Source organism: Nonomuraea spiralis (genome assembly GCF_014648435.1).
Taxonomy (GTDB): domain Bacteria; phylum Actinomycetota; class Actinomycetes; order Streptosporangiales; family Streptosporangiaceae; genus Nonomuraea; species Nonomuraea spiralis.
Window position 1 is genome coordinate 1 of record NZ_BMRC01000034.1, and the last position, 54,730, is coordinate 54,730.

The 54,730-nt window shown below is 73.4% G+C and carries 58 protein-coding genes (1 of these 58 cut by a window edge); 13 read left to right on the forward strand and 45 right to left on the reverse strand.

Annotated elements, in window-relative coordinates; genetic code table 11:
- Nucleotides 1-100: 100 nt before the first annotated feature.
- Nucleotides 101-649: a TetR/AcrR family transcriptional regulator gene (locus IEZ27_RS45705; RefSeq protein WP_125636592.1), complete on the reverse strand. Its 549-nt coding sequence runs from the start codon at nt 647-649 to the stop codon at nt 101-103.
- A 106-nt stretch (nt 650-755) separates the two neighbouring features.
- Between IEZ27_RS45705 and IEZ27_RS45710 the strand changes: the two genes are divergently transcribed.
- On the forward strand, nt 756-1,547 hold the full coding sequence (locus tag IEZ27_RS45710) for a maleylpyruvate isomerase family mycothiol-dependent enzyme (RefSeq protein WP_189652975.1): 792 nt from the start codon (nt 756-758) through the stop codon (nt 1,545-1,547).
- Between the two features lie 27 nt (nt 1,548-1,574).
- On the opposite strand, the gene IEZ27_RS45715 is transcribed toward IEZ27_RS45710, so the two are convergent.
- Both IEZ27_RS45715 and IEZ27_RS45720 read right to left on the reverse strand, forming a co-directional pair.
- Nucleotides 1,575-2,030 carry a pyridoxamine 5'-phosphate oxidase family protein gene (locus tag IEZ27_RS45715; protein ID WP_189652976.1) on the reverse strand — a complete coding sequence of 152 codons (456 nt, stop codon included), beginning with the start codon at nt 2,028-2,030 and terminating at the stop codon, nt 1,575-1,577.
- Nucleotides 2,031-2,034: 4 nt separating this feature from the next.
- Nucleotides 2,035-2,418, reverse strand: a complete 384-nt coding sequence (locus IEZ27_RS45720) for a MerR family transcriptional regulator (protein WP_189652977.1) — start codon at nt 2,416-2,418, stop codon at nt 2,035-2,037.
- A 77-nt stretch (nt 2,419-2,495) separates the two neighbouring features.
- Between IEZ27_RS45720 and IEZ27_RS45725 the strand changes: the two genes are divergently transcribed.
- Nucleotides 2,496-3,149, forward strand: a complete 654-nt coding sequence (locus tag IEZ27_RS45725; protein WP_229824939.1) for an SDR family NAD(P)-dependent oxidoreductase — start codon at nt 2,496-2,498, stop codon at nt 3,147-3,149.
- Nucleotides 3,150-3,165: 16 nt separating this feature from the next.
- Here IEZ27_RS45725 and IEZ27_RS45730 read toward each other — a convergent pair whose 3' ends face one another.
- The 18 genes from IEZ27_RS45730 to IEZ27_RS45815 all read right to left on the reverse strand — a co-directional run bounded on the left by IEZ27_RS45730 (nt 3,166) and on the right by IEZ27_RS45815 (nt 22,762).
- Nucleotides 3,166-4,143, reverse strand: a complete 978-nt coding sequence (locus IEZ27_RS45730) for a WD40 repeat domain-containing protein (protein ID WP_189652979.1) — start codon at nt 4,141-4,143, stop codon at nt 3,166-3,168.
- A 274-nt stretch (nt 4,144-4,417) separates the two neighbouring features.
- Nucleotides 4,418-4,882 carry a carboxymuconolactone decarboxylase family protein gene (locus tag IEZ27_RS45735; RefSeq protein WP_189652980.1) on the reverse strand — a complete coding sequence of 155 codons (465 nt, stop codon included), beginning with the start codon at nt 4,880-4,882 and terminating at the stop codon, nt 4,418-4,420.
- A complete protein-coding gene (locus tag IEZ27_RS45740; protein WP_189652981.1) occupies nt 4,882-5,679 on the reverse strand; it encodes a class I SAM-dependent methyltransferase in 798 nt (265 codons plus the stop codon). Before IEZ27_RS45740 ends, IEZ27_RS45735 begins: the two co-directional genes overlap by 1 nt.
- Nucleotides 5,676-7,337, reverse strand: a complete 1,662-nt coding sequence (locus IEZ27_RS45745) for a class I adenylate-forming enzyme family protein (protein ID WP_189652982.1) — start codon at nt 7,335-7,337, stop codon at nt 5,676-5,678. Before IEZ27_RS45745 ends, IEZ27_RS45740 begins: the two co-directional genes overlap by 4 nt.
- Nucleotides 7,338-9,062, reverse strand: coding sequence for a CoA transferase (locus IEZ27_RS45750; RefSeq protein WP_189652983.1), 1,725 nt, complete (start codon nt 9,060-9,062; stop codon nt 7,338-7,340).
- Nucleotides 9,053-10,660 (reverse strand): class I adenylate-forming enzyme family protein, encoded by a 1,608-nt coding sequence (locus tag IEZ27_RS45755; RefSeq protein WP_229824940.1) that lies wholly within the window; start codon nt 10,658-10,660, stop codon nt 9,053-9,055. Before IEZ27_RS45755 ends, IEZ27_RS45750 begins: the two co-directional genes overlap by 10 nt.
- 10 nt (nt 10,661-10,670) lie before the next feature.
- Nucleotides 10,671-11,948 carry a protoporphyrinogen/coproporphyrinogen oxidase gene (locus tag IEZ27_RS45760; protein WP_189652984.1) on the reverse strand — a complete coding sequence of 426 codons (1,278 nt, stop codon included), beginning with the start codon at nt 11,946-11,948 and terminating at the stop codon, nt 10,671-10,673.
- A complete protein-coding gene (locus IEZ27_RS45765) occupies nt 11,945-12,871 on the reverse strand; it encodes a UbiA family prenyltransferase (protein ID WP_189652985.1) in 927 nt (308 codons plus the stop codon). Before IEZ27_RS45765 ends, IEZ27_RS45760 begins: the two co-directional genes overlap by 4 nt.
- Nucleotides 12,868-14,007 (reverse strand): DegT/DnrJ/EryC1/StrS family aminotransferase, encoded by a 1,140-nt coding sequence (locus IEZ27_RS45770; protein ID WP_189652986.1) that lies wholly within the window; start codon nt 14,005-14,007, stop codon nt 12,868-12,870. Before IEZ27_RS45770 ends, IEZ27_RS45765 begins: the two co-directional genes overlap by 4 nt.
- Entirely contained in the window at nt 14,004-15,206 is a 1,203-nt protein-coding gene (locus IEZ27_RS45775) for a DegT/DnrJ/EryC1/StrS family aminotransferase (RefSeq protein ID WP_229824941.1), read from the reverse strand. Before IEZ27_RS45775 ends, IEZ27_RS45770 begins: the two co-directional genes overlap by 4 nt.
- 166 nt (nt 15,207-15,372) lie before the next feature.
- Nucleotides 15,373-15,900, reverse strand: coding sequence for an EF-hand domain-containing protein (locus tag IEZ27_RS45780; RefSeq protein WP_189652988.1), 528 nt, complete (start codon nt 15,898-15,900; stop codon nt 15,373-15,375).
- Nucleotides 15,901-16,074: 174 nt separating this feature from the next.
- Nucleotides 16,075-16,533: a DUF6917 domain-containing protein gene (locus tag IEZ27_RS45785; RefSeq protein WP_189652989.1), complete on the reverse strand. Its 459-nt coding sequence runs from the start codon at nt 16,531-16,533 to the stop codon at nt 16,075-16,077.
- Nucleotides 16,530-17,450, reverse strand: coding sequence for a Gfo/Idh/MocA family protein (locus tag IEZ27_RS45790; RefSeq protein ID WP_125636576.1), 921 nt, complete (start codon nt 17,448-17,450; stop codon nt 16,530-16,532). The genes IEZ27_RS45785 and IEZ27_RS45790 overlap by 4 nt, the downstream gene beginning before the upstream one ends.
- Entirely contained in the window at nt 17,447-18,613 is a 1,167-nt protein-coding gene (locus IEZ27_RS45795) for an Ldh family oxidoreductase (RefSeq protein ID WP_189652990.1), read from the reverse strand. Before IEZ27_RS45795 ends, IEZ27_RS45790 begins: the two co-directional genes overlap by 4 nt.
- On the reverse strand, nt 18,610-19,896 hold the full coding sequence (locus IEZ27_RS45800) for a M20/M25/M40 family metallo-hydrolase (RefSeq protein WP_189652991.1): 1,287 nt from the start codon (nt 19,894-19,896) through the stop codon (nt 18,610-18,612). Before IEZ27_RS45800 ends, IEZ27_RS45795 begins: the two co-directional genes overlap by 4 nt.
- Nucleotides 19,886-20,734, reverse strand: coding sequence for a sugar phosphate isomerase/epimerase family protein (locus IEZ27_RS45805; RefSeq protein WP_229824942.1), 849 nt, complete (start codon nt 20,732-20,734; stop codon nt 19,886-19,888). Before IEZ27_RS45805 ends, IEZ27_RS45800 begins: the two co-directional genes overlap by 11 nt.
- Nucleotides 20,715-21,737, reverse strand: coding sequence for a Gfo/Idh/MocA family oxidoreductase (locus IEZ27_RS45810; protein ID WP_229824943.1), 1,023 nt, complete (start codon nt 21,735-21,737; stop codon nt 20,715-20,717). Before IEZ27_RS45810 ends, IEZ27_RS45805 begins: the two co-directional genes overlap by 20 nt.
- A gap of 152 nt (nt 21,738-21,889) precedes the next feature.
- Nucleotides 21,890-22,762, reverse strand: coding sequence for an alpha/beta fold hydrolase (locus tag IEZ27_RS45815; protein WP_189652993.1), 873 nt, complete (start codon nt 22,760-22,762; stop codon nt 21,890-21,892).
- 78 nt (nt 22,763-22,840) lie between these two features.
- Between IEZ27_RS45815 and IEZ27_RS45820 the strand changes: the two genes are divergently transcribed.
- Together IEZ27_RS45820 and IEZ27_RS45825 are read left to right on the forward strand one after the other, a co-directional pair.
- Nucleotides 22,841-24,769: an AfsR/SARP family transcriptional regulator gene (locus tag IEZ27_RS45820; protein ID WP_189652994.1), complete on the forward strand. Its 1,929-nt coding sequence runs from the start codon at nt 22,841-22,843 to the stop codon at nt 24,767-24,769.
- Nucleotides 24,770-24,864: 95 nt separating this feature from the next.
- Nucleotides 24,865-25,305, forward strand: a complete 441-nt coding sequence (locus IEZ27_RS45825) for a PaaI family thioesterase (RefSeq protein WP_189652995.1) — start codon at nt 24,865-24,867, stop codon at nt 25,303-25,305.
- Between the two features lie 6 nt (nt 25,306-25,311).
- Here the strand turns inward: IEZ27_RS45825 and IEZ27_RS45830 are convergent, their stop codons facing one another.
- The 7 genes from IEZ27_RS45830 to cuyB all read right to left on the reverse strand — a co-directional run bounded on the left by IEZ27_RS45830 (nt 25,312) and on the right by cuyB (nt 30,364).
- Nucleotides 25,312-25,428, reverse strand: a complete 117-nt coding sequence (locus tag IEZ27_RS45830; protein ID WP_189652996.1) for a bacteriocin — start codon at nt 25,426-25,428, stop codon at nt 25,312-25,314.
- 110 nt (nt 25,429-25,538) lie between these two features.
- Nucleotides 25,539-25,736, reverse strand: coding sequence for a hypothetical protein (locus IEZ27_RS45835; RefSeq protein WP_189652997.1), 198 nt, complete (start codon nt 25,734-25,736; stop codon nt 25,539-25,541).
- Nucleotides 25,737-25,867: 131 nt separating this feature from the next.
- On the reverse strand, nt 25,868-27,175 hold the full coding sequence (locus tag IEZ27_RS45840; RefSeq protein ID WP_189652998.1) for an SMI1/KNR4 family protein: 1,308 nt from the start codon (nt 27,173-27,175) through the stop codon (nt 25,868-25,870).
- Nucleotides 27,176-27,263: 88 nt separating this feature from the next.
- On the reverse strand, nt 27,264-28,232 hold the full coding sequence (locus IEZ27_RS45845) for a TIGR04500 family putative peptide maturation system protein (protein ID WP_189652999.1): 969 nt from the start codon (nt 28,230-28,232) through the stop codon (nt 27,264-27,266).
- Nucleotides 28,229-29,215: an MvdC/MvdD family ATP grasp protein gene (locus tag IEZ27_RS45850; RefSeq protein ID WP_189653000.1), complete on the reverse strand. Its 987-nt coding sequence runs from the start codon at nt 29,213-29,215 to the stop codon at nt 28,229-28,231. Before IEZ27_RS45850 ends, IEZ27_RS45845 begins: the two co-directional genes overlap by 4 nt.
- A 103-nt stretch (nt 29,216-29,318) precedes the next feature.
- A complete protein-coding gene (locus tag IEZ27_RS45855) occupies nt 29,319-29,471 on the reverse strand; it encodes a hypothetical protein (RefSeq protein WP_185844766.1) in 153 nt (50 codons plus the stop codon).
- Nucleotides 29,472-29,644: 173 nt separating this feature from the next.
- A complete protein-coding gene (gene cuyB, locus IEZ27_RS45860) occupies nt 29,645-30,364 on the reverse strand; it encodes a cysteate racemase (RefSeq protein ID WP_229824944.1) in 720 nt (239 codons plus the stop codon).
- A 99-nt stretch (nt 30,365-30,463) separates the two neighbouring features.
- On the opposite strand from cuyB, the gene IEZ27_RS45865 reads away from it, so the two are divergent.
- Complete coding sequence (locus tag IEZ27_RS45865; protein ID WP_189653001.1) at nt 30,464-31,504, forward strand: Lrp/AsnC family transcriptional regulator; 1,041 nt, start codon at nt 30,464-30,466, stop codon at nt 31,502-31,504.
- Nucleotides 31,505-31,564: 60 nt separating this feature from the next.
- Here the strand turns inward: IEZ27_RS45865 and IEZ27_RS45870 are convergent, their stop codons facing one another.
- Nucleotides 31,565-32,740, reverse strand: a complete 1,176-nt coding sequence (locus tag IEZ27_RS45870; RefSeq protein ID WP_308427359.1) for an amidase — start codon at nt 32,738-32,740, stop codon at nt 31,565-31,567.
- A gap of 110 nt (nt 32,741-32,850) precedes the next feature.
- Nucleotides 32,851-33,726 carry a LysR family transcriptional regulator gene (locus IEZ27_RS45875; RefSeq protein ID WP_189653003.1) on the reverse strand — a complete coding sequence of 292 codons (876 nt, stop codon included), beginning with the start codon at nt 33,724-33,726 and terminating at the stop codon, nt 32,851-32,853.
- A 116-nt stretch (nt 33,727-33,842) separates the two neighbouring features.
- On the opposite strand from IEZ27_RS45875, the gene IEZ27_RS45880 reads away from it, so the two are divergent.
- The 4 genes from IEZ27_RS45880 to IEZ27_RS45895 are packed head-to-tail and all read left to right on the forward strand — an operon-like array spanning nt 33,843 to nt 38,062.
- The gene (locus tag IEZ27_RS45880; RefSeq protein WP_189653004.1) at nt 33,843-35,405 is read left to right on the forward strand and encodes an amidohydrolase; all 1,563 of its coding nucleotides are present in this window, start codon (nt 33,843-33,845) and stop codon (nt 35,403-35,405) included.
- Nucleotides 35,406-35,418: 13 nt separating this feature from the next.
- Complete coding sequence (locus IEZ27_RS45885) at nt 35,419-36,375, forward strand: ABC transporter substrate-binding protein (RefSeq protein WP_189653005.1); 957 nt, start codon at nt 35,419-35,421, stop codon at nt 36,373-36,375.
- Between the two features lie 2 nt (nt 36,376-36,377).
- The gene (locus IEZ27_RS45890) at nt 36,378-37,286 is read left to right on the forward strand and encodes an amino acid ABC transporter permease (protein ID WP_229824945.1); all 909 of its coding nucleotides are present in this window, start codon (nt 36,378-36,380) and stop codon (nt 37,284-37,286) included.
- Nucleotides 37,287-37,315: 29 nt separating this feature from the next.
- Entirely contained in the window at nt 37,316-38,062 is a 747-nt protein-coding gene (locus IEZ27_RS45895) for an amino acid ABC transporter ATP-binding protein (RefSeq protein WP_125636854.1), read from the forward strand.
- 55 nt (nt 38,063-38,117) lie between these two features.
- On the opposite strand, the gene IEZ27_RS45900 is transcribed toward IEZ27_RS45895, so the two are convergent.
- Together IEZ27_RS45900 and IEZ27_RS45905 are read right to left on the reverse strand one after the other, a co-directional pair.
- Nucleotides 38,118-38,681 carry a hypothetical protein gene (locus IEZ27_RS45900; RefSeq protein WP_189653007.1) on the reverse strand — a complete coding sequence of 188 codons (564 nt, stop codon included), beginning with the start codon at nt 38,679-38,681 and terminating at the stop codon, nt 38,118-38,120.
- Nucleotides 38,678-39,463 carry a hypothetical protein gene (locus IEZ27_RS45905; protein WP_189653008.1) on the reverse strand — a complete coding sequence of 262 codons (786 nt, stop codon included), beginning with the start codon at nt 39,461-39,463 and terminating at the stop codon, nt 38,678-38,680. Before IEZ27_RS45905 ends, IEZ27_RS45900 begins: the two co-directional genes overlap by 4 nt.
- Before the next feature lie 351 nt (nt 39,464-39,814).
- Between IEZ27_RS45905 and IEZ27_RS45910 the strand changes: the two genes are divergently transcribed.
- Entirely contained in the window at nt 39,815-40,789 is a 975-nt protein-coding gene (locus IEZ27_RS45910) for a lytic transglycosylase domain-containing protein (RefSeq protein WP_189653009.1), read from the forward strand.
- Here IEZ27_RS45910 and IEZ27_RS45915 read toward each other — a convergent pair.
- Entirely contained in the window at nt 40,749-42,146 is a 1,398-nt protein-coding gene (locus tag IEZ27_RS45915) for an MFS transporter (protein ID WP_229824946.1), read from the reverse strand. The genes IEZ27_RS45910 and IEZ27_RS45915 overlap by 41 nt on opposite strands.
- A 144-nt stretch (nt 42,147-42,290) precedes the next feature.
- Here IEZ27_RS45915 and IEZ27_RS45920 point away from each other — a divergent pair, with 144 nt between their 5' ends.
- Nucleotides 42,291-42,896 (forward strand): TetR/AcrR family transcriptional regulator, encoded by a 606-nt coding sequence (locus IEZ27_RS45920; protein ID WP_189653010.1) that lies wholly within the window; start codon nt 42,291-42,293, stop codon nt 42,894-42,896.
- 13 nt (nt 42,897-42,909) lie between these two features.
- Here the strand turns inward: IEZ27_RS45920 and IEZ27_RS45925 are convergent, their stop codons facing one another.
- Nucleotides 42,910-44,079: an FAD-dependent monooxygenase gene (locus tag IEZ27_RS45925; RefSeq protein WP_189653011.1), complete on the reverse strand. Its 1,170-nt coding sequence runs from the start codon at nt 44,077-44,079 to the stop codon at nt 42,910-42,912.
- 68 nt (nt 44,080-44,147) lie between these two features.
- Between IEZ27_RS45925 and IEZ27_RS45930 the strand changes: the two genes are divergently transcribed.
- Both IEZ27_RS45930 and IEZ27_RS45935 read left to right on the forward strand, forming a co-directional pair.
- Nucleotides 44,148-44,717 (forward strand): TetR/AcrR family transcriptional regulator, encoded by a 570-nt coding sequence (locus IEZ27_RS45930; RefSeq protein ID WP_189653012.1) that lies wholly within the window; start codon nt 44,148-44,150, stop codon nt 44,715-44,717.
- 111 nt (nt 44,718-44,828) lie between these two features.
- A complete protein-coding gene (locus IEZ27_RS45935) occupies nt 44,829-46,379 on the forward strand; it encodes an alpha/beta hydrolase (RefSeq protein ID WP_229824947.1) in 1,551 nt (516 codons plus the stop codon).
- A gap of 7 nt (nt 46,380-46,386) precedes the next feature.
- On the opposite strand, the gene IEZ27_RS45940 is transcribed toward IEZ27_RS45935, so the two are convergent.
- From IEZ27_RS45940 to IEZ27_RS45990, 11 genes are all read right to left on the reverse strand, one after another.
- Nucleotides 46,387-46,839 (reverse strand): Rossmann-fold NAD(P)-binding domain-containing protein, encoded by a 453-nt coding sequence (locus IEZ27_RS45940; RefSeq protein WP_189653013.1) that lies wholly within the window; start codon nt 46,837-46,839, stop codon nt 46,387-46,389.
- A gap of 101 nt (nt 46,840-46,940) precedes the next feature.
- Complete coding sequence (locus IEZ27_RS54530; protein ID WP_229824948.1) at nt 46,941-48,407, reverse strand: Ig-like domain-containing protein; 1,467 nt, start codon at nt 48,405-48,407, stop codon at nt 46,941-46,943.
- Nucleotides 48,408-48,533: 126 nt separating this feature from the next.
- Nucleotides 48,534-49,349 carry a tryptophan synthase subunit alpha gene (gene trpA, locus IEZ27_RS45950; RefSeq protein WP_189653014.1) on the reverse strand — a complete coding sequence of 272 codons (816 nt, stop codon included), beginning with the start codon at nt 49,347-49,349 and terminating at the stop codon, nt 48,534-48,536.
- A complete protein-coding gene (gene trpB, locus IEZ27_RS45955) occupies nt 49,346-50,581 on the reverse strand; it encodes a tryptophan synthase subunit beta (protein ID WP_189653015.1) in 1,236 nt (411 codons plus the stop codon). Before trpB ends, trpA begins: the two co-directional genes overlap by 4 nt.
- Before the next feature lie 199 nt (nt 50,582-50,780).
- Nucleotides 50,781-50,945 carry a tryptophan biosynthesis modulator TrpM gene (gene trpM, locus IEZ27_RS45960; protein ID WP_185844764.1) on the reverse strand — a complete coding sequence of 55 codons (165 nt, stop codon included), beginning with the start codon at nt 50,943-50,945 and terminating at the stop codon, nt 50,781-50,783.
- A gap of 84 nt (nt 50,946-51,029) precedes the next feature.
- Nucleotides 51,030-51,341, reverse strand: a complete 312-nt coding sequence (locus IEZ27_RS45965) for a hypothetical protein (protein ID WP_229824949.1) — start codon at nt 51,339-51,341, stop codon at nt 51,030-51,032.
- A gap of 34 nt (nt 51,342-51,375) precedes the next feature.
- Entirely contained in the window at nt 51,376-51,771 is a 396-nt protein-coding gene (locus IEZ27_RS45970) for a hypothetical protein (protein ID WP_189653016.1), read from the reverse strand.
- 180 nt (nt 51,772-51,951) lie between these two features.
- Nucleotides 51,952-52,383: a hypothetical protein gene (locus tag IEZ27_RS45975; RefSeq protein WP_189653017.1), complete on the reverse strand. Its 432-nt coding sequence runs from the start codon at nt 52,381-52,383 to the stop codon at nt 51,952-51,954.
- 81 nt (nt 52,384-52,464) lie between these two features.
- A complete protein-coding gene (locus IEZ27_RS45980) occupies nt 52,465-53,268 on the reverse strand; it encodes a hypothetical protein (protein WP_189653018.1) in 804 nt (267 codons plus the stop codon).
- 45 nt (nt 53,269-53,313) lie between these two features.
- On the reverse strand, nt 53,314-53,829 hold the full coding sequence (locus IEZ27_RS45985; protein ID WP_189653019.1) for a hypothetical protein: 516 nt from the start codon (nt 53,827-53,829) through the stop codon (nt 53,314-53,316).
- Nucleotides 53,830-53,893: 64 nt separating this feature from the next.
- Nucleotides 53,894-54,730, reverse strand: the 3' portion of a protein-coding gene (locus IEZ27_RS45990) for a CPBP family intramembrane glutamic endopeptidase (RefSeq protein ID WP_229824950.1). Its footprint extends 30 nt past the window's final position; 837 of the gene's 867 nt are visible here — the last part of the coding sequence; its start codon lies beyond the right edge, outside the window — the gene reads right to left on this strand; its stop codon occupies nt 53,894-53,896.

Genomic DNA, 54,730 nt, shown 5'->3' on the forward strand with positions numbered 1-54,730 from the left:
CTCCGGTGTTTCGTTCTTCTTGGTCGTTGAACCAACTACCGGAGACCTCTTCGTTCAACGATCACCGACACGCCTCACACGTGATCTTTCGAAACACGGCCTAGTCGCGCGCAGCACGGTCGATGGCCTCCATCAGGTAGCGGCGGGTGGGTTCGTGTAGGTCGGGGCCGGGTTCGCTGAGGCCGAGCAGGCGCGCGGCCCACCAGCCGTCCACGGCCAGCCGTACGGCGGTCGCCGCCGCCGGGTCGATGCCGTCGTCGGCCAGCCGGGCCTGCCAGGCCGCGAACCGCGCGCGCAGCGGCTCCAGCCCGGCCGGATCGACCAGCACGCCGGCCAGGAGCGCGGCGGTGACCCGGTCGGCGGGTGCGGAGGCGGCGTGCCGCTCGGGGATCGTGGCCCGTACGTACGCGCGCAGGAAGTCGCCCGGCCGCCCGCCCGCCGTCGCCAGCGCCTGGTCGAAGGCGTCGGTCAGCCGCGCGACCATGGCGCCGACCAGGGCCTGCTTGGTCGGGAAGTGGTAGAACAGGCCGCCCTTGGAGATGCCCGCGCGCCGGGCGACCGCCTCCAGCGTCAGCGACTCCGCCCCTTCCGTGAGCAGCACGTCGGCGGCGGCGTCGAGCAGCCGGTCCTTGGAACTGGGTCGTGGCATGCCCGAAACTATACCGGCCAACCGGTACAGTTTCGATGCGACCCGACAGACGCATAAACCTCATCGAACCCCGGACCCCCAACCCCCGGACGATCGGAGTGAGGCCATGGATCACGTCGCCCAGTTCCACCGGGAGGTCCGGGCGTTCGAGGCCGCCGCGCGGCGGGCGATCGCGCCGGGCGGCACGCCCCTCGTGCCGTCCTGTCCCGGCTGGTCGGTCGCCGACCTGATCATCCACCTGGGCGCGGTGCACCGGCACGTCGACGCGGTCATCAGGGACCGCCTCCCCGGGCTGCCCGACCCCACCGACCTCGCCGTCCTCGGCCTGCCGGCGGACATCAGCGACTGGCCGCATCCCGACCACGCCCCCAACACCGGGCCGGTGCCCGCGGCCGTGCTCGACTGGTTCGCCGAGGGCGCGGCCCGGCTGGCGGCCACGTTCTCCGCCGGCGACCCGGACGCCCCCGCCTGGACCTGGTCGAAGGAGCAGACCGTGGGGTTCTGGCAGCGTATGCAGGCCATCGAGGCGGCCGTGCACCGCTGGGACGCCGAGAACGCGCTCGGCACCGCAGGTCCGATCGAGGCCGCGTTCGCCGCCGACGCCGTCACCCAGGTCTTCGAGGTGATGGCCCCCGCCCGCCGATCCTGGACGCAGGCCCCGCCCGGCACCGGCGAGCGCTACCTGTTCCGCCGGACGGACGGGCCAGGAGCATGGGCGGTCCACTTCGACGGCGACACCGTCCGCCTCGGCGGAGCTTCCGAGGCTCACGTCGAGCTCGCCGGCACGGCCTCCGACCTGCTGCTTCACCTGTGGCGGCGAGTGCCCGCCGACCGGCTCGACGTACGCGGCGACCGGGCCCTGCTCGACCGCTACTTCACGCTCGTACCGCCGGTCTGACCGCTCCGGCGCGGCGGGAAGCGGCTCTCAGGGCTCCCTGTGGAGGCGCTCGACCACCACCCCACCCGGGTGCAGCGGCAGGCGGCGGCCCGCCATGCGATGCAGGGACAGCCGGACGAGAACCGGGTCTTCCAGCTCCGGCCAGGGCGCGCCGGTCAGCCGTTCCAGCCGCCCGGCCTCCGCCGGATCGCGTACGACCTCGCCGACGCCGGTCAGCAGCACGCTCCAGCCCGTACGCATGGCCGGCTCCATGTCGTCGACCTCGAACGCCATCGGCACGCCACCCTCGATCGCCTCCAGGATCGGCCCCGGCGGGATCCGGAACACGACGGTGTCGGCGTCGAGCGTGAAGTTCACCGGCAGGACGACGAGCGTGCCGTCCGGCCGCGCCCACGCCACCCGGCCCACGGGCACCATGGACAGCAGCGTCAGGCACTCCTCGCGATCCATCACCCGGATGGCCCCCGCCTCCATGCCACCCATCGTCTCACCTGGGCGAACGCCGCCCATCGGCGGGCTCGCGGGCGATGGCGAGCATCGAGTCCAGCGCCTGCCGCGAGGCCGCGAGACGGCTGATCTCCAGGTTGATACGGGTGCGTTCGCGGCTCAGGTTGTCCATCATCTCGGGGCACGACGAGGGCACCACGACCTCGCCGTCGTCGTGCACGCAGTGCAACACCCGGGTGATGACCGACGTGGGCAGACCGGCTTCGAGCAGGGCGCGGATGTGGCGCACCTCCGAGACGTCCGTCTCGGCGTACTCGCGGTAGCCGTTCGGCAGGCGCAGCGGTCTGAGCAAGCCCTGGTCCTCGTAGTAACGCAGCAGCCTGCGGCTCACTCCCGTCTGCCGGGCGAGATCGCCGATTCGCATGGAAGCCTCCGGTTGACCTTCACATGGATGTGACCCTTTAACGTGTCCATTGTCGCCAATACAGATGGGAGATGACGGTGTCGGGTGTAGTGATCATCGGAGTGGGCCCGGGGATCGGGCAGGCGGTGGCGCGCCGGTTCGCCGCCGAGGGGCTGCCGGTCGGCCTGATCGCGCGGAGCACGACGAGCGTGGACGCCGCCGTGACCGCCCTGTCCACGTACGGAGTGCCGGTCGCCACCGCGCTCGCCGACAGCACGGACGAGGACGCGCTGCGCGCCGCGCTCGACAAGACGGCGGCCGAGCTGGGCCCGCCGGACGCCGTGGTCTACAACGCCGCGATCATCCAGGCCGACCGGCCCGGCGAGCTGCCCGCGCGGGCCCAGCTCGACGCGTACGCGGTCAACGTCGTCGGGGCGCTCACCGCCGCCGCCCACGTGGCACCGGGGATGGCCCGGCGCGGCCGCGGCACGTTCATCGTCACCGGCGGCATGCCGCACCCGAAGCCGAGCTACGTGAGCCTGTCCCTGGGCAAGGCCGGCGTACGGACCCTGGTGACCCTGCTCGACCAGGAGTACGGCGCGGACGGCGTGCACGTGGCCAGCGTGACCGTCGCCGGCGCGGTCGCCCCCGGCACCGCCTTCGACCCGGACGACATCGCCGAGCACTACTGGCGCCTGCACACCCAGCCGCGCGACCGCTGGGAGCACGAGGCCCGGCACCTCGGCACCTGACCGGCCACCCGCACACTCACCAGGCGACGACCGCCGACCGGCCGTCCCGTGGTTGCGTGCTGCCGATGTCGATCGGCGCCGACGTGGCGGAGCCGTCGGCGAGATCGACCCGGTAGGCACGCCAGTCGTGCGTGTAGAGGAGGTGGCGACCGCTCCCGTCCACGCTGAGGCGCAGGTCCGCCCGCGCGCCCGCCGGCACCGCGGTCCGCGCCACCCGCTCCGGCTCCCCGCCGTCGACGGACAGCCGGTTCACGTCGTGACCAGCCGTGTAGAGCAGCGCGCGGCCGTCGGGTGTGAAGGCGATCGACCGCGGCAGCGGCACCTCCGTGGACGACCTGAGCAGCCGCGACGCCTTCCGCAGGTCGGACCCTCCGGCCGCCAGGTCGAGCAGGCCGATCCCCCAGCCGATCCCCACCGTGGCCAGGCTCCGCCCGTCCGGCGCCCAGGCCACGTCCATGAGTTTGCCGAAGGTGGTCCAGTCGCGGCGGCGGCCGGTGGCGACGTCGAGGACGGTCACCTTGGTCCCGCCCTCGCCGAGGTCGCAGGCGTAGGCGAGCCTGGTGCCGTCGTGGCTCAGCGCCAGCGCCACCACCTGCTCGGGCTCGGGCTCGGCCTCGGGCACGAGCCGCGGCTCACCCGGCTGCCCGTTCTCCTCCAGCCGGACGAGGAAGAACCGGAAGGACTTCCCCAGGGTCCCGCCGGCCAGGGCGAACGTACGGTTGTCCGGCGCGGCGGCGACGAACTCCCAGCCGGAGGGCCCTCCCTTCGGCCTCGGCACGGGCGCCACGAACGCACCGGTCGCGGCGTCGTTCACGACGGGCGGCAACTGCGCGGGCGCCCCGCTCGCGGAGGGGCTCTGCCCGGGCGGGAAGGGGCCGGGGGCGACGTACGGCGCCCCCACGGTGACGAAGAAGCGCGGGGAACCGGACGCCGGCAGGGGTGCGCCCGTCGCCATGGGCTCGGCCAGCGACGTGACCGGAACCACCACCGGCATGAGCGGCGCCGTCGCGCTCGGGGCTGGCCGCGACGGGACCGGCGTCGGCGACCCCGTGGCCACGCGGGGCGTGCCCGGCGCCAGGCTGGACGAAGGGGGCACGCCCGGGTCGTTCACCAGTGACACCCGCTCGGCCGCCGGATCGGCACACCCCCGGCCAGCACGAGCACGACCAGCCCCGCTAAGACCGCCTCCGTACGGGAACGCATGCCCCGATCGTGCCACAACGCCCCCTCCGTACGGGAGACACGCCCCGATCACGCCACGGCGGCCCCTACCCTGCGGGCGGGGCTGAGGGCGGGGCGGCGGGCGGGGCTGCGGGCGGGGCGGCGGCGATCGCGACGCGGTTCCAGGCGTTGATGGCGGCGATCGTCCACAGCAGGTGGGCCAGCCGGGTCTCGTCGAAGTGCTCGCCGGCCGCGGCGAACACCTCCTCCGGCACCCCCGCCTCCTCGATCCTGGTCATCGACTCGGTCAGCGCCAGCGCCGCGCGTTCGGGCCCGGTGAACAGCGGGCTGTCCCGCCAGAGGGCGAGCGTGCGCAGGCGGGCCTCGTCCTCACCCGCCTCCAGGGCGGCCCTGGTGTGCAGGCCGAGGCAGAGCGCGCAGCCGTTGAGCTGCGAGGCACGTACGCGGACCAGCTCGGCGAGCCCGGGATCCAGCTCCCGGCTCGCGGCGGCGTCGAACCGGGCCATCGCGGAGTGCACGCCGGGCGCGGCGCCATGGAGATCGATGCGCATCACGCCACCTCCAGCGGACGGCGGCCCTGCACGGAGTAGACCACGCACGAGGCGGCGCGGAAACCCGGGTGGGCCATCAGCGCCCGTACGTCGGCGAGCTGCCGGTCGGTCATGCCCTCCTCGGCGAACCGGTCACGCAGTTGCCGCGTGTGGTGGGCGACCAGCCGCGCACCGGGCGAGCACGCGTCCCACAGCTCGACCCTGGGCCGTGGGTCGACGTCGGTCAGCCCGGCCCGCCGCATCGCCGCCGCCGCGTTCCGTCCCCAGGCCACGTCGACGCCGGCGCGCGTCATCACCCGGATCTTCGCCCGCATGAACGTCTCGTACAGCTCGGCCGCGCCGGGGTCGGGCATCAGCAACCCGGGTCCGTACGTGATGTCGAACTCGTCGAGCTGCAACACCCCGCCCGGCCTGAGCGCGCGGACGAGCCGGTCGAGCACGGCCAGCCGCTCCGGCAGGAGCAGCAACACCAGCCGCGCGTGGACCACGTCGAAAGCGGCCTCCGGCAGCGGGTCGCGGACGAGGTCGTGCCGGATCACCTCCAGCCCGGGTGCGACGGGCTCGAAGGCGGGCTCGATGTCGGTGGCCAGCACACTCCCGGCCGCCCCGACCCGCCGGGCCAGCCACTCCGCCACGCTGCCGCCGCCCGCGCCCACCTCCAGGCACCGCATGCCGGGGCCGACACCGGCTTCGGCCAGGCGTTCGAGGGTCATCGGGTCGTAGGCCAGCTCCAGGCAGCGGTGTTGCTCCGCCACATGGTCACGGCGGTCGCCGAACACGTACGCGGTCCGGCTCATCGGCTGCTCCTCATCGGCGTACGCGGGACGGGCACCGCCGACCGGGCGGCCATGCGGGCCAGGGTGGCCGCGCAGACCTTGCCGGTCGGGCCGAGCGGGAGTTCGGGCAGCCAGAGGAAGCGTTCGGGGAGTTTGCGCCGGTCCAGGCCGCGTTCCTCGCGCAGGTACACGATCAGCTCGGCGGGGGACGGCGGACTGACGCCCGCTCTCGTGGACACGCAGGCGCACATCCGCTCCCCCATGTCGTCGTCCGGGACCGGGACGCAGAAGGCGTCGGCGACGTCGGGATGGGTGCTGAGCTCGCGTTCGACCTCGGCCGGAGAGATGCTGAGCCCGCCGCGGATCACCACGCGCTTGATCCGGTCGAGGACCCAGAGCGTGCCGTCGGGGTCGAGGCGGCCCAGGTCCCCGGTGCGCACCCAGCCGCCGGGGGCGCGGTAGCGGTCGTCCAGGTCGGGGGCGGCGACGTAGCACAGCGGGGTCATCGGGCCCAGCGCCCAGATCTCGCCCGCCTCGCCGGGCGGCAGCGCGTGCCCGTCGGCGTCCCTGACGGTGATCTCGGCCACGGCGGGATCGGGGGTTCCGGCCAGCCCGGGGGCCCACTGGCCGGGGGTGCGGCCGGTGTGGCAGTTGACGCCGTCGGTGGAGCCGTACACGTTGACGAGCGGCACGCCGAAGCGGCGGGCGCACGCCTGCCTGGCCTCGCCCTGCAGGGGCTGGGCGCTGGTGACGACCCGGCGCAACGACGACAGGTCGGCCTCGGTCTCCGCGTCGGCCATGCGGCGCAACATCGTCGGTACGCCGTACAGGTGGGTGGGGCGGTGGCGTTCCACGGCGCGCAGGGCGTCGGCGGCGTCGAAGCGCGAGCGCAGGACGAGGGTGCCGCCGTGGCGGGCCAGCAGGACGGAGGTCCCGCAGGAGCCGTACGAGGAGGCCAGGGAGACCAGCAGCAGGTTGCGCGTGGGCCCGTCCTCACCCAGTACGGCCCGCAGGTAGGCGCCCCGGCCGCCGGCCATGGCGTTGTGGGAGTAGGCGACCATCTTCGGCTCGGACTCGGTGCCGGACGACAGCAGGATCCGGGCCGGCCACTCGGCGGGCGGGCACGCGGGCCGCCACCCGCGTACGTCCTGATCGTCCACCTCGTCGAGCGAGCGCGTGCCCGGCGTGGGGGCGCCGAACGTCCACGTCTCCTCCACGTACGGCAGCCCTGCCCGCAGCCCCATGGCCAGCTCGGGAACGGTGATCAACGCGGCCGCCCTGGACCGGTTCAGCAGCCCGGTGACGTCACGCCGCCCCCGCGTGTGCGGGATGGGCAGGGCCACCGCGCCGACGGCGGCGACCGCCAGCTCGGCCACGACCGCGTCGCGCCCGTTGGGCAGCAGGACGGCGACGATGTCGGCCGGCCCGCGCCCGGCGGCGGTCAGGGCGGCGGCGGCCCGGCGTACGCGGGCGTCCAGCGCGGCGAAGTCGAGCGAGCCGGTCTCGTCGGCGACCGCCTCCCGCTCCGGCGTCCGCCGGACGTGCTCGCTGAACAGGCTGTACAGGTCCAGATCGGGGCACAGGCCGCGCGCGGTCCACTCCGCGCGCAGGCTTCTGGGCACGCGGTCGGCCAGGACGATCCCGTTGGCGGACGTCCAGGGCAGGGGGTCTGTACGCATCTAAGGGGCCTCCTCGGGGTGAGCTGCTGGGGCGAACGTCCAGGGGGCACGGCTGTAGACGGCGTGGGGAGTGTGGTCGAGCACGTCGGCGAAGGCGGGATCGTGGGCCATGACCGCCAGATCCGTGACGGTCACGGCATTCAGCGGGCCGGTGGCGGCCGGGGCGGCCGTCGCGCGCAGGAGGCGGGCCGCGTCGATGAGCGCCGTCTCGGCGCGTACGCCGGTGCCGGTACGGGCGCGGGCCACCAGGGCGGCGACGACGGCCTCGGCGCTGATGAGCGCGCCCAGCACATCGGTCAGCGTCATCAGCGACGGCGCCGCCACCTCGCCCGGCCCTGCCAGCAGCGCCGCCACCCCGCTGTACGCCTGCACCAGGTAGTCGGTGCCCATCGGCTGCGGCGGGGGCAGCGCCTCCGCCCATCCCCCGGCCTGCGCGTACACCAGGGACGGCCGGACGGGCGCGAGGTCGTCGTGGTCCAGCCCGTACGCGCCGGCCCGGCCGGGCGGCCAGTTGTGCAGGAACACGTGCGCATCGGCGACCAGGCGCAGCGCGGCCCGCCGTCCCGCCCCGGACTTGAGGTCCGCTTCGAGGGCGCGTTTGCCCCGGTTGAGCGCGAGGAAGCGGGCCGAGGTCGGCCCCGCCATGGGCGGCACCCCGCGCAGCGGATCCCCGCCGGGCGGCTCCAGCCGTACGACGTCGGCGCCGAGCAGCCCGAGTACGTGCCCGGCGAGCGGCCCCTGAACCCGGTTGGTGGACTCCACGACGAGCAGCCCGGCCAGCGGGCGGCGGACGTCCCGGGCGAGCGGCGGCAGGGCCGGCCCGGCGACGCCGCTCAGCCCGCGCAACCGCCACGGGGAGGCGGGAGCGGGCACGAGCGGCGCGTCGGCGGCCCGTACGGGAAGAACGCTCACCCCGCACTCCGCACCGGCGGCCACCACGTCCGGGAACCGCACGGCGGCGGCCACGTCCACCAGCTCGGACGGCAACACGCAGGTCGCGGTCGCGAACCGCTGCTGGAACGCCGGCCAGCCGACCGCCACGGCCCTCGGCCCGGCCCCCAGAACGGCCCAGAACCTCAGCCAGCGTTCCGCCTCGAACGTCTCGACCTCGAACCACACCCCGTCCGCGGACCGGAACGGCGGCCTCCCGTGCCCCTCGCGCGCGGCGCGGGGGAAGGGCGGGTCGGAGCGTTCGCCGGTGGCGACGGCGAGGTACTGGGTGAGCGCGAGCAGCGCCGCCTGCGCGACCGACGTACGCACGGCCAGGGCGGTCCCGCCGCGCAGCAGCGCGAGCAGCGCCGCCGTGAGCGCCTGGGCGGTGAGCACCCCCGCGCACACCGACGCGTAGTCCAGCCGCAGCGCGCGCGGCCCGCCGGACGCCCGCCCGTGCACGTGGGCGATCCCGCAGGCCGCCTGTACGTCACGCTCGTTCGCCATCGGCAGGCCCACCGGCCCCGACCAGGAGATCCCGCACTCCGGCAGCGCCTCCCCCGGCCCGCCGAACGGCGCCGCCACGACCCCCAGCCACCCGGCGGGCGCCCCGGCGGGCGGCGGCGTGCCGTCGGCCCCGACCTCGCACCCCAGCGCGCGCAGCCGCTCGACGGCCACCCGCAACGCGAGCGAGCCCCCGCGCGTCCGCACGACCACCCCCGCCAGCGGCCGATCGACGATCGCACGCGCGCCCACGCTCTCGGCGGCGACCCACGACCCCGCCGTCACGTCCATCGCCCGGTCCCGTACGTGTCCGGGACCTCGCCCAGGAGTTCGCGCAGCGCCGTCCTGCGGACCTTGCCCGTGCCGGTGCGGGGCACCTGCTCCCAGGTCAGCACGACGGGATCGGCCAGCTCGGGCAGGTCGGCCACGGCCCGCCGCCAGGCGTCCTGGTCCAGCCCGCCGTCCTCGGTGACCACGACCGGCACCGAGGGCCGCCCGGGCACGCCGAGGATCACGCACTCCAGCACCCCGGGCAGCCGGTCGTCGATCACGTCCTCCAGTTCGACGCAGCTCGCGCCGGGGATCGTGTCGGTCTCCCGGTCCACGAACCGCACCCGCCCGGTACGGCTCAGCGCGCCCACGTCCCCGGTGTGCCACCACTGCCCGAGCCGCTTGCCGAGCCACCGTTCCTGCTCCCCGACGTACCCCAGGCACAACGCCTTGGTACGGCACACCACCAGCCCGCTCGCCCCCCGGCGCACCGGACGCAACGTCTCGCGGTCGACCACCCGCAACCGGGTGCGCGTGGGCACCGGACGCCCGAGGTCGCGGGTCGTGGGATGCCGTTCGTCGCCGTCGGCCATGGCCTTGCGGGTGAGCAGGCGGAAGGTCAGCGGCCCGGTCTCGCTCTGCCCCCAGCCCTGCATCCACACCGGCCGCCGATGCCGGGTGGCGCCCAGGAACGTACGAACGGTGGGCGGGTGCATGGCGTCGAACGTGCTGATGAACAGGCGTACCCGCTCGAACGGGTTGCCCTCGCCGAGCGCCCGGCGCTGCCATCGCACGTACGTGGCGGGCAGCGCTTCCAAAGTCGTGGGCCGGTGGCGGGCCAGGAACGGGCCGGCCTCGTCCCAGCCTGGGGCCGAGACCGCGAGCAGCTTGGCGGGGCCCAGCCACAACACGCTCGCGGTCCAGGCCAGGGCCCGCCCGTGCGCGAAGGAGATGGCGCTGCCCACGACGTCGTCCGGACGGCTGCCCAGCAGCGGCCACCGGTGTGCCTCGAACCCGGCCAGGCGGCGCAGCAGCGTACGGGTGGAGTGCACGACGAGCTTGGGCACGCCGGTCGTCCCCGAGGTGTGCACGACGGCCAGCGGGTCGTCCGGGGCGGGCCGGTGCACCGGCGGCGCGGCCCAGCCGCGTACGTCGTCCAGGGACAGCAGGCCGTCGGCCGTGCCGTCGATGACCAGCGTACGCGGGGCCTGCCAGGCCAGGTCGGCGACGGCGGCGAGGGCCTTGTCGGTGACGAGGAGCGCCGGCTCCAGCCGTTTGAGCAGGATCTCCAGCACGTCGGGCGCCAGGTGCGCGGACAGCGAGGCGGGCACCGCCCCGATGCGCGCGGCGGCGCAGGACAGCAGCACGTAGTCCCAGTGGTTGCGCTTGACGATGGCGACCCGGTCGCCGCGGCGCACCCCGGCGGCGGCCAGCCAGCCGGCGGCCTCCCCGACCAGATCCGCCAAGTCCGAAATTTCGAGATCGGTTCCAAGATGGGGGGCGATGTCCAGGGGGCGGCTCATGTGCACGCCGGTGCTGCGGTCGCGCTCGGCGAGGTCGTCGAACAGGGTGCCCAGGTCGATGGGTCGGTTGAAGAAGGCCATCAGCTCTCTCTCCATGCGGGTGGGTCTAGGTGAGGCGGGCGAGCACCCGTGCCGCCGTCCGCTCCGCGGCGGCGACCGCGCCTTCGCTGCACGGCCGCAGCGCGACCCAGTCGCCGGCGTACTCGACCGCCGAGCCCGGCCGGCCCTCGAACGCGGCCCGCAACGCCAGGGCGCGCGGCGTCGCCTCCGGCAGCCCGTACGGGAACCGGTGCACGTGGAAGCGGGCGACCCGGGAGGCCAGCCCGGGGACGAACCGCTCGGCCCGTCCGACGAGCTGGTCGGCCACCTTCTCGTCGCGCTCGCCCATGAGCGTGGCGGTGCCGTACGGCGAGGTGACGAGCGAGATCAGCCCGCGTCCGGCGGGAGCGCGGCCGGGATGCTTACGGTGGTCGGCGGTGATCACGTTGAGCACGGGATCCTCGGTCGCCGGGACGAGCGTGGCGAAACCGCGCCAACCTGCCGCCGCCGGCCGGTTGAGCACCAGGCTGAGCCGCAACATGGGCGCGTACGTGCACGCCTCCAGGTACGCGCGCTCGTCCGGCGGGGCGCCGGGGTGCAGCCGGGCCGCCACGGGCGCGGGAACGGCCAGGACCGCCGCCCGCGCGGTCACGCTCCCCCGTGGCGACTCCAGCCGCACCCCTCCCGGGCACGTGACCACCCCGGTCACCTCGTGCCCGGTGACCACGTCGAGCCCGACGGCGAGGGCACGGGCCAGGGAGTCCATGCCGTCGCGGTAGGTGTGCCAGGTGTTCGTGCTCCCGGCGGTCGTCAGGTGCTCGGCGAACACGGCCGCGGCCGAGCGGCGCGGGTCCCAGCCGAAGAACCCGGCGACCAGCGGCTCGACGAGAAACTCGCGCAGGTCGGGATGGTACTTGCCGACCAGGTCGGCGACGGTGGTGGCGGGGCCGGGGCGGCGGCGGGCCAGGCGGAGCCGCAGGCGTACCAGGTCGAGCCGGGCGCGCGGCGGCAGGCCCGCGCCGGTGAGCAGCCCGAGCGGGCGGCCGACATGCGGGTGGACCCGTCCGTCGCGCCAGACGCCGAGGGCGTCACGCACTCTCGGGACGGCGTCGGCGTCCAGGCCGAGCGCCCTGATGAGCCGCCAGGTGGCCGGGTAGCCGGCCGCGGACGGCAACATCTCGGCGCCGGTGTCGATCAGGCAGCCCCGCGCCCGCAGGGTGCGCATGCGCCCGCCCACGGCCTCGTCCGACTCCAGGACGCGCACCGTGAGCCCGGCCCGGTCCAGCGCGTACGCGGTCGCGAGGCCCGCCGGTCCGGCCCCCACCACCGCGACGTCCACGTTCATGCGAGGACCAGGTTCGACAGGATCAGCACGGTGACGGTGACACGATGGGTGCGGATCGCCACGCGCCGGGCCCTCAGGACGTCACCGCGTACGAAACCGATCACGAGCTGGGCCACGCGCAGCGCGACGAGCGGCACGAGCACGCCGAGGAACCACCAGGGCGCGACCCCGGCGGCCACGGCCCCCAGGACGAGCAGGCTCTCAGCCGCGCTCACCGCGGTGACGAAGGCGGCGTTGACCCGCGGGGACGTCCGCGCCGCCACGGTGAACCGCCCGGCCTTCCGGTCCCCCAGGGCGTCGTTGGTGTTGGAGTAGAGCCCGAAGATCATCGGCCCGAGCCCGAACAACACCGCCTGCACCGCCACGAACCCGCTCGCCTGCCCCGTCAGCAGCCCGTACGGCACCAGCACCCACCCCACGCCGAGCCCGACGAGGAACAGCTCCTGAAACCCCCGATAGCTGAGCTTGAGCCCCCACGAGTACTGCACGGCCGCGACCACGCACGCCGCCGCCGACACGACCACCCACACGGGCGTGTACGGCGCGGCGGCCACGACCGCGGCCCAGAGAACCACGCTGGCCACGGTCGCCGCCCAGGCGAAACGCAGCGCCTGCGGCTCGGTGAGCGTGCCGGCGACCAGCGGTTTACGGGCGAGTCTGCGCCGGGCGGCGTCGGAGGAGTAGTTGGCCGCGTCGCTGCCGTCGCGGTGACCGGTGATGTCGTCGAACCCGACCATCGCCGCCACCACGGCCGCCTCGGCGATGAGCACCGCGAGGAGCATCCCGACCGGGTACGGCTGCCACCGCGCGGCCGGCGTCAGCAGCGACCACACCAGCGGCAGGCCCAGGTAGTAGTCGTAGATGTCGAGCTTGGCGAGCCGTGCGTAGGGCCCGAGGCCGCGGCTGACCACCTGGTCGGTCATGGGTCCTCCTGCGGGGAGCTGTGGGCGAACGCGCAGACCGTGTCGGCGATCCGTTCGACCTCGACGTCGGCGAGCTGCGGGTAGAGCGGCAGCGACAGGGTGCGCCGGGCGGCCGACTCGGCCACCGGCCAGGTCGCGCCGGGGGGTGCGTACCGGGCGAAGGCGGGCTGGGCGGGCAGCGGGCGCGGGTAGTAGACGTGGGTGGCGATGTCGTGGGCGGCCAGGTGTGCCGCCAGCGCGTCACGCTGCTCGGTGAGCACGGTGTAGACGTAGTGGAACCGCCCGTCCCCCCCTACGGGCGGTGCCACGATCCCGCGTTCTGTCAGGGGCGCGAAACGGCGGGAGAAGTAGGAGGCGATCTCGGCCCGGCGCGACAGGCGGTCGTCCAGCCCGGCGAGCCGGTGGAGCTGGAAGGCCGCCATCACCTCGTCGAAGCGGCTGTTGTAGCCGACGCGGTGGTGGTGGAAGCGCTGTGTGCCGTCCTGGCCGTGGTTGCGCAGCATGCGTACGTGCGCCGCGAGCGCCGGGTCGTCGGTGATCACCACCCCGCCCTCCCCCGGCATCCCGAACGTCTTGACCTGCACGAACGAGTAGACGCCCGCGTCCCCCCAGCGCCCGGCGGGCCGCCCACCGAGAGTGCCGCCCTGGGCGAGCGCGGAGTCCTCGACCAGCCACAGCCCTAACCGGTCGGCCAGCTCGCGAAAGCGCGGCATGTCGGCCATCAGGGAGAACATGTGAGCCGGCATCACCGCCTTGGTACGCACGGTGACCAGCGACTCGGCGGCGGCCGGATCGGCGGTCATCGTGACCGGGTCGATGTCGGCGAAGACCGGCCGCGCCCCGGCGCCGACGACGGTGGCGGCCAGCGGGGCGCAGCCGAAGGCGGGCACGACGACCTCGTCGCCGGGGCCCACGCCCATGGCGGCGAGCACGAGGGTGAGCGCCGACGTGCCGCTGGAACAGGCCACGACGTCGGCCGCGCCGAGCCGCCGCCGCAGCTCGTGCTCGAAGCGCGCGGTGTGCTCGCCGAGGATGAACTTCTGGTCGTCGCAGGTGCCGACGGCGTAGACGGTCTTCAGCAGCGCCGCCCGGTCGTGCCCAAACAGGTCGGCGGCGAAGAAGGGCACGCGGGTCATCCCGGCCGCCCCCGGTAGAAGCCGGCGACCTCGTCGCACACCCGGTCGGCGTCGGCGTCGGACAGGTCGGGGTAGAGCGGCAGGGCCAGCGCCCGCGCGCAGGCCGCCTCGGCCCTCGGGAAGTCGCCCCGCGCGTGGCCCAGATGGGAGAAGCACGGCTGCAGGTGCAGCGGGACGGGGTAGTAGATCTCGGTGCCGATGCCCCTCGCGGCCAGGTGGGCCGCCAGGGCGTCGCGGGACTCGACCTCGACGAGGTAGACGTAGCAGACCCGGTTGCCGCCCGGGTGCGGCGGCACCGCGCCCGGCACGGCCAGCACGCCGGGCACCTCGCGCAGCCGCGCGTCGTAGCGGGTGGCCAGCTCGGAGCGGCGGGCGATGCCGGCGTCGAGCCCGGCCAGCTTGGCCAGCAGGACGGCGGCCTGGAGGTCGTCCATCTTGCTGTTGCAGCCGGACAGGACCGTGGGGTTGGCGATGCCGGGGAAGTGGTCGAGGGTGCGCCCGGCGCGACCGTGGTGGCGCAGCGCCCGCGCGGTCTCGGCGATGTCGTCGTCGTCGGTGAGCAGCGCCCCGGCGTCGCCGATCGCGCCGAGGGTCTTGGAGGGGAAGAACGACAACACGCCGCCCGCGCCGACGAGCCCGGCGTGTGTGCCGTCCAGGCGCATGCCGATGGCCTCGGCGCTGTCCTCCAGCACGGTCAGGCCACGCCGCCGGGCGACCTCGCACACGCCCCGCAGGTCGGCCAGCCGGTCGAACAGGTGGGCCGGCATGACCATCCTCGTACGCTCCCCCGCCACGGAGTCGACGGAGGCCGGGTCGATGCCGTGACCGCGTTCCTCGATGTCGGCGAAGACCGGCACGCCGCCGGCCAGCACGACGGAGCTGGCGGTGGCGATGAAGCTGTAGGCGGGCACCACGACCTCGTCGCCGGGACGCAGACCGGCCGCGCGCAGCAGCAGCACCAGCGCGTCGGTCCCGGAGTTGACGCCGACGACGTGCGTCGCGCCGGTCCACAGGGCTAGCCGGCGTTCCAGCTCGGCGACCTTCGCGCCGTGGGAGAACTTGCCGCGGTCGAGCACGTCCACGCAGCCCGCGCGGATCTCCTTCCACAGCTCGTCGAACGTCGCGGCCTGGGAGAAGAAGGGGATGGGAGCGGCGGCGCCGGCTGGCGATCCCCCGGGAGGAAAGAGGGTTTTCTCCAAGGTTCCCGTCCTGGTGCGGTGGTGGGGGCGGGGCCGCCCGGGGATGCGGCCCCGGACGGCCCCTTTCGGGCGGAGCCGCCCGGGGAACATGCCCCGGACGGCCCTCTCGGCAGAGCCGCCCCGGAGATCGCGGCTCTGGGCGGCCCTTCGGCCTGCTCTGCCTAGATCACCGGCCGAGCAGTGGAATGTCGTTCTTGCCGAGGTGGTAGTCGCGGACCGCGTCGACCAGCTCGGAGACGGATAGTCTGCCGGTGCCGTCGGTGTCCATCTGGCGGAACGCCTCGTCGGCGACGCCGCTGTCGAGCCCGATGGCGGCGAACCACTTCGCCATCTCGGAGGCGTCGACCTCACCGTCGCCGTCGCGGTCGAGTACGTTGACGATTGCCTGGATGGTCGGCCGTACGACCTGGCCGAACCCGGCGTCGCCCCTGCTGATGATCTCCCGCTCGGCGGCGCGGACGAACTGCTCCTGGTTCAGTCTCGACGCGCCCGCGGCCCCCGCCAGGTGGTCGAACATGGCCAGGTACGCCTGCTTGAGATCCTGCGCCTTGGGTGTGCCCTGCACGCCCAGGCCCTCGATGATGCCGTCGGCCTCGTGCTCGAAGTCGGAGCGCTCGATCGCCCCGGAGCCGTCGTTGTCCCAGAGCCGGAAGCGCTCTTCCAGCCGGCTGGTCGTCTTGGTGCCCGCAGCCATTGTCGTTCCTTTCATGACACGCGCCCGCCCACCGTCATCGGGATCACCGGGGGGATGGACGCGACCTCTCAAGCGGGGCTCGAAGGCAAGAGCTCCCACTACTGTGCGCAATCAACAGGTTACCCTGTGTGACTATTGGTAAACCAGAGGTCACGGTAGGTAATCGAAACTCCTTCACAGGAGGGGCCAGCGGAAGACCTGGGCCCCGCCCTCCTCGGGTCCCTCGGGGAGGCTCTGGCTGAACACCAGCGGCTCGCCCGGCATCAGCCCCAGCTCCCGTCCGGTGGCGGCGGGGTCGGCGTGGATCAGCACGTTGTAGTGGTTGGGCAGGTGGCAGCCGTCGAAGCCGAGCAGCACCCCGACCCGCCGCCCGCCGATCCACACCTCGTCGCCGCGGTCGAGCACGCCGGCCGCGACGATCTCGGCGAAGCCCAGGAAGGCGACCCGGTCGATCCGGGCGCCCGCGTCGATCTCGGTGTGGTCGGTGGCCACCAGCTCGTGCACCTCGCCCGCGCGTACGCACCGGCTGGCGTGCGGTTCCAGCCGCATGCCGCGGTCCTCCCTGCGGTGCACCAGCACCTTCAGCAGCGTCCCGGTGACCGCGGTCTTGGGGCCGTCCTCGTCGGGGTTCACGCGGCCCCCTGTCCGGCGCCGGTCTTCTCCAGGCGGTAGACGTCCTCGACGAAACGCAGGGCGGGCAGGCCGCCCTCACCGTCGGGGGTGCCGTAGCGCACGCATCGTTCGTACGCGGCCAGCACCCCTTCGTACTCGTGCCACAGGGAGTTCTTGAAGCCGGCGTGGCCGGCCAGCATGTCGGCGTACAGGGTGCGGCCGCCCGTCAGGCGCACCTCCAGGTCCTTGCGTTCGCCCGGGTAGGACCAGTCGAGCAGGATCCGCGCGCGGACCGCGCCGGCGCGCAGCTCGATGTCCGCCTGCCGGTCGGCCCCCGTGGCGTCCCGGTCGACGTGCGCGGAGACGACGTCCGCCGGGCCGAGCAACATCTCGACCAGGTCGAACGCGTTGGGCCCGTTGTCGGCGACGCAGCCGCCGCCGCAGCGCCGGGCGTCGAGGTACCAGGAGTCGCCGCCCGCGTGCTCCTCGATGCGTTCCAGGTAACGTACGGTCAGCTCTTCGACGCGGGCGCCCGCGCACGCGGCGCGCAGCCGCCCGACGGCGGAGTTGTAGCGCCGGTGGAAGGCGGTGAACAGCGGCACACCGAGGTTCCCGGCCAGTTCCGCGAGCCGCCTGCCCTGGGCGACGTCGAGGGCGAGCGGCTTTTCCACGCAGACCGGGATCCGCCGTTCCAGGGCGTCGGCGCAGACGCGGGCGTGCAGGTCGTTGGGGACGGTGACCACGACGGCGTCGGGCCGTTCCTCGTCGAGCAGCCGCAGGTGGTCGTGGTAGCCGGGGACGCGGTGCCCCTCCAGGGCGCGCGGGTCGGTGTCGCAGACCGCGGCCAGCCGCAACCCGGGCGAGCTGTGCAGGGCCGCCAGGTAGAAACGCGAGATCACGCCGAGGCCGATGACCGCGACGCGCAGCCGGGCGCTCACCGCTCCACCACCGGGGCGGGGGCGTCGAGTCCGGTGGCCGCGGCGAGGGAGGTCAGCTCGGCGTACAGGTCGGCGCCGAGGGGGACGCCCGCGCGCCGGCGCTTCTCGGCCCGGCGATGCTCGTGCCAGCCGGGATAGCGCACCGGCAGGGCGGGGTCGGTGGGCGGGCAGCCGAGCAGCGCGCCGAACAGCGTGGCCGCGTCGCCGTCCACGCCCTCGCGCAGCGCGCCGGGCGCGAGGGCCAGGGCGAAGAAGCCGATGTCGTCGTCGCGCCCGTTCGGGCCGCCGTCGCCGTCGTACGCGTCGGGGTGGGCGCCGAGCCCCGCGCCCGGCACCAGCGCGGCCAGCACCTCGACCGCCAGCCCCAGCCCGAAGCCCTTGTACTGCCCGGCCGCGCCGCCGAGCCAGAGCAGGTGCGCCCGCCCCTCGTCGAAGGCCGCGGCGTCGGTCACGGGAGCGCCGTCGTCGCCGGCCAGCACCCCTTGGGGCAACTCGGCGCCCTGCCGGGCGGCCTGCCTGACCCTGCCGGTGGGCGCGGCGGTGGTGCTCATGTCCAGCACGAACGGCGGGTGCTCGCCCGCGGGGGCAGCGACGCTGATCGGGTTGGTGCCGAGCATCGCCACCGCGCCGCCCGGCGGTCTGGCGATGCGCTGGCGGCCGCAGTTGCTCGCGACGACGCCGACCATGCCGTGCCCGACCGCCCGCAGCGCGTGGTGGCCGGCGCAGCCGAGGTGGGTGCCCCCGCGTACGGAGACCAGGCCCACGCCGTACGTCGCGGCGCGGGCGGCGGCGATCTCCATGGCCAGACCGGCGGCCCACAGACCGAGCGCGCGGTTGGCGTCGAGCAGCACGGCCGCGCCGAGGTCAGCGAGCACGCGCGGCTCGGCCAGCGGATCGACCCGCCCCTCGTCGAACAGCGGCAGGTAGAGCCGGGTCAGGTTGACCAGCCCGTGCGAGGTCATGCCGACGAGGTCGCCATAGCACAGCGCGCCGGCGGCCTCGCGGGCACGCTCGGGGGCCAGGCCGCGGGTGGTGAACACGGCGGCGACGAAGTCCAGCAGGTCGTCGTGGCGCACCCGTACGGCCGCCCGCGCCGGCTCGGACTTCGGGAACAGCGGGTACGCGGGCGGCGACGCCGTCGCGGGTGAGGCAGTGGAGTTCATGTTCCTCGTCCAATCCTGTCGTCGGTGAAGGCGATCATCAGCCGGGCCACGGCGGCGGCGAACCCGGCGAGTTCGGCGGCCCGCGCGAACTCCCCTTCGGCATGGGCGTTGTTGGCGGCCAGGTCACCCGGCCCCAGGACGACCGTGCAGGCGCCCTCGACGCCCGCCATCCAGATGGCGTCGCAGGTGAACGCCGGTTCGCCGGTGGGCCAGGGCGGGATCCCGGCCCGGTCGCGCAGGAGCGCGTGCCCCCACGTGTCGCGGTCGTCGAGCACGGGCAGGCCGCGCTTGCGCCACTCCAGCCGGGTGACGGACCTGGCGTCGCGGGCGGTCCTGGCGAACAACGCCGTGTCACCGAAGGCCGCCTCGAACGCCGTGAGCCCGTCGTCCAGCGCCCGTGCCAGGTCCCGTTCCAGGCGGCGCCCGGTGTCCCGCGTGGCGTAGGGCAGGTTGAGCAGGAGGGAGCCGCGGCCGTAGACCTGGTTGTGGCGGGTGCCGGTGTGCAGGCCGGCCACGCACACGGTGTCGGGGTCGAGGGCCCTGGCCAGGTGCTGGGCCAGGAAACCGAGCAACACCGTGGCGTTGTGGCCGGCCGCCGGGCGGTCGTCCACGGCGTGCTCGCCGTCCACCGTGATCCGGGCGGTCGCGGCGGCCGTGCTGCGCGGCAGGAACCGTACGCCGGTGGGCTCGCAGAAGACGTTGAGCCGGCCGACGTAGCCGCGCTCGACGAGCGGCCGGGTGCCGAGCACGCCCATCGCGCCGCCCTCCTCGCCCGCGACGGCCTGGATCAGCACGCCGACCTCGCGCCCGATGGCCGGCCGGCACGCGCGCGCCGCCCGCAGCCCGGCCAGCAGCGCGACCGCCGGGCCCTTGGCGTCGATCGCGCCGCGGCCGTGGAAGCGCTCGCCGTCGAAGCCCGCCGGTCCGCCGCCCGCGACGGTGTCGAGATGCACGTTGAACATCACCGTGCGCGCGGCGGGCAGGCCGGGGCCCAGCCGCAGCACCAGGCTCGGCTGTCCGTCGAGGAATCCGGGCAGGTCGAGGGCTTCCCGTACGGGCGCGGGCACGTCGGGACGGTGAAGCTCGGCCGGGCGTACCGAGGTGTGCCGCACGGTGCGGAAGCCGAGCGGCGCGGCGGCCCGCGCGTACGCCTCCTGGGCCTCGCGCAACCGTGGCGGCGGTCCGGCCGGGCCGGTCTCCAGCGGGCCCGCCGTGGGCAGCCGCAGCAGCCTCAGCAGCAGGTCGCGCTCCGCCGCGTCGAGAGGCACGGCGTCAACGTCCATCGACCTGCCCCACCAGCCGTTCCAGCGCTCTCCCGTACCGGACGAACGCGGCCTGGTCGCCGCGGCCGGGATCGCCGAGGTGGGGGCGCAGCCGCAGGTGCGGCTCGATGGACAGGGCGCCGGCGTATCCGTGGGCGGCCAGCAGCCGCAGGCACTCCGCGACGCCCGCCCGGCCCTCGCCGGGCAGCACGTAGACGATCTCGCCGCCGGGGCCGGTGACCGCGTCCTTGACGTGGACGTGCGCGACGTACGGGACGACCTCGCGCAACATCGGGGCGGCCGGGTAGCCGTGGGCGACGCCGTTGCCGATGTCGAACAGCAGCCGCAGCGCCGGGCTGCCGATCCCGGTCACCAGGTCGAGCATGCGGTCGGCGCGGTCGCCCGCCCAGCCGGCGCAGTTCTCGTGCACCAGCAGCAGGCCCGCGTCCTCGGCCCGGCGGGCCAGCTCGCGCAGCCGGTCGCGGACCCGCCGCCCCCACTCGGGCTCGGCCAGGCCGCCGGAGGGGAAGGACATGATCCGCACCAGCCGTGTGCCGAGCGCCGGGCAGCGGCGCGCCAGCACGTCCAGCTCGGCGAGGTCGAGTGCGAAGTCGCCGGTCGCCGGGCGCGACCAGTCGCCGATCTTCGAGGCCACCGCGACGACCTCGACCCGGGCCGCCCGCAACCGCGCGGCCGCGCGCAGGAACGCCCTCTCGCCCAGGCGGGCGACCGGCACGCCGTCGATCGTGCGCAGCTCCAGCCGGTTCCAGCCCAGCTCCCCCACGGCCGCGAGCTGGCCGTCGAGGTCGGGGGCGGCCTCGTCGCCTATTCCGGCCAGCTCAAGAGGTGGTGTCTGCACGCGGCGCCTCCTCCCGCCCGGGCTCGTGCGCCGCGCACAGGTCCTTGGCCTCGGTGAGCAGCCGTACGGCGTCCACCTGGACGGGCAGCGCGCCGGGCGAGCAGCGGGCACGGGCGTAGCGCCGGTAGGCGGCCAGCAGGAAGGCGGGCAGGGCGTCGTCGGCGAACACCGAACGCCGCTCGCCCTCGGCCGTCGCCACCCGGAGCTGGGCGGTGTGGTCGGCGTCGCTGCACGGGTAGTGGCCGGTGAGCGTGCCCCGCTCGAAGTGGAGGGTGATGCGCCGCTCCCGTACGGGCGAGGTCAGGTCGGAGTCGATCTCCGTGTGCACGCCGGAGTAGTGGTCGAGCCGGAGCCTGGCGCGGCCGAGCCGGGGCAGCCGGAGGCGTTCGGTGACCATGTCCTCCCAGGACGCGCCGGAGATCCGGGCGCCGCCGGCCAGGCTGAGCACCACGGCGAGCGCGTGGGGCACCTCGATGTCGAAGGCCGTGGCCGCGTCGGGACGGGCCGCGCTGCGGGTGAACCTGGGCTTGTTCTGCACGACCCGGATCTGCCGCAGCGGGCCGTACTCCTCGGCGTGCATCGCCGCGCGCAGGCGGCCGGTCAGCGTGCTGTCGAGCCAGTGGGTGGCGACGGTGAGGTCGAGGCCCCAGCGCCGGCGTACGCGGGCCACGGCCGCCAGCCCGACCAGGTCGAGCGCGAGCGGCTTCTCCACGATGAACTTGCGGTAGCCGAGCGGCGCCAGCCGGGCCAGCATGCCCGCCCGGACGTGCGGCGGGGTGCACAGGTGCACGACGGTCCGGTCGGGCGGGGCGAGCGTGGCGGCCTCCTCGGGCGACCCGGCCGTCACGGCTCCGCGTACGCCGCCGGGTGGCAGGAGCGGGTCGAGGACGACGACCGGGTCGGGCGCCAGCAGCCCGGGGGCCGCGGCGCGCACCTTGGCCAGGGACGGCAGATGCAGCCCTGCGCCGGACCTGCCCATCCCGACGATGAATGCGTGCAACATGCTGTCGAGCGCCTCTACTCCGTCGCGTTCTCGGCTTTCCGGCCCGCACATTTCCCCGCCGGACGGACGACCTCATTGGCGCTTCATTGTCGAATAACTTACCGTGACATGTCAATTACTTTAAGTTACAGAACACGTCCCGACCAGGCTCGCTACCGGGACATGAGGTCGCGGAGCGCCCCGGCGATCTCGGCGGGCGCCTCCTCTGCCATGAAGTGGCCGCAGGTGACCGTTCCGTGCCGCAGGTCGGGGGCCCAGGCCCGCCATAGCGCGGCGGCGTCGAAGCCCAGGGCGGCGCCCCAGTCCTGCTGGAGCACGGTTACCGGCATGCGCAGCCGGTTGCCCGCCGCCAGGTCGGCGCGGTCGTGCTCTACGTCGATCCCGGCCGAGGCGCGGCAGTCGGCCACGATCGACGGCACGGCGGCGCGGCAGGCGTCCAGGTACGCGGCCCGTACCTCGGCCGGGATGGCGGCGGGGTCGTTGGTCCACAGGTCGAGGAAGTAGCCGAAGAAGGCGTCCGCGCTCGCGCCGATCAGCTGCTCGGGCAGGCCGGGCGGCTGGGCCATGAGGTAGAGGTGGAAGCCGACGGCGGCGGTGGTGCCGCGCATGGCGTCCCACATGTCCAGGGTCGGCAGCACGTCCAGGCAGGCCAGGTGGGTGACCGCCGCCGGGTGGTCGAGCCCGGCGCGGAAGGCGACCAGGGCGCCGCGGTCGTGCCCGGCCAGGGCGAAGCGCTCGTGCCCCAGCGCCCCGGCCAGGGCCACGACGTCGGCGGCCATGGTCCGCTTGGAGTAGACGGACGGGCTCGTCTCGGCCGGTTTGTCGCTGGCGCCGTAGCCGCGCAGGTCGGGGCAGATCACGGTGTGGTCGGCCGCGAGGTCGGCGGCGACGTGCCGCCACATCAGGTGGGTCTGCGGGAAGCCGTGCAGCAGGACGATCGGGCTGCCCGAGCCCCCGACGGCCGCGTTGAGCGTCACGCCGTCGGCGACGGGGACGCGGTGCTGGTCGAATCCGGGGATGGTCATGAGGTGCCCTCCTTACGTGGGTGTGCGAATCGCCTTCCAGCGTGCCGGGGGCGGATGAGCATCCGGTGAGCAGGAAGGATGGGGGACGTGTTCGGGGTACTGGGGCCGGTGGCGGCCTGGAACGACGAGGGTGAGCCGATCCCGCTGAAGGGGCCGCGGCACCGTGCCGTGCTGGCCCGCCTGATCGTCGCCCGGCGCCGGGTCGTCCCGGTGACGCGCCTGGTGGCGGACCTGTGGGACGATCCGCCGCCCGACGCGGTGGGGGCGGTGCGCACGTTCGTGGCCGCCCTGCGCCGGGCCCTTGAGCCCGGCCGCCCGCCGCGTGCCCCGGCGCGGCTGCTGGTCACCGAGGGCCCCGGCTACGCCCTGCGCGCCGCCCCCGACGCCGTCGACGCCTGGCGTTTCGAGCAGGCCGTCACCGGCGGGCCGCCGGAACCGGCCCGGCTGGAGGAGGCGCTCGGCTGGTGGCGCGGTCCCGCGTACGCCGAGTTCGCCGACGAGGGCTGGGCGCGGGCCGAACGTGCCCGCCTGACCGAGCTGCGGCTGCACGCCGTCGAACTGCGGGCCGAGGCGCGACTGGCGCTGGGCCGGGCCGCGGAGACCGTGCCCGACCTGGACTCGCACGTCGCCGAGCACCCCTGGCGCGAGGACGCCTGGCGGCTGCTGGCCCTCGCCCTGTACCGGACCGGCCGCCAGGGGGACGCGCTCGCGGTGCTGCGCCGGGCGCGGGCGCTCCTCGTCGAGCAGCTCGGCGTGGACCCCGGGCCCCGGCTGCGCCGCCTGGAGTCGGACATCCTCCGCCAGGACCGCGGGCTCGCCGCCCCCGCCGACGCCACGGCCCGGGTGTGGGCGCAGGCGGCCGAGGCGTACGACCGTACGGTGGGGGCCGGGGCGCGGGCGCGGCTGGAGTCGACGGTCGGCCTGCTGCGCAACCTCGCGGTGACCGGGGGCGGCGGCCTGGAGGCGGCCCGGGATCACCGCATCGCGGCCGTCGCGGCGGCCGAGGAGCTGGGCGACCCGGAGCTGACCGCCCGCGTGATCGGCGCCTACGACGTGCCGGCGATCTGGACCAGGTCGGACGACCCCGAGCAGGCGGCCCGGCTCGCCGCCGCCGCTGAACGCACCCTGGCCGCCCTTCCGCCCGACGGTCCCGAGGCGGCGCGGGCGCGGCTGCTGGCCACGATCGCCGTCGAGTCGCGCGGCGCCCGGTCGTCCCGGGGGCGGGAGGCCGCGGCGGAGGCCGAGCGGATCGCCCGGCGTCTCGACGACCCCGCGCTGCTGGCGTTCGCGCTCAACGGGGTGTTCATGCAGGCGTTCGAACGGGCGGGGCTGGCGGCGTACCGGGACGGGATCGGGGCGGAGCTGGTGGCGTTGTCGTCCCGGCACGGGCTGGTCACCTTCGAGGTGCTCGGGCACCTGATCCGCCTTCAGGCGCGCGGCGCGCTCGGCGACTTCGAGGCCGCCGACGGGCACGCGTCCGCCGCCGACCGCCTGGCCGGACGGAACGAGTTGCCGCTGGTCAGCGTGTTCACCGACTGGTACCGAGTGTTGCGGGCGGCCGCCTGCGGCGGGGGCACGGCGGCGGAGGAGGAGGCGGCGTACCGGACGGTCGCGGCCCGGCTGGACGACGTCGGCATGCCCGGTCTGCGGGGCGGGCTGCTGCCGCTCGCCCTGCTGTCCGTACGGGTGCGGCACGGGCTGCTCGCGCCGGTCGAGGCGGATTGGGGGCCGTACGAGCCTTGGGCCCGGCCGCTCGTACTGCTGGCCGAGGAACGCGGGGCGGAGGCCGCCGACGCGCTCCACGGGATCCCGAACCCGCCCCCCGACCTGCTGTTCGAGGCCATGTGGTGCCTGACCGCGCGGGCCGCCGTCGCGGTCGGCGACGGCGTGACGGCGGCCCGCGCCCGGCGTGCGCTCGAACCTGCGGCGGCGGAGCTGGCGGGGGCGGGCAGCGGACTGATCACGCTGGGCCCGGTCGCGGGCTTCCTCGCCGAGCTCGGGACCTGATCGGACTGCCCGGGACCTGACGGGACTGCTCGGGACCTGATCGGACTGCCCGGGACCTGATCGGATTGTCGGTGGGCGCCTGTTGAATGGGGCGCATGACGGCGGACGCGGGCAGGCGTGGGATGTTCTGGGACATGCTGGCGGGCAAGGCGCCGCCACCGCCCGCGGCGGCGCTGCTCGGCTGGGAGCTCGTCGCGGTCGATCCGGAGGCGGGCACGATCGAGGTGGCGTTCGCGGCGGGCGAGCAGTTCACCAACCCGGTCGGCGTGATCCAGGGCGGCTTCCTGGCCGCGATGCTCGACGACACTTTGGGGCCCGCGCTGGTGGCGACGCTGCCGGAGGACCGGTTCGCGCCGACCCTCGACCTCCACGTGCAGTTCCTGCGGCCCGCGCGGCCCGGCCGGCTCGTCGGGCGGGGGCGGGTGGTCAGGCGCGGCAAGGACGTGTGCTTCCTCGCGGGCGAACTCCTCGACCCCGAGGGCGGGCTCGTGGCCACGGCGACCGCGACCGTCATCGTCCGGGCCGTCGGCCGGTGAGCCGGGTTACGGCAGGGCGTCGATGACGGCGTCGCGCCAGTCGTAGTTGGCCCACATGCCGCCGTTGACGGCCGCGAGCTCGTCGTCGTCGAGCTCGCGGGCGCCGGTTCCGAAGTCGTTCATGTCGGGTGTCCCCCTCTTTCTCGTGGTGAGATGTGCTCACTCAAGGTCGCAGGAGGCACTCGGCGACGTCTTGCTGATCTCCAGGGGCGGGCGGCGTACGGACTCGGGGGTCACTGAACGAGCAGCGAGGCGACGCCGAAGAGCCCGAGCGCGGCGCCGATGGTGAGGACCCGGGTGCGGACGGAGACGTGCGGCATGGTCACCCAGGCCGCCGCCGGATAGGCGATCAGGCCGCTGAACAGGACGAGCGCGAGGCCGGCGCCGACGTCGGCCGACATGATCACCAGGGCCGCCTGCCAGATCGCCACCAGGTACGCGGCGGCGGCCAGGGCGATCTGCCACGACGGGCGCAGATCTCCGGATAATTCCTGTCGATGGGCCCGTCCGGCGGGCTTCGGGGGCTTGGGCTGCCGGGGGCTTTGGTGGGCTTTTGGTGGGGTCAGAGGATGTTCCAGGTCAGTTCGCCGGCTACTGCCTTGGGTTTCCAGTAGCCGATGGTGCCGTCGTTCTCCAGGGCGTCGGCGGTCGTCTTCAGGAGGGCGTAGTAGGAGCGGATGCGGAGGTCGCCGGGCGTGAAGTTCATGATGTCCTCGTTGTCGGTCTCGCCGACGTCGTGGCGTACCGAGTCGATCACGAGGTGGTTGCCGGAGCCGTCGTAGCCGACGGGGATCATGCGGCCGTCCCACCAGTCCGTACGCGGGTCGCCGTTCTCCACCTCGTCGATGTCGTCGCTCTCGCACAGGTCACGCCAGGTGTCCCGGATCCCCCGTACGTCCTCGTCCAGGTAGCCCAGGAAACCGAAGGCCCAGGGGGCGTCGGACATGACGGTTCCGTTGTGCCGCAGCAGCGAGGCCCGCAGGTCGTCGGGGAACGACAGGCCCATCTGGGCCTCGGCCACCGCGATGGTCGTGGCCTTGCCCGGTCTGCCGAGCGTGCGGTAGCTCTTGGGGGCGTTGGACTTCAGCCACGTCTCGATGCGCCGCCATTGCCGGTTGACCGCCCGGGTCACCTTCGCGTCGATCTTCCGTACGCGCGGCTCGGCCCTTCGGGGGTGGCAGTCGGCGTCGGACGCCGCCGTCCGCGGGACGAGCGGCGTCTGCTGCGGTTCGGTGACCTCGCCCGTCTCGACCGGCATCGGCTCGGTGTCCGGTGCCCAGCCGACGCCCAGTCCCCACTCGCCGACAGTGTCCGATTGGATGTCCGAGTCGGCGCCCGATTCGACGTCCGCCACGCAGCGGACGGCGGCGTCGGGGTAGATCCGCGCACAGTTCTCCAGTCCCAGCTCGGTCAGGTAGTCCCCGCCCTTGGAGAACACCGCCGCCTCCAGGACCTGCGTACCTCCCGCCAGCACGGCGAGCGCGAGCCCCGCCACGGCCCACCGGCGTCGGCGGCGGGTGGCGGAGTCGTTCGGCCTCAGCCATCGGCGGAGGGCGGCGGGGGCGTCGGCGAAGGTCGCTGAGTGGGTGGTGTAGCGCTCGATGTCCCGTGCCGTCGGTGTTCCGAGGATCGGGGTGGGGGGCCACGGCGCCGCGTGCCCGGCCGCGCCGCCCGCCGCCCCGGCGTCCCGGCCCGAGGCCGACCGGTCCCGATCCCGCTCCGAAGCCGGCCGGTCCCGGTCCAGAGGCGGCCGGGCTCGTTCGGGGGGTGTGGGCTGTCGTGAGCGGCGAGCGAGCAGGATCGTCGCGGCCACCGCCGTCGCGGCCACCGCCGCCGAGAGGGCCCACCATAAGTGTCGAGAGGGGATCATCCGCCGCACCTGCGGCAGAGTACCGAACTAGGCCGACATCTCCTGGCGAATCACGCCAAGAGGGGCGGCACGGGTTGTGCCGCCCAGGTCAGAGCCAGTGCCAGGTGATCCGCGCCTCGCGGGCGGCGTCGGCCAGCCACTGTTCGAAGGCGGCCGCGCCGGCGGCCTCGATCGTGGCGTCGTCCGTCACGGCCTCCTGCCGGTCGAGGACCCGGCCGGTCAGGAAACCACCCTCGTACGGCACCGGGCCGGCCGACCCGCCGGCCGGAACCTCCCGCAGCGGTACGGGCAGCTCGCCGGCCCAGGTCCGGGCTCTCGTGAGCCGCAGGTCCCACCGGTCACCGAGGGAGCCGTCGAGCTCCGCGGCCTCGATCGGCTCGTCCGACAGCGCCCACATGGCCCGTACCTGGGCGAACCGGTCACGATGGCCGTCCAGGTACGCGGGGGCCAGCTCGGCGCGCTTCCTCGCGCGGAACCGCTGGTCCTTGGCGGTCAGGGTCATGTGGTCGTGGAACGCCTCGGCGCTCATGCCCATCCGTTCCAGCCACTCCAGCATCGCCGCCTGGCTGGTGAGGCCGCGCCGCCTGCGGAAGCCGTCCGCGGCGGCCTGGATCTCCGCCAGCCCGATGTCCTCACGCTCGGCGGCGTTCCGCAGGACGCAGAACCGGACCAGCTCCTCCTGCGGCGACAACCCGGGACGCGTGAGCGAACGCAGCATGAGCATCGCCTCGGACACCGAGACGTGCGTCCCGTCCACGGTCAGCACATAACCGGCGGCCCAGTGGGTCGAATGGTCGACCAGCCAGGACGTGCCGTCGTCGCCCTGCACGCCGAGCATGATGGTGCCGCCCGACGGGTCGTCGATCAGCAGGTCGTAGTCGACGACCGGCGATCCAGGACGCGGACTGGTCACGAGCTGCGCTTCGAGCAGCGGATGCGCTTCGGCCCAGGCGGCGGCGGTGCGGTGGGCCGCCTCCACGGCCGTACGCCGGCGGGTGAGCCCGCGCAGCAGGTTGACGCCGCTTTCGAGGGCCGGGCCGAGGGAGAGTTGAGTCATTGCGCGTCCGTTTCTTCGGCTTCTTCGGCCGTGAGCCAGTCGGCGATGGCGTCGCTGATGGGCAGGCCGGTCAGCTCTTCGATCCAGGCCCACTGGCCGTTGGGGTTGATCTCGAGAAACACGTACTCACCGTCGGGGGTGAGGATGAGGTCGATCGCCCCGAACGAGACGCCGAGCGCGGCGACCAGGTCCGCGCAGCGGGTGGCGACGTCGTCGGGCAGGCGGTGCACGCTGTGGCGGGCGCGGGCGAAGTCGTAGTGGCGCCAGTCGTCGCGGGTGCGCGGCGAGTCCTGCGAGGCGATCTCTGCGGTGAACACCTGCCGTCCGACCACGGTGACCCGCAGTTCGACCGCCTTGGCGACGTACGGCTGGAGGATGACCGGCTCGTGCGCCAGCAGGCTCCGGCCCGCGAGGGCCCGCCGGTCCACCACGGTCGTGTAGACGGCGTGCGTGCCGCCGTCGATCTCGAACGGGGTGTGTTCCATCGCCTTCGCGATCAGCCGCCCGCCCGCGCGTTCGTAGGCGGGCACCAGCTCGGCCGGGTCGTTGGTGATCACGGTCCGCGGTACGGCGAAGCCCAGCCGCCGGGCCAGCGCCAGGTGGACCAGCTTGTTGTGCGCCCTGCGCAACACCGGCCGGCGGGCCGGCAGCCAGCGCGCGTCCAGCAGGTCCCAGAAGCCGTCCATGAACCACTCCGAGAGCTCTTCCACGCGCTCCCGCTGGTCGGCGGCCGTGACGTTCTCGGCGGCACGCGGGCGGCCGGGACGCCGGGTCCAGACGGCCGTCGTGGTGGAGAGGTCGAAGACCTGTCCATCCCTGGTCAGGAACAGTTCGTCCCCGTCGGCCCCGAAGCGCGCGGTCAGCCGGGCGGCGGACGGGTAGTCGCCCGGATCCCACCACAGGGCGTCCGCGCCCCGGGCCTTCAGCTTGGGCAGGACCATCTCCACGGTCGCGTCGCCGGGCTCGCTCAGAATCAGTAGCACGTGTCCCCCCAGCCGCGTGGGAGGGAACCAGACGTTCCCTCCCACGCGACGGCGATCTTCGTCAGCGGATCGTCTTCAGTAGATCGTCTTCAGCTGGTCGTCTCTAGTAGTCGGAGACCCAGTCGGTGGGCGGGTTGCCGTTCGTGCCGTAGCAGCGCTGCATCCGCATGCCACCCGAGACGAGGCCGAGGTCGACCTCGTCGATCACCGCCAGTTCGTCATTGAGATCGTCCAGACTCACGATCTTCTTGCTCATGGCCTTTACCTCCCTTCAACGTGAGCTGCGAGCCCCCCGGCTCGCGGGCGTGCGAACACGCCCTCAGCTCGGGACAAAGCTCACCATTCGCCATTTGAAAGTGACTTGGAGGTGGCTTGAGTGACTTGAGAGGCGGGTGAGGCGACCCTTCGGTTCGCCCACCCCACGGCGGGTCAGGCGCGGGCCGGCTCCGCGTTCAGGGCCACGCGGACGACCTCGCGGGCCAGCAGGCGGGCGGGGTCCACCACGGGGACCGGGACCTGGGCCGGGTCCAGGGCGAGCACCACCTCGGTGCACGCGGCCACCACGCGCCCCGCGCCCCGCGCGGCCAGCGAACGGGCCTGCGCGGCCAGCGCCTCCCCGTGCTCACGGCCGGCGCGGCCGCTCTTGACGGCGGCGATGGCGGCCATGACCTCGTGCTGGCCGGGCTCGTCCGGCTCGAACGGGGTGATGCCGTGGCGGCGCAGCGCGGGGCCGTACAGGTCGGCGCGCAGCGTCCCGGTGGTGGCCAGCAGCCCGGCGGCGCGGACGCCGTCGGCGGCGAGGGCGGCGGCGGTGACCTCGACGATGCTCACCAGCTCGAGCCCGGCCTCCTCGGCGAGGGAGGGGACGAAGGCGTGCGCGGTGTTGCACGGCACCGCCAGCACCTCGCACCCGGACCGCCGCAGCTCCCCGATGCCGCGCCGCAGGTGCGGGGTCGGGTCCTCGCCACGTCCGAGCAGGCTCATCGACCGGTCGGGGACACGCGGATCGCCCCAGATCACGACCGGGACGTGCTCCTGGTCGCTGGAGGCCGCGGTCTCCTCGACGAGTTTGCCGTAGAAGTCGACGGTGGCGGCCGGGCCCATGCCGCCCAGCACGCCGACCATCCTGGCCCGGCCGAGCGGGATCATCGGTGATCTTCCTTTCGGGTGACGTCGGTTCGGCTCAGGATCGCGGTATAGGGTGTCCCGACCGCCAGAACGCAGCAATCAGACATTCGAGGAGCAGCCATGCAGGATTCCGGCGTGGAGCCGCCGCCGCTGCTGGCCGAGTCCGACCTCGAACTCATCGACGCGCTCCAGATCAGCCCGCGGGCGAGCTGGGTGGAGGTCGGGGCGGCCGTCGGGGCCGACCCGGTGACGGCGGCGCGGCGCTGGCAGCGGCTCACGAGCACCGGCGAGGCGTGGACCACGGTCGCGCTCGGCCCCCGGCAGATGCACGCGCTGAGCATGGCGTTCCTGGAGATCGACTGCGCGGCGGGCGCGGCGGCCGAGGTGGCGGCGACGCTGGCGCGCGAGCGGCACCTCATCACCGTGCAGCACGTCGCCGCCGGGCACGACCTGTTCGTGATCGCCGTGGCCCCCTCGATGGCCGCCCTGGCCGACCACGTGCTCACCGCGCTGCCGCGGGTGCCGGGAGTGGCCAAGGTACGCACCCACGTCGCCACGCGCGTGTTCGAGGCGTCGTGCCGGTGGCGGCTGCGGGTGTTGCCGCCGCGTACGGCCCACGCGCTGGCCAGGCGGCCGGGCGTGCCGGAGTCGACCAGGGAGATGGACGAGATCGACCGGCGGTTGTTCACCGCCCTGCTGCCCGACGGCCGCGCCCCCTACGCCGAGCTGGCCAGGGCGGTGGGCACGTCAGAGCGTACGGTGCAGCGCCGGCTGACCAGGCTGGTGGCCACCGGCGACCTCGACTTCCGCTGCGACCTGGCGCGTTCGCACGCGGGCTGGCACTCGGCCGCGCTGCTGTGGTTGCGGATGCCGGACGCGCTGCTGGAGGAGACCGGCCGCGCGCTGCTCGGCTGGCCGGAGACGCGTACGTGCGCGGCGCTGGCCGGGCCGCGCAACATGCTGCTCACCGTGGGCCTGCACGGCGTGGCCGACCTGCATCCGCTGGTGGTACGGCTGGAGGAACGTTTCCCGCACGTGAGCGTGGCCGACCGGCAGATCGTCCTGCGCCAGTCGAAGTTGTACGGCCGGCTGCTCGACCCGTACGGCCGCTGTGCCGAGGTCGTCCCGGTGGACCCGTGGAGCCTGCCGCGGGCCGCCTGATCAGCGTGGCCGGACAGCGGCCCGGCGGCTGATCAGCGTGGACAGCGGCTCGGCGCCTGATCAGCGTGGCTCGGGGATCGTGCCGCCGCGGGACTCCCTGCACAGTCCGGCGCGCAGCACGGCGGCCTCGCTCGTGCCGACGAGTTGCAGGTCGCCGACGGCCAGGGCGGGCAGGCCGAGCGCCGACACCGTCGCGGTGATCCGGCCGGTCTCGCCGCGCACCGCCGCCTCGTCGCAGCCGGTCCGGGGCGCGGGACCGCCGAGCGTCGGCATGACCAGCAGGTCGATCCCGGTCGTGGCCGCCGCGAAGTCGTCCCGGAGCGACGCCAGCCGTTCGACGGCCCGCCGGTACTCCTCGTGGCCGATCCCGCCCGCCGCCTCCAGCTTGGCGCGTACGCCGGGGCTGTAGCGCGCGGCGCAGGCAGGGAACGTGCCCTCGTGCGTGCGGCGTGCCTGCGCCCCCACGATCGTCCAGTACGGTTCCAGCACCTCGGCGGGCAGGGCGGCCTCCCGCAGCCGCGCGCCCAGCTCGGCGAAGTCGTCCGCCTGGGCGCATCCCTCCACGACCCCCACGACCAGCCCGGCCAGCGAGTCCGGCGGCCCGACGACCTCGCCGGTCAGCGCCTGCCAGACGCGGGCGCAGTCGGCGACCGAGGCGGTCATCGGGCCGACCACGTCGAAGGCCGGCGCGAGCCCCGCCACCTCGGCGGCGGGTACGGCCCCCGAGCGCGGGCGCAGTCCCACCACGCCGCAGCAGGCCGCGGGCATGCGCACCGAGCCTCCGGTGTCGGTGCCGAGTCCGAACCTGGCGATCCCGGCCGCGATCGCGGCGGCGGTGCCGCCGCTCGAACCGCCGGGGGTCAGGTGCGGGTGGCGCGGGTTGCCCACGTCGCCCCAGTGCGGGTTCTCGCTGGTCACGCCCCAGGCGAACTCGTGCTGGTTGGCCTTGCCGACCAGGAGTGCCCCGGCCTCGTCCAGCAGTTCGACGCAGCGGGCGTCGGCCAGGGCCGGTTCGGCGCCGTACAGGGAGGAGCCGCGGGTGGTGGGCAGGCCGGCCACGTCGATCATGTCCTTGACCACGTACGTCCAGTCGCGCAGCGGGCCGTCCGGCGTGGGACGGGCCGCGCGCCCGAGCCGGTCGAGCACGGGCTCGGGCCCGGCCTCGATGAGGATGTGGTGCCCGCTGTGGAGGCGGATGGCCTCGGCGGACTGGGCGATCGCCGCCTCGCGTTCCACGGTGGAAGAGCTCCTTAGCCTTGCGCGGGCACGGCGACGCCAGGTGGTCGCGGCCCGGGGGTGATCCGGCACATGCTGGCAGATCGGTCGTGGCCGCGTCGAGAGGGCGTTCAGACGGTGAGCGCGTCCAGCAGCCATTGGAGGCGGGCGCTCTCTCGGTCGGGGTGGACCAGCGTGAAGATGCTGCGGCTGATGTTCAGCCATGGTACGTCGACCACCACGACGTCCTCGCCATGGCCGCGCAGGGCCAGGTCGGGGATGAGGGCAGCGCCCAGGCCCGCGCCGATCAGCGACAGCGTGATCTTGAAGTCGTCGGAGTGGCAGACCACGCGCGGGTGCAGGCGCCAGTGCGCGAACAGGGCCTCGAAGAGCGTGGCGTCGCTGCTGGCCGGGTGGTGCATGATCCACGGCAGGTCGACGAGCTGCTCGGCCCGGTACGGCGACAGGTCGGGCCAGAGCCGGGGCAGGACGAGCCGGTAGCGGTCCTCGGCGATCCACCGCCTGGACAACACCGACGGCCACGACAACCCGGTGTTGCCCACCTGGTAGACCACGGCGGCGTCCATGTCGCCGCCGCTGCCCAGACGCGAGATGAGCTGGGAGGACTCGGCGACCGACAGCCGGATCCCGGCCCGGTCCTCCGGTTCCATGTCCCGCATCACGCCGGCCAGCACGTCGGTGAAGCTGGGGAACAGGCCGAGGCGGATCTGCGGCTCGCTGTTGCGGTGGACCGCCTGGACGGTGGCCACCATGCGCTCGATGTCGGCGAGCACCGTCTCGGACTGCCTGGCCAGCACCTCCGCCGCGCTGGTCGGCAGCACGCTGTGGGCGAAGCGGTCGAACAGCCGCACGCCGGTCTCGCGCTCCAGCGCGGCCATCTGCTGGGAGACGGCCGAGGAGGTGTAACCGAGCCGATTGGCGGCCGCCGCGAACGACCCCAGACGAACCACCTCACGCAGCGTACGCAGATGTTCTGGCTTGAGCATAAGCTTTCCTTGTTCTCAGCGGCGCTAAATGTCGTGTTTATATCGCTTCCTACTTCTTTTCGCCACTTCTACAGTGAGCCGCACCACCCCACCCGAACCCCTGAGAGATCCATGACATGCGCGTATATCGCAACGCCGCCATCCGCACCGGCACCAACGGCGCCCCCGCCGCCCAGGCCATGGCCGTGGACGGCGAGCTGATCGTCGCCGTCGGCACCGAGGCCGAGGTGCGCGAGGCGGCGGGCGCGGGAGCCGAGCTGGTGGACCTCGACGGTGCCGCCGTCCTGCCCGGCCTCTACGACGCCCACATCCACACGGCCCAGTACGCCCAGAGCCTCGGCGCGGTCGACCTGCGCGACGTGCGCTCCCTGGACGAGGCCCTGGCCAAGGTGGCCGATCACGCGGCCAAGCTGCGGCCGGGCGCGTGGCTGTTCGGCGGCCGGTGGAACAGCAACATCTGGAACCCGCCCGTCCAGCCCGACCGCAAGGCCCTCGACTCGGTCTGCCCCGACCTGCCCGTGGCGCTGCCCAACGTCGACGGCCACACCGTCTGGGCCAACTCCGCCGCGCTGCGGATGGCCGGGATCGACGCCTCCACCCCCGACCCGGTGGGTGGCGAGATCGTCAGGGACGCGTACGGAGAGCCCACCGGCATCCTGCGCGAGTCCGCGTCGTACCCGCTGCGCGCTCTCATGGTCTCCGGCGACCTGCGCGACCTACTGCGCGCCGGTCAGGAGGAGCTGCTGGCGTTCGGGCTGACCAGCGTGCACGACATCGACGGCGAGGACTGCCGGGCCGCCTACCTGGAGCTGCGCGACGCCGGCGAGCTGAAGATCCGCGTGCACAAGGCGATCCCCACGGTCGCCCTGGAGGCCGCCATCGCCGAGGGCCGCCGTACCGGCCAGGGCGACGACTGGGTCCGCACCGGGCCGGTCAAGGTGTTCAGCGACGGCGCGCTCGGCTCGCACACCTGCCACATGCACGAGTCGTTCGCCGGTGAACACGACAACACCGGCATCGCGGTCACCCCGTACGAAGACCTCGTACGCATCTTCAGCACGGCGGCGGCGGCCGGCATCGCGGTCGCCACGCACGCCATCGGCGACCGCGCCAACCGGCTGGTCCTCGACGCCTACGAGGCGATCGGCACCACGTCCGGCCTGCGGCACCGCATCGAGCACGCCCAGCACCTGCGTCCCCAGGACCTGACCAGGATGGCCAGGCTCGGCGTCGTCGCCTCGATGCAGCCGGTGCACTGCACCACCGACATCGCCCTGGTCGACTCGCTGCTGGCCGGGCACGACCTGGCCTCCTACGCCTGGCGCGGCATGCTGAACGCCGGCGTCGCGCTGGCCTTCGGCTCCGACGCGCCGGTGGAGAGCCCCGACCCGTGGGCCGCCCTGTACGCCGCGGTCACCCGTACCCGGCAGGACGGCACGCCCGCCGGCGGCTGGCAGCCCGAGCAGCGGCTGAGCATGGCCGAGGCGATCACCGCGCACACCCTCGGCGCCGCGTACGCGGCCGGCGAGCAGGACCGCAAGGGCGTTCTCGCGCCCGGCATGCTGGCCGACTTCATCGCCGTGGACACAGACCCCTACCTGGAACCGCCTCAGGCGGTGCTGCGCACCCAGGTTCTCACCACCGTCGTCGGCGGCGAAGTCCGCTGGCAGCGACCCTGAAGGAGCACCCCCTGTGAAGATCCGCACCATCACCGCCCTGGCCGCCGGCGCCCTGCTGGCCGCCACCACGGCCTGCGGCGCCCAGTCCCTGGACGGCGGCGCCGCGGCCCCCGCGGACGGCGAGACCGCGGCGGTCACGCTCGACCAGGCTCCCACCGAGGAGAAGGCCGCCGACGTGATCAACGCCATCACCCCGGACAAGGACCTGGCCGCCAAGGCGCCGGCCCGCCTGAAGTCGCAGGGGCTGAAGGTCGTCACGTCCGTCGGCTACCCGCCCATGGAGGTGTACGCGAGCGACGGCAAGACGGCCATCGGCTTCGACCCCGCCCTGGCCAGGGCCATCGCCAGGAAGCTCGGCGCCAAGGTGACCATCGCCGACGAGGAGTTCAACTCCCAGATCCCCGGCGTGCTCACCGGCCGCTACGACTTCGTCATCTCCTCGATGAGCGACACGCCGGAACGGCAGACGCAGGTCACGTTCGTCGACTACGTGCAGGCCGGCGCCGGCATGCTGATCAAGAAGGGCAACCCGGCCAAGATCTCCGGCCCGGCCGACCTGTGCGGCAAGACGGTCTCCGTCGTCGACAACGGCTCGTCCATGGAGCTGGCCGAGAAGTACGACGCCGACTGCAAGAAGGACGGCAAGCCGGCCGTCAACGTCCTGAAGTTCCCCGGCGACCAGGAGGCCCTGATCCAGGTCACCGGCGGCCGGGCCCAGGCCACCATCACCGACTACGTGGTGGCCGCCAGCAAGGCCGCCGACCCCAAGCTGGAGGTCGAGGCGCTGTCCCTGGACGGGACCGAGAGCCCGTGGGGAATCGGCATGAAGCCGGACGACAAGCAGCTCATCGACTCGGTGAAGGGCGCCCTGGACTCCCTCATCGCCAGCGGCGAGTACGCCAATCTGCTCAAGGCGTGGAACCTGGACAAGCTGGCCGTCCAGTCCGCAGTGATCAACGGCGGTAAGTGACCATGCGCACGGAGCCCTTCACCGGGCCCTCCGGAGAGCACATCCCGGTCGCCAGGACGCGGCACTGGGGCCGCCTGCTGGCCGCGGTCGTCGTGACGGCGATCGCCGGCTGGCTGGTCTACCTGGTCGTGGTGAACCCGCGCCTCAACTGGGGCAAGGTGGCCGAGTACCTGTTCAACGACCGCATCCTCGCCGGGATCTGGGTCACCATCGAGATCTCGGTGCTGGCGACCGTGCTGGGTCTGGTGCTGGGCGTCGTCGTGGCGATCATGCGGTTGTCGCACAACCCGGTGCTCAGCGGGCTGGCCACGCTCTACATCTGGTTCTTCCGCGGCACGCCGGTGCTGGTGCAGCTCATCTTCTGGTACAACCTGGCCTTCCTGTTCCCCGAGCTGGTGCTCAAGGTCCCGTTCACCATGATCGGCGTCAAGTGGGACACGAACCTGGTCATGACCGGTTTCACCTCGGCCATGCTGGGGCTCGGGCTGAACCTGGCGGCGTACTTCGCCGAGACCGTACGCGCCGGGATCCAGGCCGTCGACCACGGCCAGACCGAGGCCGCGTACGCGCTGGGCATGACCCCGGCCAAGCGGATGCGCGTGATCGTGTTGCCGCAGGCGCTGCGCATCATCATCCCGCCCACCGGCAACGAGTTCATCTCCATGCTGAAGACCACCTCGCTGGTCTACGTGGTGGCCGGGCACGACCTGATGACCAACGCCAGCCAGATCTACAAGGCCAACAACCTGATCATGGAGCTGCTCATCGTGGCAAGCCTCTGGTACATGCTCATGACCGCCGTCGCCACCTTCCTTCAGGGCAGGCTGGAACGCCGGTTCGGCTCCGAGGCCGTACGGCTGGTCCGCGGCGGCGGGCTGGCCGCCAGGATCCTGCCCAAGGCGGCGGCGTGAGCCCCGTCGTGCACGCCACGGGCGTGCGCATGGGCTACGGCGACACGCAGGTGCTCAACGGCGTGGACTTCACCGTCGCCCCCGGCGAGGTGAGCTGCGTCATCGGACCGTCGGGGTCGGGCAAGTCGACGTTCCTGCGCTGCGTCAACGGGCTGGAGCAGGTGCTCGGCGGCAGCCTGCGGGTGCTCGACGAGGAGGTCGGGCACAGCCTGCGCGAGGGCCGCTACCGGCCGTGGACGCCCAAGGAGTTCGCCGTCTTCCGCCGCCGGATCGGCATGGTGTTCCAGCGGTTCAACCTGTTCGCCCACCAGAGCGCGCTGGAGAACGTGGCCTGCGCCCCCGTCCACGTCCTCGGCGTGTCGGCGGAGCGGGCCCGTACGACGGCGATGGAGCACCTGGAGCGCGTGGGCCTGGCCGCGCACGCGCACAAGCGGCCCCACCAGCTCTCCGGTGGCCAGCAGCAGCGGGTCGCCATCGCCAGGGCGCTGGCGATGAGCCCGGAGCTGATGTTGTTCGACGAGCCCACGTCCGCGCTGGACCCCGAGCTGGTGGACGAGGTGCTGGAGGTCATGCGCGGCCTGGCCGCCGACGGCATGACGATGGTCGTGGTCACCCACGAGATCGCCTTCGCCAGGGAGGTCGGCGACCGGCTGGCCTTCTTCGCCGACGGGGTCGTGGTCGAGAGCGGCCCACCGGCCGAGCTCCTGGCCAACCCCGGCCACGAGCGCACCAGGGCGTTCCTGTCCAGCGTCCTGAGCCCGGAGAACCGCTCCTGACGACCTCCGTCCGCGAGGCCCCCGGCAGCCCCACCCCCGGCCGCCGGGCCTCCGCTCACCGGAACGCGCGCTGAACCGTACGAACCCGGCCGGAGCGGGGGTCCAGGACGACCGTCCGCCCGCCCCACGCCCCCCGGTCGTCCCCCGGGCGGTCGTCCAGGCGTACGTGTGAGGGGTCGATCCAGGTCACCACGGGCAAGCCGTCGTCGTGCTCGGTGCTGAAGCTCTCCGTCAAAGGCCATTCGCGGGTCAGCAGGCCGTCGTTCCTGCGGACCACGAGCGTCCAGTCGGGGACGATCCAATCGTCGTACAGGACCCGCACCTCCAGCCCGCTGCCGGCCGGGCCGGGGATGACGGTGTGCGTCCGTGTGCCGTTCACGGCGCCGGCCAGGCCCACCGTCGCCCAGATCATCACGAGCGCGACGGCGGGCCCGCGCAGGCCGCCGCCGAACGCGAGCGCCCCGGAGACGACGACCAGGCTCACCGCCACGGCGCCCAGCAGGACCGGATGGTCGAAGACCGCGTAATGCCCGAACGAGCCCGCCAGGGCGACCGCCACCACGACCGCGGCCAGGGCGAGGAGCCCGGCGGCGGCCCGCCCACGCGAACGCGGGCTCACGCGAACCTGACCTCCAGCCTGATGCGCTGGTTGGTGCCGCTCTGCTCGAAGTCGGCGGTGACCTGCGAGGCGAAGGCCGCGCTGCCGGTCAGCTTGATCTGCAACGGGTAGACCTGGCCGCTGGTGGCCGAGCGGTAGGTCGCGCTGATCCGGTACCGCCCCAAGGGCACGTCGACCACCGCCCAGCCGCTGTCGGTGTAGACCGGTTTGCGACCGGAGACGACCTTGCCCTTGCTGCCGTCGATCAGCGGGCCGACCGGGGTCATCGTCAGCCGTACGTTGTCCTGGTCGACGTTCTCGGGCAGGTTCTCGAACCAGAGGTTCGTGGCGACCAGGCCGCCGTAGTAGCGGCCGTCGGCGCCCGGCCGCCTGCCGGTGACGCGCCAGGTGAAGTTCCGTACGCCGCCGGCGCTCGCCCGGAAGGAGGCGGTCGAGGAGGGCTCAAGGTCGAAGGTGTACTGCTTGCCGTGGAACTGCCGCGTCACCGAGGCGCTGACCACCCAGGACGACGGCTCGCGCGGCAGTCGCGACCGGTAGACGCCGTCGCGGTCGCTGAGCAGCACGATGTCGCTGTTGTAGTAGCGCCGGTCCTTCACCACGACCTTGGCGCCCTCGACCGGTTGGCCCGCCGAGTTCACCACCCTGCCCTGCACGACGTAACCCGCCGCGGCGGCGCTCAGGTCGGCCGCGTCGGCGGTGCCCGGCGCGCAGCCGAGCAACGCGCTCAGGGCGAGCGTCGCCCCCGTCCTGCCCAGGACCCAGCGGGTCCTCGTCTCGTTCACGCCCATCTTCTCCCCGTCCCCGGACTCCGCTGCCCTGACTGGCCAGAAAGGCATCACCCTGACGCCGGGACCTTGGAATCGGCTGGAAACCACTGGAGACGGACGGTCAAAGCGGGCACTTTCCCCACAAAGAGCCTCAGCTTCAGTGGAAGGAGATCGTGTGAAATCGTCGATGACTTAGGGAGAAAGAGCCCGTCGCGGCGGGCTCGCTGTCGTGACGGGTCCGAGGAGCAGCCTGAGGCAGGGCGAGACCGGGGCGGTGTGGCGCAGTGCCCCCTACCCGCCGCCGCTCGGGGGAGCGTACGCGTCCCGGGGCGGCCCGCGGCCGTGATCCAGGTAGGTTGGCCGACCATGGACGACTTCCGACGCCCGTTCCGCCCCCGCCCGCCGAAGCCCCGCGCCTCCCGTGACCGTACGCTCGCCGGCCTCGTGCTGGTGGGCGCGGCCCTCGCCGGGGTGGGCGGATGCGGCGGCGCGGCCGCCTCAGGAACGACGGGTGACGCCTCCGGGACCCTCAGTCCGACGTCCGCCGCGCCGCCGACGGCGAGCACCCCCGCCTCCTCCGGCCGTACGTTGCCCGCCCCCGGCGCGCCGCTCCCCACCGACCCGGCGCGCCTGGCGGCCTCCCTCCGCGAGACGACCACCGCCCTGAACGCCGCCATCGACCGCTGGCGTCCGGCCAAGGCGGCCCCGCCGCAGGACGTCCAGCTCCTGGCCCTCTACCAGCAGCGCCTCTACCGCCATGCCGCCCGCAACCGCGCCCTGGCCGACCGTGCCTTCGCCCGCCTGCCGGCCGCCCTCGCCGCCCAGGCCAAGGACAACGTCGCCGCCCTGCGCGAACTGCTCGCGCTGACCCGCCCGATCAAGCCGTCCGCCGTGTTCAAGGTCCAGCCGGCCCGTCCGGCCGCCGAGCTGCTGGGCCACTTCAAGCGGGCCGAGCGCCGTTTCGGGGTGAAATGGGAGGTGCTGGCGGCGGTGATGTTCGCCGAGACCAAGTTCGGCCGGGTACGCGCCGACAGCCACGCCGGAGCCCAGGGGCCCATGCAGTTCATGCCGGCGACCTGGCGGGCGTACGGGCTGGGCGGCGACGTCCAGGATCCCCGGGACGCCGTCATGGGGGCGGCCAACTACCTCCACGCCTCCGGCGCGCCCCGCGACTACCGGCGGGCCCTGCACGCCTACAACCCGTCGCAGGCGTACGTGGACGCGGTCCTCCTGCACGCCCGCCAGATCGAACGCGACCCGCGCGCCTACTACGCCTACTACAACTGGCAGGTCTTCGTCCTCACCACGGCGGGCGAACGCCGCCTGACCGGCCCGAAGTAGCCCGTACGGCCCCCGCTGCCCCGGCCACGAGCAGGACGGCGACCGCGACGACGACCCGTACGAGACCGTCGGCGGAGGTGGGCGCGGCGAAGTAGACGCTCCCGAGCCCGGCGACGCCGGTCACCCCGGCGAGCACCGGGCCGGTGGAGTTCAGCGCCGAGATCGCCGACGCCAGCCGCGGCTCGACCAGCGAGGTGATCCGCGCGATCAGCGGGCTGTACCCGGCGGCGTGCCCGGCTCCGGCCAGGAGCAGCAGCGGCACGGACACGACCGGCTGCCACCGGTCCCGGCAGAGGAGCACCAGCAGGCACGCCCCGGCCGCGAAGGCGATCGGGCCCGCGATCGGCAGGACCCGCTGCAACCGCAGCGGATATCGGGTCCAGGTCAGGCTGAGCGCGCCGAACCCCAGGGCGTACGGGACGAACGCCAGCCCCGCCTCCAGCGGCGAACGGCCGAGCGCGGTCTGGAGGTGCAGGGTGAGGGTCAGCAGGAAGACGGTGTAGCAGCCCATGACGGTCCAGCAGGCCGCGAGTCCGGGCTTCACGCCGTTCGGCCGTACCGAGGCCAGGTCCAGCAGCGGATGCGGCGCCCGGGTCTCGTGACGGACGAACGCCGCCGCCAGCGCGACCCCGCACGCCAGCGAGATCCACACCCAGAGGGGCCAGCCGAGGTCGCGGCCGAAGATGAGCGGGACCGTGATCGCGGCCATGGCGGCGGTCAGGATCGCCACCCCACCCGGGTCGAGGCGCGCCCGGCCGTCCACGCGGGAGACCGGCAGCAGGCGCGGGCCCACGGCCAGCGAGATCACGCCGATCGGGATGTTGATCAGGAAGACGGGCCGCCAGGACAGCCCGAACAGGTCGGCGCTGACGACCAGCCCGCCGACGACCTGGCCCAGCGCGACCCCCAGAGCGAGCACCATGCTGTAGAGGCCGATCGCCCGGCGGCGTGCCGTGCCCTCCCAGTGCGTCTGGATGAGCGAGAAGATCTGCGGGGTGAGCAGCGCCGCCCCCATGGCCTGCGCGACGCGCGCGCCCACCAGCACGGTGACGTCGGGGGCCAGTCCGCACAGCAGCGACGCGCCGGTGAACCAGCCCAGCCCGATCAGGAACGCCCGTCGTTGCCCGACGACGTCGCCGAGGCGCGCGCAGGTGACGAGGAGCACGCCGACGGTCAGGAGATAGCCCGACACGATGAGTTGGATCGCCGTGCCGCCGGCGTGCAGGTCGGCGCGCATGGTCTCGGCGGCCACCGACACGATCGAGCCGTCCATGGAGGCCATGACCTGACCGGTGAGCAGTACGGCGAGCATCGGGGCGCGGCGCACACCCGTAGGCGGAGGAACGAGAGCGATCACGCCCCCACCCTCGGCCACCGGCACCCGCCGGGTCTTGAAGAAGTTTGCGCGCGACGGCCCCCGGCTCACGCGGTTGATGTGGAGATCACGCAGAAGTCTGTGTCGGCGGGCATCGAATAGGATCAACGTCACAGAGGAGGTGGCGTGGCGACGCGACGAGAGCAGACCAGCAACGAGAGCCGCGAGCTGATCCTCAACGCGGCGGCCGAGTTGTTCGCCGAGAAGGGCTACCGGCAGACGACCTTCATCGACGTGGCGAACCGCTCCGGCATCAGCCGGGGGTCGATCCCGTGGCATTTCGGCAGCAAGGAGGGCCTGCTGCTGGCCGTGCTCGAACGTTCGGTGGCGATGGTCCGCGACAACCTCGCCGCGGCCCCGCAGGCCGGCGAACCGGACTTCGAGCAGATCGACCTGGGCGTGGGCGCGCTGCTCGCCCTCCCGACCACCAAGTTGTTCGTCACGCTCCTGGTCGAGGCGCTGGAGCCCGGCTCGCCCATCCGCGACCGCTACGTAGAGATCCACAACACGCTGCGCGACCACTGCCGGAGCTGGCTGGAACGCCTGCCGCTGCCGCCGGACCTGCCGGTCGAGTCGTTGTCCGTCGCGATCGTCGGCGCCGGCATCGGCATCCACCAGCAGTGGCTGCTCGCGCCCGACCGGGTCGACGCCGCCCAGGCTCTGGCCGCGCTGCGCACCCTGGTCGCCGGCATCCTGCCCGCCGGTGGCACCGGGGGCGCGGTACGCCGCTGACCGCCGGATCGGCCTACCAGGCCGGGGCGTACTCCGGGAGGGGACGGGCGTTCCTGCCCTGGACCCGGCGTTCCACCGCGCCGACGGCCTTCATCAGCGGCAGGCGTACCAGGGCGTCTCGGACACACCGCCCGCCCTCGGTCCTGGGCACCATGAGCCGGACGTTCGGGCCGATCTGCTGCTTCTTCTCGACCAGCGGGCGGTGGACGGCGTCGTACCGGGCGAAGGCGATCCGGTGGTCACCGCCGGCGGCGGCGAGCTCCCCCGCCAGCCGGTACGCCCCGACCAGGGCCAGCTCCGCCCCCGCGCCCGAGGCCGGGGAGGCGCACCAGGCGGCGTCGCCGACGAGCACGACCCGGCCCTTCGACCACGAGTCCATGTGCACCTGGCCCAGGGCGTCGAAGTAGAAGTCGGGGTCGGCCAGGGCCGAGTCGAGCAGCTCCCGGGTACGCCAGGACGTCTCGCCCCCGAAGACCCGGCTCACCAGCCGCTTGTGCTCGGCGACGTCCCGGTGGTCGTAGTCCAGCGGCGCCGAGCGGAAGATGAAGTACGCCTTGGCCTGGGCGTGGTTGCCCGACCGGTAGATCCCGGCCATGCGGCCCGGCGTGTTGAACATCGTGACCCAGCGGTCCTCCCCGAGCGCGGCGTCGGCGTCGGCGAAGGCGAAGTAGTGGTCCTTGTGCTGGACGAACTCCTCCTCCGGCCCGAAGGCCAGCCGCCGTACGTGGGAGTGCATGCCGTCGGCGCCGACGACCAGGTCGAAGGTGCGGGCGGGCGCGTGCTCGAAGGTGACCCGCACGCCGTCGTCGTCCTGCTCCAGCTCGCGGATCGAGTCCCCGGACACGATCTCCGCGTCGGCCGCCTCGCCCAGCAGCGCCACCAGGTCGCCGCGCATGATCTCCACCGAGCGCGGGTCCCTGATGTCGACGCGGGCGACGGGCCGGTCCGCGGCGTCGACGAACTTCATGCCGTGCACGTCGGTGGCCAGCGCGCGCACCCGCGGCATGATGCCCATCCGCTCGGCCACCTCGACGGCGTTGTCACGTACGTCCACCCCGTTGCCGCCGCCGCGCGGGCGCGGAGCACGTTCGACGACGGTGGGCCGGAAGCCGTACCGGGTCAGCCAGTGAGCCAGGGTCAGCCCGGCGATGCTCGCGCCGGAGATCAGGATCCGCTCGTTCATGGGGGCTCCTCGCGCTACAGTTAACTGAAATAACCGTTCCAGTTAAGTATGTGGAAGGGGCATTCCACTTGTCAACGCCCGCCGAGCCCAGGCGCCGCGCCGACGCCGTACGCAATCGCCGGCTCGCCCTCGACGCCGCCATGACGCTGCTGGCCGAGCCAGGCGCGGCCCTCACCGTCGAGGCCATCGCCAGGCGGGCGGGCCTGGGCGCCGCGACCGTCGTACGCGCGTTCGGCGGCAAGGACGCCCTGCTGGACGCCGCCGTGTCCCGCCTGCTCGAACCCGTCGTCCGGCGTGCCCGCGACCTGCTCGCCGAGACCACGCCGTACCGGGCGCTGCACACCTTCCTGCGCGAGCTGATCGCCTTCCAGAGCGCCCACCACGCCGTCAACGACCAGCTGAACGGCCTGGACCTGCCCGCCACCACCGCGCTGCGCGCCGACCTGGTCGCGGCCGTCGAGGAGATGACCGAGGGCGCGCGGCGCGCGGGCGCGATCCGTACCGACCTCGACCCCGCCGTCGTCACGACGCTCATCGGGCAGACCGCCCTGGCCGTCGCGCGCGCCCACCCGCCGTCGCAGGCCCTCACGGACGCCTACCTCACCGTCCTGCTGGACGGCCTGCGCCCCGCCCCCTGACTCCCGCGGGAATGTCCATACGGTCGATCTCCATCGTCCATATGGCCGATCAAGGCCGACCGCCCGGAACCCTAGCGTCGGTGCCGACAACATCAGACAAGGGGGCTCTCTGTGCGGGTACGAAAGATCGCCACGGCCGTCGCCACGGGCGCGACTCTGCTGGCGGGGATGGCGGTCACCGGCCAGGCGTCGGCGAGCGTCACGGGTGACGCCGGGACCGACGCCCGGTTCCACCGTCAGACGATCGACTGGCACGGCTGCCGGACCGGACCGGACGACGAGACCGGCGCGGCGCTGGACAAGGCGGGCGCGCAGTGCGCCGAGGTCACCGTCCCGCTGGACTACCGCAGGCCGCGGGGACGGACGATCTCGGTGGCGATCTCACGGGTCAAGGCGACCGACCCCGGAAGGCGCAGGGGCGTCCTGCTGATCAATCCCGGCGGTCCGGGCGGGAGCGGGCTGCCTCGGGTGCTCCTCGGCCGGCTCATGCCCGCCGTCGCTGCCCGCTACGACCTGATCGGCATGGATCCGCGGTTCGTGGGCCGCAGCACGCCGATCCGCTGCCGGTGGACGACCGACACCCCGACCCGGTCGGCCGGCCCGACCCGCCGTACCTTCGACGAGAGCGTGGCCCTCATGAGGGAACTGGCGGCCGGGTGCGCCCAGGGCGATCGGGGCCTGCTGCCGTACGCCTCCACCCGCAACACCGCCCGCGACATGGACGTCATCCGGGCCGCCCTCGGCGAGTCCAGGCTGTCCTACCTCGGCTACTCCTACGGCACCTACCTGGGCGCCGTCTACACGCAGATGTTCGGCGCCCGGGCCGACCGGGTCGTGCTGGACAGCGCGGTCGACCCGGACGTCTACGGCCCTGATCTACTGTCCAGGAACGCCCCGGCGATCACCGCCGCGCTGAGGCACTGGGCCTCGTGGGCCGCCGCCCGCGACAAGGAGTACGGCCTGGGCGCCACCGAGGCCGAGGTCCTGGCCACCGTGGAAGGCGTCGACCGGGCCGCCGCCGAGCGCCCGCTGCGGGTGGGCGCGTACCGGATCGGCGCCCAGCACGTGCCCTACCTGCTGTTCATCCGTCTGTACGACGACCGCGAGGAGGCGTACGCCGGCCTCGCCGCCGAGGTGCGGCTGCTGGCCGACGCGGCCCGCGGCGACGCGGTCACCGTCCCTGCGTCGCTGAAGGAGACCCTCGACGGGCTGTTCACCGGCTCGGGGCCGGCCGAGGACCGGGCGGGCACCCCGATCCTCTGCGCCGACCGGGCCACCTCCCGGGACCCGGAGAGGTACTTCCGCGACATCCAGGCCCACCGGGCCGACGAGCCGCTGTTCGGGCCGATGACCCGCAACCTGAGCCCGTGCGCCTTCTGGCCGGTCACACCGGTGGAGGCGCCCACCACGATCGGCAACGACGCCCCGATGCTGATCGTCGCCGCCGACGGCGACCCCGTCACCCCCTACGCCGGCCAGCGGGCCATGCACCGGGCGCTGACCGGCTCCCGCCTGGTCACCCTGCGCGGCGCCTTCCGCCACGGCGCCTACCTCGCGGCGGGCGACACCTGCGTCGACACCACCGTCGGCCGGTACCTGGTGGACGGCGTCCTGCCCGGCGGCGACACCGCCTGCGACAAGGCCGGCGCCCCGCGCCGGTGAGCCAACCTCACGAGGTCTGGACGGTCCTCGCCGCGGCGGCCATCTCCGCCAGGACGTCGTCGAGCGGCGTGGCCGCCACGCCGAGCACGTCGACGGTCGAGGACGCGTCGAGGACGTTCGGCCGGTCGTACAGGTACAACATCTCGGGGAACTCGGCCATGACGGAGTCGGTACGCCCGATCTCCTCAAGTTCGCGCAGGAACATATGGGCCAGCCGCGGAGCGGGCGCCTGGGCCGACTCGGCGAGCCGGTGGGCGAGCTCGCGTACCGGGAGGTCGCTGGTCGAGGGCACGTGCCAGGCCCGTCCCCAGGACTCCTCGTGGCCCGCGGCGGCGATGAGCGTACGGGCCGTGTCCACGGTGTAGGACCAGCTGTGCGGCGCGTCCAGGTCGCCCGGGTAGGAGACGGGCGCGCCCACCGACTCCCTGCGCCGGCACATCTCGCACCGGACCGGCCTCACGCCGACCGCCTACCGGGCGGCCTTCACCCGGGGGAACACCCCCGGGTGAGCGGCCGTTCCGCGCGAGACCGGGCCGCCGGTCATCGCGCGGAACGTCCCGGTCAGGGGCGGTCGTTCCTGATGAGCCTGGCGGTCATGGGCAGGCACGGCGGGGTCTGGAATACGACGCCGTCGAGAAAGTTGCCGATCGCCGGGTTGCCTCCGGCGGCCGACACCGACTCGAAGGCGAAGCGGGTGACGGTCTGCCCGGCGGGGACGACGTAGGTGCCGGTGTAGTGGCCCCAGGCGGTGTTGCCGTCGGAGAGGTCGGGCGAGCCGGCCCCGTCGGGGTTCTGGGGGGCCGTGGCGCCCGGGGTGCCGATGAGCACCCGCATCACGTCGGTCCCGGCCCGGCCGCGGTGGTAGAGCGACCAGGTCATCACGGTGCCGGGGACGGTGGGGACGTCCTGGTAGAGCGTGGAGACCTCGCTGGCGTTGAGCTCGGCGAACTGCTGGCCGTCGGCCGCCGGGACCCCGCTCGTGCTGTTCCAGAACTCCAGCTTGCGGTCGGAGGCGGTGGTGTGCCAGCCGACGGCGGGGTTGGTGGAGGCGTCGGGGATGTCCCAGTCGTAGCGGGCCACGGGAGGCGCCTCGAAACTGCCGTTGACCAGGTTGACGGGCTCGCGGGTGCACTCGACGGTGACGGTGACCGTCGCGGTGCTGGTGCCGCAGGCGGTCTCGATCGTGTACGTGAAGGTGTCGGTGCCGGCGCGGCCCTTGTCCGGGGTGTAGATCAGCTTGTCGCCGGAGACGGTGACCGTGCCGTTGGCGGGCTGGGCGACCCCGCTGATCACCGGCGCCGTCCCGGTGTCGTTGGCCAGGACGGGCACCGTGACGGGCGTGTCCTGGGTGGTGGTGGCGGTGTCGTCGACGGCGTTGGTGGGCAAGATGGAGTTCCCGCTGACGATCTGAATGGGCGGGGCCGCGGTGTTGTTGCCGAGCTGGCCCGGGAACGCGACGACGCTGCTGATGCCGCTCGGCCGGATGGTCATGGCGCGCCCGACGGTGCCCTGCTTCACCCGGAACGTGATGACCTTGGGCGCGGGGTCGGTCTTGTTGCCGGTCGAGGGGATCGTCAGGGTGTTGCCGCTGATGTTGCCGGCCCCCGACTGGGCGACGACGTCGGCGTTGGCCACCAGCGACGACACGTCCCAGGTGGTGGTGTAGGTGCGTACCAGCAGCGGCCACTGCGCCGTGCGGTGGGTCATGGTGAGGGTGAAGGTGCTGCCCGGCGCGATCTGACCGCCCCACAGGGGCGGGGAGGTGACGACGGAGATCGTCCCGTGGCCGAGGCGCATGCCGAGGGCGTTCTTCCAGTAGTACTCGACCGGGTAGTCGGCCTGTCCCTGGCGGACGCAGGGCGCGCTACTGGCGTGGTGCACGCGCGTGCGTACGCCGTCGTGCGCGGCGGAGGTCGCGGGAGCTGCCGTGACCAGGGAGAACGTGAGCATCGCGGCGACGGTTCCCGTCGCCGCGACGATGGCTCGGCGCGTACGGCGACGCGCGGGGGGTGCGGTGGGCTTCAACACGCATCCTTACTGTAAGTGGATGGCAAATAACTATCCGTAACAGCGAGGTGTGCGCAAGCGATCGCCCGCATCCGGCGCGACCGCGGCACCACCGGTCCCTACGGGCCGGGGTGCCGCGGCGCGGGCCTACCTTTCCCTGCGGACGCTACGGGCGAGCTCCGCGGTGAGAGCGGCCAGGGCCGTGAGCCCGGTGGTGTGGTCGGGGGCGTCGAGGAGGGTCTTGACGAGGGCCGTGCCGACGATCACGCCGTCGGCGAACCCGGCGAGCTCGGCGGCCCGGTCGGGCCCCGACACGCCGATCCCCACGCAGACGGGCAGCCCGGTGACCGCCCTGGTACGCCCGACCAGCCCGGCCGCGGCCGAGTCGACCGTGTCGCGGGTGCCCGTGACACCCATGAGGGCGGCCGCGTAGACGAACCCGGTGGTGGCGGCGGTGATGCGCGCGAGCCGTTCGTCCGTGGTGCTGGGGGCGACGACGAAGACGGTGGCCAGGCCGTGTGCGGCGGCCTGTTCGCGCCAGGCCGCCGACTCTTGGACGGGCAGGTCGGGCAGGATGCAACCGGCGCCACCGGCCGCGGCGAGCTCGGCGGCGAACCGTTCGACGCCGTACCGGGCGACGGGATTCCAGTACGTCATGACCAGGATGGGTTTGCCCGTCGCGGCATGGGCCCGTTCGACGGTCCGGATGACGTCGGCGATCTTCAGGCCGCCGCGCAGGGCGATGTCGTCGGCGGTCTGGATGACGGGACCGTCCAGGACGGGGTCGCTGTGCGGCAGTCCGATCTCAAGGATGTCGGCCCCGGACCGCAGGACGGTGACGGCCGCCTCGATGCCGGCCTCGACCGTGGGGAACCCCGCGGGGAGGTAGGCGACGAGGGCGGCCCGGTCCTCGGCACTGACGCGGGCGAAGGTGTCGGCCAGCAGGTGGACGGCGCCGCTCATCGTGACTCCTCGTCGTACAGGTCGAAGTAGCGGGCGGCGGTGTCCATGTCCTTGTCGCCGCGGCCGGAGAGGTTGACCAGGATCAGGGCGTCCGGTCCGAGCCGGCGGCCGAGCCGGAGGGCTCCGGCCAGGGCGTGGGCGCTCTCGATGGCCGGGATGACGCCTTCCGTACGGGTCAGCAGCAGGAACGCCTGCATGGCCTCGTCGTCGGTGACGGGCAGGTATTCGGCGCGGCCGAGGTCGTGCAGGTGGGCGTGCTCGGGGCCGATGCCGGGATAGTCGAGTCCGGCGGAGATGGAGTGGGGTTCGGTGATCTGGCCTTCTTCGTCCTGCAGAACGAAGGAGCGGGAGCCGTGCAGGATGCCGGGTTCGCCGCCGGACAGGGTGGCGGCGTGCTTGCCCGTCCCGATGCCGTGCCCGGCGGCTTCGCAGCCGATGAGCCGTACGCCGGCGTCCGGGAGGAAGGCGTGGAACAGGCCCAGGGCGTTGGATCCCCCGCCGACGCAGGCGACGGCGGCGTCGGGCAGGCGGCCGGTGCGTTCCAGTGTCTGGCGGCGGGCCTCGACGCCGATGACGCGCTGGAAGTCGCGGACCATCGCCGGGAAGGGGTGCGGGCCCGCGGCGGTGCCGAACAGGTAGTGGGTGGTCCCGGTGTTGGCGACCCAGTCGCGGAACGCCTCGTTGATGGCGTCCTTGAGGGTACGGGCGCCCGTGGTGACGGGAATGATCTGCGCGCCGAGCATCCGCATACGGGCGACGTTGGGTGCCTGGCGCCGCATGTCGACCTCACCCATGTAGATGACGCATTCGAGGCCGAACAGGGCGCACGCGGTGGCGGTGGCGACACCGTGCGAACCGGCGCCCGTCTCGGCGATCACGCGCGTCTTGCCCATGCGCCGGGTGAGGAGGGCCTGGCCAAGCGCGTTCGTGATCTTGTGCGAGCCGGTGTGGTTGAGGTCTTCTCGTTTGAGCAGCACCCGGGCGTCACCGGCGTGCCGGGCGAATCGCGGCACTTCGGTGAGCGGGGTCGGCCGGCCGGTGTAGTGGGCGAGCAGGGTCCCGAGTTCGTCGATGAACCGGGGGTCCACGCCGGCCTGGGCGTATGCGGCGGCTACCTCGTCCACGGCCGCGACGAGGGCCTCGGGGATGAAGGCGCCGCCGTACGCGCCGAAGTAGCCTTCGGGGTCGGGCGCGTGGCCCCGAGGGGCCGGGATGAAGTGTTGGGTGGGCATGCGACAGCTCCTGCGCCGGGGGCGGGCGCCCCGGGCGTCCGGCTAGTGGTGGTCAGGGTCGCGTCTGCCGCGCAACCGGCCGGGCCGCCCTCCCGCGCTCCTTCTGTCCGGACGACGGCGCGCGTCCGGACGGCCTGAGGCCGATCGTGGGACGGTGCCGGAGAACGCCCGGGCACAGAGGCGGAAACGTGAGCTGTTGCTAGAGGCCCTGTGCCGTACGCGGCGCGCGAAGCCATCGCATGCCGTTGACCTGACCGGGGTCGGAGCCGATCGTGTAGCGGACCCGCCGACCGTGGACCCGCCGCGCGGGCGCCCGGCAGCCACGCGGGCGGCACCCGGCGGCGAGGCGAGCGGAGATCGGCATGTCCCCGACCATACCTCCTCCCGTCCGGATCCCGCCACGCCCCCCGGAGAGGGCGTGGCTTCCGGAACGCGTCCGGACGGGTTGTCAGGCGCGGAAGCTGCCGGACATGGGCGGGACGTGTGAGCCGTGACCGGGCCGGACGGTGACGACCGCCCTCATGCACATGGGGTCGCCGTACAACGTGACGTCGCCGTCGGTCTGGTTGTTCAGCGTGTGCGCGGCCAGGGGCAGCTTGGTGCAGCGGGTGGGGTTGTCGTAGACGTCCAGCGGCTGGAACTCGGTCGAGAAGACGACCACCTGGCCCGTGGCGGCCTGTGCGGGGAGGGCGGCGGCCGTCAGCGTGACGGCCATGCCCACGATGAGCAGGGCGGCGGCGGAGCTGGGACGAGATCGCATGCGGTACTCCTGAAGTCGGCTGGAACTCGTGGGCTCAGGGCACGATCACGTGGAAGGGCAGGTCGGCGTTGGCGCCGTTGTTGCCGCCGGCGACGAAGACGTGGCGGTCGGCACTGCCGCAGGCGGTGGTGTCGGCGTCGACGAACACGGTCGAGTTCCAAGGCGCGCCCCAGCGCTTGGTGGCGACCGGCACGCTGCGCGCGGCGTCGTAGTCGGAGTCGAGCTCGATGCAGTACTGGCCGGTGGAGAGCTTCCGGACGCCGGTGACCCCCTTCGAACGGACCACGCTGCCATTGGCGTTGACGACGGCGGCGGCACGGACGCCGGGGCCCTGGGCGCCGCCCAGGGCGGCATAGGCGGCGACGGCCCCGCCCATGCCGAGGACGCCGGTCGCGAGGCCGGCCAGCACCACAGTGGTCATCTTGCGCATACGAATGCCTCCTGATCGCATCGGGGGGAACGGGCGGCCGAGCGGGCTCACCGCCCGTCGAACGCCGATTACCGAAAGTAGCGATCAGTTACTCAGTGTAGCTATAGCGCCGAAGTAAGGCCGACGCTCCGAAAAGGTGGCACCGAACTAACACCCCGAGACAGGAGGGGCGTCGGGCGGCTACGCGGGATCACCGTCCCGGTAGAAGCTCAGACCGGCGTGTTCCGGGTCGGTGTAGACCTTCACCGTCCCGTCGGGATACGCCGCGAACGGCAGGACGACACCGTCCGGACACGGGTGCAGGAACATCAGCGTCGGACCGACGACGACGAACGACCGGGCCAGCGGCGTGGCGCGCTCGGTGCCGTGCTCGGCGCGCCACTCCCTGACGCGGTCGGCGGCGCCGGGCTGGGCGGCGACGTTCTCCACCTTGCCGATCAGGTCCTCGATGGCCGGCGGGTCCAGGATCTCGATCTGCAGGTACGGCTGCTCTCCCACGCGGTGCTCCTTGGCTCGTTCGACGGAGATGACGGTCAGCTCCGGACGGCCGCGAAGGCCGGGCAGGCACCGGGGTCCTTCGTGGACCGCGATGAGCACTGATCCGTCGTTCACACCCCCGGGATGAGCTGCGATTTCATGACGTGCGTACCCGTGCGTACCTTGCCAAAACGACGCGCGCTGCCGCTCGGCGGCTCATGCCGCCGACGTGGTCCGGACGGCGGGCCGGTCACTCGGGGCGGCGAGGTCGTGCGCGGTACGGGCCATCCAGATCATGATCAGGACGCTTGAGACCACACCGAGCGCCTCGACGGCCCACCCGTCGTCCGCGAACGGCAATGCCGCCAGCATCAGCAGGATCGGCACCACCAGGGCGGCGATGCCGTACGCGACGGTCGCCGTACCCCAGCGGTCGTCGTCCCACTGGGCGCGCAGGACCAGTGCCGTCCAGGCCAGTCCGGCCAGGCCGCAGATCAGCTCCACCCCGTCCGGGACCGTCCAGCCGGCGAGGTCGAGCACGCCGATGACGGTGAATCCGCCGTACCCCAGCACGCCCGCGCCCCGCATGTACTGCCGGTCGCGGCCCAGCACCCGCATGAACAGCAGGACGACCACGCACATCACCGCGGAGTCGAGCACGGTCGTGTCCGCCGGGATCCACGGCTCGGTGACGTGGAGCAGCCAGGTCGTGGCCGTCGCGGCGTAGAGCGCCACGCGCAACCGCCGGGTGTCCCGGTCCTGCTCAGGCGGCGGCCCCGCCAGCGGCCCGCGCAGGACCTGCCAGATCCCCCACGCCCACGACAGCCCGGCCAGGACCAGGAGGAGCAGGTTCAGCCCGGTCGCCGCGACGCCTTCGCTCACGGTCGTGAACAGCGTTGGCCACCACAGCGGGCCGAGGTCCCCGGAGATCAGGGTGACGAGGAGGGCGGCGGTCAGCGCGGCACCGTACAGGCCGGTGACGAGCAGGGCGGGCAGGGCCGAACGGTGACGACGTGACACGGACGCTTCCTGAGGTTCGAGGGGGATGGGAACGATTTTTGGGACTCAGGGGCCGTCGGTCCAGATGTACCAATGGCCGGTGAAGTGTTCGTAGCTTCCTTCTGCGGGGTCCGGCGCCCGACCCGGGCTGTAGGCGAAGCCGTAGCTCTTCCAGTCCAGCGTGAGCGATGTGACCATGAACCGCGCTCCCCCGTGGATCTTCTCCACCTCGCCCACCCGGTACAGGCCCCACCATCGATGGCTGCCGTAGTCGCTGCGCACCGACCGGGCGTACCGCTCCATGCTCGGCTCCGACAGGGCGAAACGTGCATGAAGGGGCGCATCGACCGCGACCAGCAGCACGGTCCCCAACACCAGGGCAAGCGGGACGAACCTCCAGGACGACCCCGCCCACCGGCCCGACAGCCACGCCCAGGCGACGGCCAGCACCAGCCAGTACAGCGCCAACCCCAATGCCCAGACGGACAGGCCGGGAGCGCTCGCCTCGAAGAGCGTCAGGAGCGAGGCGAGTCCGACGGCTCCGCTGAAGGACAGCGCGAGGGGCTGGCGAGTCAGGCGCATGTGGCGATCTTGCCCGATATCCGGATCAGGCGCCTTGACGATGCACGGATTGCGGCGGCCGGCGTCAGAACATCCCCAGCAGGATGGGGGCGGCGTTCATGGCGCCGTGGACCACGAGGATGGGCCACATCTGCCGGTACCGGCTCCACAGGTAGCCGAGGAACAGCCCCTGCACGCCCTGGTTGGCGAATGCCGAGGCGAGATCCGCGGGAAGGTTCCCCGTGCCCTGGATGCCGATGTGCCAGGCCGCCCAGAGCAGGGAGGCCAGCACGATGGCGGGCCAGGGGCCGAGGACGCGCTCCCATCGGGTCTGCAGCCAGCGCCGGTAGAAGACCTCTTCGAGCAGGCTGTTGACGAGGAACACCACGACGACGGTGACCAGGAGCGTGACGGGATCGACGGTCGCGGCGTAGTCGCTGGGCGGCTCGGCCAGCGGGCCCGCGAAGGTGAGAGCCAGCCAGAGTGCGACCGGCGCGATGGGGCCGTAGTGACGCCAGGCCGCGGGCCGTTCGTGGAAGAGGTCCCGAGCTGCGGAATCGCGCCGCGACAACCAGAACAGCAGTACGGGCACGGCGAGCAGCAGGCCGAGTTTCAGCAGCGTGTGGGCCGGTTCGCCGCCGCCCGCCAACCGTAGCGCCATGGCGAAGACCACGGCCGCCCCCAGGAGGACGACGGCCTGGAGGCGAACCCCACGGCCTGGCGGTGTGGCGTCGACAGGAGTCGTCCTGGGCGGCAGCAGCCGGATGAGCACCAGCCCGGCGAGGGCCGGGATCCAGCGGTGCCACATGGGGATGGTGCCGGCGTGATCGGCCGAGTAGCGGATGTCGGTGGCGCCGTTCAGTACCAGCCACAGTACCGATGCGGCGATCAGGGCCAGGCCGGCGAGCAGGACGCTCAGACC

Excerpts from the sequence above, each read along its gene's own strand:
- IEZ27_RS45705 (WP_125636592.1), bottom strand. The coding sequence starts at position 649 with ATGCCACGACCCAGTTCCAAGGACCGGCTGCTCGACGCCGCCGCCGAC.
- IEZ27_RS45710 (WP_189652975.1), top strand. The coding sequence starts at position 756 with ATGGATCACGTCGCCCAGTTCCACCGGGAGGTCCGGGCGTTCGAGGCC.
- IEZ27_RS45715 (WP_189652976.1), bottom strand. The coding sequence starts at position 2,030 with ATGGGTGGCATGGAGGCGGGGGCCATCCGGGTGATGGATCGCGAGGAG.
- IEZ27_RS45720 (WP_189652977.1), bottom strand. The coding sequence starts at position 2,418 with ATGCGAATCGGCGATCTCGCCCGGCAGACGGGAGTGAGCCGCAGGCTG.
- IEZ27_RS45730 (WP_189652979.1), bottom strand. The coding sequence starts at position 4,143 with ATGCCGGTGGTGGTTCCGGTCACGTCGCTGGCCGAGCCCATGGCGACG.
- IEZ27_RS45735 (WP_189652980.1), bottom strand. The coding sequence starts at position 4,882 with ATGCGCATCGATCTCCATGGCGCCGCGCCCGGCGTGCACTCCGCGATG.
- IEZ27_RS45740 (WP_189652981.1), bottom strand. The coding sequence starts at position 5,679 with ATGAGCCGGACCGCGTACGTGTTCGGCGACCGCCGTGACCATGTGGCG.
- IEZ27_RS45745 (WP_189652982.1), bottom strand. The coding sequence starts at position 7,337 with ATGCGTACAGACCCCCTGCCCTGGACGTCCGCCAACGGGATCGTCCTG.
- IEZ27_RS45750 (WP_189652983.1), bottom strand. The coding sequence starts at position 9,062 with ATGGACGTGACGGCGGGGTCGTGGGTCGCCGCCGAGAGCGTGGGCGCG.
- IEZ27_RS45755 (WP_229824940.1), bottom strand. The coding sequence starts at position 10,660 with ATGGAGAGAGAGCTGATGGCCTTCTTCAACCGACCCATCGACCTGGGC.
- IEZ27_RS45760 (WP_189652984.1), bottom strand. The coding sequence starts at position 11,948 with ATGAACGTGGACGTCGCGGTGGTGGGGGCCGGACCGGCGGGCCTCGCG.
- IEZ27_RS45765 (WP_189652985.1), bottom strand. The coding sequence starts at position 12,871 with ATGACCGACCAGGTGGTCAGCCGCGGCCTCGGGCCCTACGCACGGCTC.
- IEZ27_RS45770 (WP_189652986.1), bottom strand. The coding sequence starts at position 14,007 with ATGACCCGCGTGCCCTTCTTCGCCGCCGACCTGTTTGGGCACGACCGG.
- IEZ27_RS45780 (WP_189652988.1), bottom strand. The coding sequence starts at position 15,900 with ATGGCTGCGGGCACCAAGACGACCAGCCGGCTGGAAGAGCGCTTCCGG.
- IEZ27_RS45795 (WP_189652990.1), bottom strand. The coding sequence starts at position 18,613 with ATGAACTCCACTGCCTCACCCGCGACGGCGTCGCCGCCCGCGTACCCG.
- IEZ27_RS45800 (WP_189652991.1), bottom strand. The coding sequence starts at position 19,896 with ATGGACGTTGACGCCGTGCCTCTCGACGCGGCGGAGCGCGACCTGCTG.
- IEZ27_RS45810 (WP_229824943.1), bottom strand. The coding sequence starts at position 21,737 with ATGTTGCACGCATTCATCGTCGGGATGGGCAGGTCCGGCGCAGGGCTG.
- IEZ27_RS45815 (WP_189652993.1), bottom strand. The coding sequence starts at position 22,762 with ATGACCATCCCCGGATTCGACCAGCACCGCGTCCCCGTCGCCGACGGC.
- IEZ27_RS45820 (WP_189652994.1), top strand. The coding sequence starts at position 22,841 with ATGGGGGACGTGTTCGGGGTACTGGGGCCGGTGGCGGCCTGGAACGAC.
- IEZ27_RS45825 (WP_189652995.1), top strand. The coding sequence starts at position 24,865 with ATGACGGCGGACGCGGGCAGGCGTGGGATGTTCTGGGACATGCTGGCG.
- IEZ27_RS45830 (WP_189652996.1), bottom strand. The coding sequence starts at position 25,428 with ATGAACGACTTCGGAACCGGCGCCCGCGAGCTCGACGACGACGAGCTC.
- IEZ27_RS45840 (WP_189652998.1), bottom strand. The coding sequence starts at position 27,175 with ATGATCCCCTCTCGACACTTATGGTGGGCCCTCTCGGCGGCGGTGGCC.
- IEZ27_RS45845 (WP_189652999.1), bottom strand. The coding sequence starts at position 28,232 with ATGACTCAACTCTCCCTCGGCCCGGCCCTCGAAAGCGGCGTCAACCTG.
- IEZ27_RS45855 (WP_185844766.1), bottom strand. The coding sequence starts at position 29,471 with ATGAGCAAGAAGATCGTGAGTCTGGACGATCTCAATGACGAACTGGCG.
- cuyB (WP_229824944.1), bottom strand. The coding sequence starts at position 30,364 with ATGATCCCGCTCGGCCGGGCCAGGATGGTCGGCGTGCTGGGCGGCATG.
- IEZ27_RS45865 (WP_189653001.1), top strand. The coding sequence starts at position 30,464 with ATGCAGGATTCCGGCGTGGAGCCGCCGCCGCTGCTGGCCGAGTCCGAC.
- IEZ27_RS45875 (WP_189653003.1), bottom strand. The coding sequence starts at position 33,726 with ATGCTCAAGCCAGAACATCTGCGTACGCTGCGTGAGGTGGTTCGTCTG.
- IEZ27_RS45880 (WP_189653004.1), top strand. The coding sequence starts at position 33,843 with ATGCGCGTATATCGCAACGCCGCCATCCGCACCGGCACCAACGGCGCC.
- IEZ27_RS45890 (WP_229824945.1), top strand. The coding sequence starts at position 36,378 with ATGCGCACGGAGCCCTTCACCGGGCCCTCCGGAGAGCACATCCCGGTC.
- IEZ27_RS45895 (WP_125636854.1), top strand. The coding sequence starts at position 37,316 with ATGGGCTACGGCGACACGCAGGTGCTCAACGGCGTGGACTTCACCGTC.
- IEZ27_RS45910 (WP_189653009.1), top strand. The coding sequence starts at position 39,815 with ATGGACGACTTCCGACGCCCGTTCCGCCCCCGCCCGCCGAAGCCCCGC.
- IEZ27_RS45925 (WP_189653011.1), bottom strand. The coding sequence starts at position 44,079 with ATGAACGAGCGGATCCTGATCTCCGGCGCGAGCATCGCCGGGCTGACC.
- trpA (WP_189653014.1), bottom strand. The coding sequence starts at position 49,349 with ATGAGCGGCGCCGTCCACCTGCTGGCCGACACCTTCGCCCGCGTCAGT.
- trpB (WP_189653015.1), bottom strand. The coding sequence starts at position 50,581 with ATGCCCACCCAACACTTCATCCCGGCCCCTCGGGGCCACGCGCCCGAC.
- trpM (WP_185844764.1), bottom strand. The coding sequence starts at position 50,945 with ATGCCGATCTCCGCTCGCCTCGCCGCCGGGTGCCGCCCGCGTGGCTGC.
- IEZ27_RS45965 (WP_229824949.1), bottom strand. The coding sequence starts at position 51,341 with ATGCGATCTCGTCCCAGCTCCGCCGCCGCCCTGCTCATCGTGGGCATG.
- IEZ27_RS45970 (WP_189653016.1), bottom strand. The coding sequence starts at position 51,771 with ATGCGCAAGATGACCACTGTGGTGCTGGCCGGCCTCGCGACCGGCGTC.
- IEZ27_RS45985 (WP_189653019.1), bottom strand. The coding sequence starts at position 53,829 with ATGCGCCTGACTCGCCAGCCCCTCGCGCTGTCCTTCAGCGGAGCCGTC.